The organism is Acidimicrobiales bacterium (assembly GCA_030747595.1).
Taxonomy (GTDB): domain Bacteria; phylum Actinomycetota; class Acidimicrobiia; order Acidimicrobiales; family MedAcidi-G1; genus UBA9410.
On the sequence record JASLKK010000008.1, the window covers coordinates 1 to 57,671 of the forward strand.

53 protein-coding genes and 1 tRNA gene (1 of these 54 running past the window's edge) are annotated in these 57,671 nt (G+C 66.3%); 22 read left to right on the plus strand and 32 right to left on the minus strand.

Features of this window, described 5'->3' with window-relative positions; all coding sequences use genetic code 11:
- Positions 1-723, minus strand: a 723-nt coding sequence (locus QF777_07505) for an NAD-dependent epimerase/dehydratase family protein (protein ID MDP6911398.1), incomplete at its 3' end; no start/stop codon positions are given.
- 209 nt (positions 724-932) lie between these two features.
- Here QF777_07505 and QF777_07510 point away from each other — a divergent pair.
- Together QF777_07510 and QF777_07515 are read left to right on the plus strand one after the other, a co-directional pair.
- The gene (locus QF777_07510; GenBank protein MDP6911399.1) at positions 933-1,130 is read left to right on the plus strand and encodes a ferredoxin; all 198 of its coding nucleotides are present in this window, start codon (positions 933-935) and stop codon (positions 1,128-1,130) included.
- 3 nt (positions 1,131-1,133) lie between these two features.
- Positions 1,134-2,399: a cytochrome P450 gene (locus tag QF777_07515; protein ID MDP6911400.1), complete on the plus strand. Its 1,266-nt coding sequence runs from the start codon at positions 1,134-1,136 to the stop codon at positions 2,397-2,399.
- Between the two features lie 4 nt (positions 2,400-2,403).
- Here the strand turns inward: QF777_07515 and QF777_07520 are convergent, their stop codons facing one another.
- Positions 2,404-4,728 (minus strand): arylsulfatase, encoded by a 2,325-nt coding sequence (locus QF777_07520; protein MDP6911401.1) that lies wholly within the window; start codon positions 4,726-4,728, stop codon positions 2,404-2,406.
- 92 nt (positions 4,729-4,820) lie between these two features.
- Between QF777_07520 and QF777_07525 the strand changes: the two genes are divergently transcribed.
- The gene (locus QF777_07525; protein MDP6911402.1) at positions 4,821-6,038 is read left to right on the plus strand and encodes an acyl-CoA dehydrogenase family protein; all 1,218 of its coding nucleotides are present in this window, start codon (positions 4,821-4,823) and stop codon (positions 6,036-6,038) included.
- On the opposite strand, the gene QF777_07530 is transcribed toward QF777_07525, so the two are convergent.
- The 3 genes from QF777_07530 to QF777_07540 are packed head-to-tail and all read right to left on the minus strand — an operon-like array spanning position 6,013 to position 7,981.
- Positions 6,013-6,645 carry a helix-turn-helix domain-containing protein gene (locus QF777_07530; GenBank protein ID MDP6911403.1) on the minus strand — a complete coding sequence of 211 codons (633 nt, stop codon included), beginning with the start codon at positions 6,643-6,645 and terminating at the stop codon, positions 6,013-6,015. The genes QF777_07525 and QF777_07530 overlap by 26 nt on opposite strands.
- Entirely contained in the window at positions 6,642-7,217 is a 576-nt protein-coding gene (locus tag QF777_07535; protein MDP6911404.1) for a helix-turn-helix domain-containing protein, read from the minus strand. The genes QF777_07530 and QF777_07535 overlap by 4 nt, the downstream gene beginning before the upstream one ends.
- A complete protein-coding gene (locus tag QF777_07540; GenBank protein MDP6911405.1) occupies positions 7,217-7,981 on the minus strand; it encodes an enoyl-CoA hydratase/isomerase family protein in 765 nt (254 codons plus the stop codon). Before QF777_07540 ends, QF777_07535 begins: the two co-directional genes overlap by 1 nt.
- 178 nt (positions 7,982-8,159) lie before the next feature.
- Here QF777_07540 and QF777_07545 point away from each other — a divergent pair, with 178 nt between their 5' ends.
- Entirely contained in the window at positions 8,160-8,282 is a 123-nt protein-coding gene (locus QF777_07545; GenBank protein ID MDP6911406.1) for a hypothetical protein, read from the plus strand.
- A 53-nt stretch (positions 8,283-8,335) separates the two neighbouring features.
- Here the strand turns inward: QF777_07545 and QF777_07550 are convergent, their stop codons facing one another.
- On the minus strand, positions 8,336-9,052 hold the full coding sequence (locus QF777_07550; GenBank protein MDP6911407.1) for a TSUP family transporter: 717 nt from the start codon (positions 9,050-9,052) through the stop codon (positions 8,336-8,338).
- Positions 9,053-9,144: 92 nt separating this feature from the next.
- On the opposite strand from QF777_07550, the gene QF777_07555 reads away from it, so the two are divergent.
- On the plus strand, positions 9,145-10,236 hold the full coding sequence (locus QF777_07555) for a Zn-dependent alcohol dehydrogenase (protein MDP6911408.1): 1,092 nt from the start codon (positions 9,145-9,147) through the stop codon (positions 10,234-10,236).
- Between the two features lie 21 nt (positions 10,237-10,257).
- Here the strand turns inward: QF777_07555 and QF777_07560 are convergent, their stop codons facing one another.
- Genes QF777_07560 through purL form a run of 6 tightly spaced genes read right to left on the minus strand, consistent with a single transcriptional unit; the run spans position 10,258 to position 17,928 of the window.
- Positions 10,258-10,989: an HAD family hydrolase gene (locus tag QF777_07560; protein ID MDP6911409.1), complete on the minus strand. Its 732-nt coding sequence runs from the start codon at positions 10,987-10,989 to the stop codon at positions 10,258-10,260.
- Positions 10,990-11,026: 37 nt separating this feature from the next.
- Complete coding sequence (locus tag QF777_07565; GenBank protein ID MDP6911410.1) at positions 11,027-12,430, minus strand: NAD-dependent malic enzyme; 1,404 nt, start codon at positions 12,428-12,430, stop codon at positions 11,027-11,029.
- A 60-nt stretch (positions 12,431-12,490) separates the two neighbouring features.
- On the minus strand, positions 12,491-13,072 hold the full coding sequence (locus tag QF777_07570) for a hypothetical protein (protein ID MDP6911411.1): 582 nt from the start codon (positions 13,070-13,072) through the stop codon (positions 12,491-12,493).
- Positions 13,069-14,151: a phosphoribosylformylglycinamidine cyclo-ligase gene (gene purM, locus QF777_07575; GenBank protein MDP6911412.1), complete on the minus strand. Its 1,083-nt coding sequence runs from the start codon at positions 14,149-14,151 to the stop codon at positions 13,069-13,071. Before purM ends, QF777_07570 begins: the two co-directional genes overlap by 4 nt.
- Before the next feature lie 13 nt (positions 14,152-14,164).
- The gene (purF, locus tag QF777_07580) at positions 14,165-15,733 is read right to left on the minus strand and encodes an amidophosphoribosyltransferase (GenBank protein MDP6911413.1); all 1,569 of its coding nucleotides are present in this window, start codon (positions 15,731-15,733) and stop codon (positions 14,165-14,167) included.
- Positions 15,730-17,928, minus strand: a complete 2,199-nt coding sequence (purL, locus tag QF777_07585) for a phosphoribosylformylglycinamidine synthase subunit PurL (protein ID MDP6911414.1) — start codon at positions 17,926-17,928, stop codon at positions 15,730-15,732. Before purL ends, purF begins: the two co-directional genes overlap by 4 nt.
- Before the next feature lie 263 nt (positions 17,929-18,191).
- On the opposite strand from purL, the gene QF777_07590 reads away from it, so the two are divergent.
- On the plus strand, positions 18,192-18,578 hold the full coding sequence (locus QF777_07590; protein MDP6911415.1) for a hypothetical protein: 387 nt from the start codon (positions 18,192-18,194) through the stop codon (positions 18,576-18,578).
- Between the two features lie 56 nt (positions 18,579-18,634).
- Here QF777_07590 and purQ read toward each other — a convergent pair whose 3' ends face one another.
- From purQ to dnaK, 11 genes are all read right to left on the minus strand, one after another.
- A complete protein-coding gene (gene purQ, locus QF777_07595; protein MDP6911416.1) occupies positions 18,635-19,297 on the minus strand; it encodes a phosphoribosylformylglycinamidine synthase subunit PurQ in 663 nt (220 codons plus the stop codon).
- Positions 19,297-19,572: a phosphoribosylformylglycinamidine synthase subunit PurS gene (gene purS / locus QF777_07600; protein MDP6911417.1), complete on the minus strand. Its 276-nt coding sequence runs from the start codon at positions 19,570-19,572 to the stop codon at positions 19,297-19,299. Before purS ends, purQ begins: the two co-directional genes overlap by 1 nt.
- A gap of 37 nt (positions 19,573-19,609) precedes the next feature.
- Complete coding sequence (locus tag QF777_07605) at positions 19,610-20,533, minus strand: phosphoribosylaminoimidazolesuccinocarboxamide synthase (protein MDP6911418.1); 924 nt, start codon at positions 20,531-20,533, stop codon at positions 19,610-19,612.
- Positions 20,534-20,547: 14 nt separating this feature from the next.
- Positions 20,548-21,963, minus strand: a complete 1,416-nt coding sequence (gene purB, locus QF777_07610) for an adenylosuccinate lyase (protein MDP6911419.1) — start codon at positions 21,961-21,963, stop codon at positions 20,548-20,550.
- A gap of 38 nt (positions 21,964-22,001) precedes the next feature.
- Entirely contained in the window at positions 22,002-22,457 is a 456-nt protein-coding gene (gene purE, locus QF777_07615; GenBank protein MDP6911420.1) for a 5-(carboxyamino)imidazole ribonucleotide mutase, read from the minus strand.
- 67 nt (positions 22,458-22,524) lie between these two features.
- The gene (gene purD, locus QF777_07620) at positions 22,525-23,739 is read right to left on the minus strand and encodes a phosphoribosylamine--glycine ligase (GenBank protein ID MDP6911421.1); all 1,215 of its coding nucleotides are present in this window, start codon (positions 23,737-23,739) and stop codon (positions 22,525-22,527) included.
- A 40-nt stretch (positions 23,740-23,779) separates the two neighbouring features.
- Positions 23,780-25,060 (minus strand): adenylosuccinate synthase, encoded by a 1,281-nt coding sequence (locus QF777_07625; GenBank protein ID MDP6911422.1) that lies wholly within the window; start codon positions 25,058-25,060, stop codon positions 23,780-23,782.
- A 283-nt stretch (positions 25,061-25,343) separates the two neighbouring features.
- On the minus strand, positions 25,344-25,736 hold the full coding sequence (locus QF777_07630) for a MerR family transcriptional regulator (protein MDP6911423.1): 393 nt from the start codon (positions 25,734-25,736) through the stop codon (positions 25,344-25,346).
- Positions 25,733-26,902, minus strand: coding sequence for a molecular chaperone DnaJ (dnaJ, locus tag QF777_07635; GenBank protein MDP6911424.1), 1,170 nt, complete (start codon positions 26,900-26,902; stop codon positions 25,733-25,735). The genes QF777_07630 and dnaJ overlap by 4 nt, the downstream gene beginning before the upstream one ends.
- A 38-nt stretch (positions 26,903-26,940) precedes the next feature.
- Positions 26,941-27,582: a nucleotide exchange factor GrpE gene (locus tag QF777_07640; protein MDP6911425.1), complete on the minus strand. Its 642-nt coding sequence runs from the start codon at positions 27,580-27,582 to the stop codon at positions 26,941-26,943.
- Positions 27,579-29,402 (minus strand): molecular chaperone DnaK, encoded by a 1,824-nt coding sequence (gene dnaK / locus QF777_07645; protein MDP6911426.1) that lies wholly within the window; start codon positions 29,400-29,402, stop codon positions 27,579-27,581. Before dnaK ends, QF777_07640 begins: the two co-directional genes overlap by 4 nt.
- A gap of 304 nt (positions 29,403-29,706) precedes the next feature.
- On the opposite strand from dnaK, the gene QF777_07650 reads away from it, so the two are divergent.
- Both QF777_07650 and QF777_07655 read left to right on the plus strand, forming a co-directional pair.
- Positions 29,707-30,450 carry a phosphoglyceromutase gene (locus QF777_07650; protein ID MDP6911427.1) on the plus strand — a complete coding sequence of 248 codons (744 nt, stop codon included), beginning with the start codon at positions 29,707-29,709 and terminating at the stop codon, positions 30,448-30,450.
- A gap of 217 nt (positions 30,451-30,667) precedes the next feature.
- Positions 30,668-32,902 carry a heterodisulfide reductase-related iron-sulfur binding cluster gene (locus QF777_07655; protein ID MDP6911428.1) on the plus strand — a complete coding sequence of 745 codons (2,235 nt, stop codon included), beginning with the start codon at positions 30,668-30,670 and terminating at the stop codon, positions 32,900-32,902.
- 48 nt (positions 32,903-32,950) lie between these two features.
- Here QF777_07655 and dcd read toward each other — a convergent pair whose 3' ends face one another.
- From dcd to QF777_07675, 4 genes are all read right to left on the minus strand, one after another.
- Entirely contained in the window at positions 32,951-33,517 is a 567-nt protein-coding gene (dcd, locus tag QF777_07660) for a dCTP deaminase (protein MDP6911429.1), read from the minus strand.
- Between the two features lie 12 nt (positions 33,518-33,529).
- Positions 33,530-34,516 carry an arginase family protein gene (locus QF777_07665; GenBank protein MDP6911430.1) on the minus strand — a complete coding sequence of 329 codons (987 nt, stop codon included), beginning with the start codon at positions 34,514-34,516 and terminating at the stop codon, positions 33,530-33,532.
- 57 nt (positions 34,517-34,573) lie between these two features.
- Entirely contained in the window at positions 34,574-35,146 is a 573-nt protein-coding gene (locus tag QF777_07670; GenBank protein MDP6911431.1) for an HD domain-containing protein, read from the minus strand.
- 129 nt (positions 35,147-35,275) lie between these two features.
- A complete protein-coding gene (locus tag QF777_07675; GenBank protein ID MDP6911432.1) occupies positions 35,276-36,490 on the minus strand; it encodes a RimK family alpha-L-glutamate ligase in 1,215 nt (404 codons plus the stop codon).
- Positions 36,491-36,583: 93 nt separating this feature from the next.
- On the opposite strand from QF777_07675, the gene QF777_07680 reads away from it, so the two are divergent.
- From QF777_07680 to QF777_07690, 3 genes are all read left to right on the plus strand, one after another.
- Complete coding sequence (locus QF777_07680; GenBank protein MDP6911433.1) at positions 36,584-37,159, plus strand: RimK/LysX family protein; 576 nt, start codon at positions 36,584-36,586, stop codon at positions 37,157-37,159.
- Positions 37,152-38,105 carry a succinylglutamate desuccinylase/aspartoacylase family protein gene (locus QF777_07685; protein ID MDP6911434.1) on the plus strand — a complete coding sequence of 318 codons (954 nt, stop codon included), beginning with the start codon at positions 37,152-37,154 and terminating at the stop codon, positions 38,103-38,105. Before QF777_07680 ends, QF777_07685 begins: the two co-directional genes overlap by 8 nt.
- Before the next feature lie 66 nt (positions 38,106-38,171).
- A tRNA-Gly gene (locus tag QF777_07690) sits at positions 38,172-38,242 on the plus strand.
- Between the two features lie 17 nt (positions 38,243-38,259).
- Here the strand turns inward: QF777_07690 and QF777_07695 are convergent.
- The 5 genes from QF777_07695 to QF777_07715 are packed head-to-tail and all read right to left on the minus strand — an operon-like array spanning position 38,260 to position 44,411.
- A complete protein-coding gene (locus QF777_07695) occupies positions 38,260-39,741 on the minus strand; it encodes an NADH:flavin oxidoreductase (GenBank protein ID MDP6911435.1) in 1,482 nt (493 codons plus the stop codon).
- A 7-nt stretch (positions 39,742-39,748) separates the two neighbouring features.
- Positions 39,749-40,684 carry a dihydrodipicolinate synthase family protein gene (locus tag QF777_07700; GenBank protein MDP6911436.1) on the minus strand — a complete coding sequence of 312 codons (936 nt, stop codon included), beginning with the start codon at positions 40,682-40,684 and terminating at the stop codon, positions 39,749-39,751.
- Positions 40,684-42,600 carry a DUF2264 domain-containing protein gene (locus QF777_07705; protein ID MDP6911437.1) on the minus strand — a complete coding sequence of 639 codons (1,917 nt, stop codon included), beginning with the start codon at positions 42,598-42,600 and terminating at the stop codon, positions 40,684-40,686. The genes QF777_07700 and QF777_07705 overlap by 1 nt, the downstream gene beginning before the upstream one ends.
- Positions 42,593-43,390 carry a TIM barrel protein gene (locus tag QF777_07710; protein MDP6911438.1) on the minus strand — a complete coding sequence of 266 codons (798 nt, stop codon included), beginning with the start codon at positions 43,388-43,390 and terminating at the stop codon, positions 42,593-42,595. Before QF777_07710 ends, QF777_07705 begins: the two co-directional genes overlap by 8 nt.
- Before the next feature lie 7 nt (positions 43,391-43,397).
- Positions 43,398-44,411: a hydroxyacid dehydrogenase gene (locus QF777_07715; protein MDP6911439.1), complete on the minus strand. Its 1,014-nt coding sequence runs from the start codon at positions 44,409-44,411 to the stop codon at positions 43,398-43,400.
- 76 nt (positions 44,412-44,487) lie between these two features.
- On the opposite strand from QF777_07715, the gene paaZ reads away from it, so the two are divergent.
- The 11 genes from paaZ to QF777_07770 form a co-directional block, all read left to right on the plus strand.
- Positions 44,488-46,551, plus strand: coding sequence for a phenylacetic acid degradation bifunctional protein PaaZ (gene paaZ, locus QF777_07720; GenBank protein ID MDP6911440.1), 2,064 nt, complete (start codon positions 44,488-44,490; stop codon positions 46,549-46,551).
- On the plus strand, positions 46,551-47,486 hold the full coding sequence (gene paaA / locus QF777_07725) for a 1,2-phenylacetyl-CoA epoxidase subunit A (GenBank protein MDP6911441.1): 936 nt from the start codon (positions 46,551-46,553) through the stop codon (positions 47,484-47,486). The genes paaZ and paaA overlap by 1 nt, the downstream gene beginning before the upstream one ends.
- A complete protein-coding gene (gene paaJ, locus QF777_07730; protein MDP6911442.1) occupies positions 47,483-47,953 on the plus strand; it encodes a phenylacetate-CoA oxygenase subunit PaaJ in 471 nt (156 codons plus the stop codon). Before paaA ends, paaJ begins: the two co-directional genes overlap by 4 nt.
- 14 nt (positions 47,954-47,967) lie before the next feature.
- Positions 47,968-48,264 carry a hypothetical protein gene (locus QF777_07735; GenBank protein MDP6911443.1) on the plus strand — a complete coding sequence of 99 codons (297 nt, stop codon included), beginning with the start codon at positions 47,968-47,970 and terminating at the stop codon, positions 48,262-48,264.
- Complete coding sequence (gene paaC, locus QF777_07740; protein MDP6911444.1) at positions 48,261-49,049, plus strand: phenylacetate-CoA oxygenase subunit PaaC; 789 nt, start codon at positions 48,261-48,263, stop codon at positions 49,047-49,049. The genes QF777_07735 and paaC overlap by 4 nt, the downstream gene beginning before the upstream one ends.
- A gap of 40 nt (positions 49,050-49,089) precedes the next feature.
- Entirely contained in the window at positions 49,090-50,127 is a 1,038-nt protein-coding gene (locus tag QF777_07745; GenBank protein MDP6911445.1) for a proline racemase family protein, read from the plus strand.
- 24 nt (positions 50,128-50,151) lie between these two features.
- Positions 50,152-51,123: an ornithine cyclodeaminase family protein gene (locus QF777_07750; protein ID MDP6911446.1), complete on the plus strand. Its 972-nt coding sequence runs from the start codon at positions 50,152-50,154 to the stop codon at positions 51,121-51,123.
- 32 nt (positions 51,124-51,155) lie between these two features.
- Positions 51,156-52,490 carry a phenylacetate--CoA ligase gene (locus tag QF777_07755; GenBank protein ID MDP6911447.1) on the plus strand — a complete coding sequence of 445 codons (1,335 nt, stop codon included), beginning with the start codon at positions 51,156-51,158 and terminating at the stop codon, positions 52,488-52,490.
- Positions 52,491-52,581: 91 nt separating this feature from the next.
- Entirely contained in the window at positions 52,582-53,814 is a 1,233-nt protein-coding gene (locus QF777_07760) for an acyl-CoA dehydrogenase family protein (GenBank protein MDP6911448.1), read from the plus strand.
- A gap of 25 nt (positions 53,815-53,839) precedes the next feature.
- The gene (locus tag QF777_07765) at positions 53,840-56,092 is read left to right on the plus strand and encodes an MFS transporter (GenBank protein ID MDP6911449.1); all 2,253 of its coding nucleotides are present in this window, start codon (positions 53,840-53,842) and stop codon (positions 56,090-56,092) included.
- Between the two features lies 1 nt (position 56,093).
- A protein-coding gene (locus QF777_07770) for an ATP-binding cassette domain-containing protein (protein ID MDP6911450.1) crosses the window boundary here: on the plus strand, positions 56,094-57,671 show its 5' portion. 1,290 nt of this gene lie beyond the right edge of the window; the window shows 1,578 of its 2,868 coding nt (coding positions 1-1,578); its start codon is at positions 56,094-56,096; its stop codon lies beyond the right edge, outside the window.

A 57,671-nucleotide genomic window follows, 5' to 3' on the forward strand; every position in this document is an offset into this window, starting at 1 on the left:
CCAGTCCATGTACGTGCCACCAGCCACGTAACGCTGCGGACCACGACCCGGCGTCAACAGGCCGACCATCGCCGACGCCAGGTCCCGGACGTCGACGAGCAGCCACCCGCCGGAGGCCAGGCTCATCATGATCTCGCTCTGCAACGTGGGGATCAGGTTGGCGGCCAGCACGTTGAGCCCCAGATCGGTCGGACCCGTCACCCCGGCCGGATAGATGATGGATACCGGCATACCGTTGTCCTGCATGGCCCGTGCGTGTTCCTCGGCCACCGCCTTGGATGCGTTATACGGGTTTCCCCCTCCCTGCACCGGATCGTCGCCGGAGAGCACGTCACCGGTCGGCGGAAAGATCACCGACATGGTCGACAGGTGGACAATGGGGTCACACTCGGCGGCCGCTGCGGCGTTGAGCACATTGACCGCTCCGGGGGCGTTGACCTCCAGCGCGTGGTGCATTTGCTCGGGATCCAGACTGGTGAACGCCGCGGTATGGACGCAGGCGTCGCAGCCCTCGAGCGCAGTTGTCACGGCATCGAGGTCGGTCATGTCGCCGAGCACGGCCTCAACCTTGTTCGCTGAACCGTCGATGCCGTGCATAGCCAGCATCCGATCCAACTTGTCGCCATCGCGCACCAGTGCCCGCACTTCGTGCCCGGCCGTCATCAGGGCGGCCAGCGTGTGGCCTCCGATGAACCCTGTCGCTCCGGTCAACATGACCCGCATCGCCGATTCCCCTTCCGCCCGGCACCGTGCCGGGAACAATCGGACCGTAGCCCCCTGTTGGTACCGGCGATCAGCCCGAACCGTTGATAACACCGATTATCCACGAGTCTGCTGGCGCGCTATCCTGTCTCCAGAGGTTAGCCAAACGGCTAATAGCATCTACAGGTCGTGAAAACACATGGACCGGGGTTCCGGGGGAGATGACACCGATGAAGATCAAGGTCGATGCCGAAAGATGTGAAGGCCATAGCCGGTGCTACTCGCTGGCCCCCGAGCTGGTTGACGTGGACGACCTAGGCAACGCCTTCGAGTTGAACGACGGCGAGGTGCCCGCCGGACTCCAGGACAAGGCCCGCCTCATTGTCGACAACTGCCCCGAGTTCGCCATCACCATCGAGGAGGGCTGATCCATGACCAAGACCACCGACACCCACGGCGATCCAGCTGCCGACGCGGTGGCCGCCTCCATCCCCGAGCGCTGCCCGGTCTCCGATGTCACCACCGACTACGACATGTTCGACGCGGACTACCTGCGCGACCCCTTCACGGCCTGGGCCGAGATGCGAGACCGCTGCCCGATCGCCCACACCGACCGCTACGGCGGCTCATGGCTCCCCACGAAGTACGACGACCTTCAGGCCATGGCCAAGATGGTTCCTGAACTGTCGTCCAAGTCGCCCATCGTGATCGACTTGCCCGAGGCACTCGTCAAGGGCGACTCCACTGGCTACAACGCGGCCGCCCCCATCACCGCAGACCCGCCTGAGCAAAATTGGACCCGCCGGGCCCTGCTCCCCCACTTCACTCCCAAGGGCATCGCAGCGGAGACCGAGTACACCAAGCGGCTCTGCCACGAACTCATCGACGGATTCATCGAGAACGGCAGCTGCGACGCAGCAGTCGACTACGCCCAGCAGATCCCGCCCCGGGTCATCGCCAAGAAGCTCGGCGTGGACGCCTCCATGGTGGACGACTTCATCGAGTGGGTCCGCGGTGTGCTTGAGCTGGGCCTTCAACAGCCCGAGCTGCGGGCCAAGTACCGCGACATCATTCGCGAGTTCTTCGCCGCCGAGGTGGCTGACCGACGAGCCAACCCGAAGGACGACCTAATCACTGCCCTCTGTCAGACGGAGCACGAAGGCAGCTTCCTGCCCGACGAGGTGATCATCGGCATGTGCAATCTGCAGCTGGTGGCCGGCATCGACACCACCTGGTCATCGATCGGCTCAGCCCTGTGGCACCTCGCCAGCCATGATGACGATCGGCGACGCCTGATCGACGAGCCCGACCTGTGGAACACCGCGGTCGAGGAGCTGCTGCGTTTCTACGCCCCGGTGACCATGGCCCGTAACGCAGCCGAGGACATCGAATACGGCGGGGTGAAGTTCAAGAAGGGCGACAAGATTCTCATGAACTTCCCTGGCGCCAACCACGACCCCGACCACTTCGAGGACGCCCACGAGGTGCATCTGGACCGCCAGCGGAACCGACACGTGGCCTTTGGTATCGGCATCCACCGGTGTGCGGGCTCGAACCTGGCCCGAATGGAGATGGAAGTAGCGCTCAAGACCTGGATGGAACGCATCCCCGAGTTCACGCTGTCAGATCCAGACGCCGTGACGTGGGCCGGCGGCCAGGTGCGCGGACCCCGCATCCTCCCAGTCACGTTTTCCTAGGGCGCTACTGGGCGACCGACTCGGCGTGGAATATCCCGGCGGCCACGGCGGTCCGGGTGGTCTCGTCCACCTCGCTCAGCAACTCGACGGTGACGCTACCGATGGTGGCCGTGCACGTGAACCCATGGGGGTAGGGCCCCACCGGTGATCCGGTGTCGGTACCTACGTCGAAGCTCTCGCCCCCCATGGCAAACACCACGGGCACCGTCTGTTCAAGACGAGCCTGGCCCACGACCTGACCGTCCACCGCCAACGTAGCGGTACCACCGGCGCCGAAGCCTCCGTCCGAATCGAACAACAGCGCTACCTCCCGGCGGCCGGGTGCCAACGGTTCGACTGCGGCGACTGTGGTACGGACATGGCCATAGAGGTTGTAATGCCACGTCGGCCGACCTTCGTCGAGGTAGATCGCCCAACCGTTGAAGCTCCCGCCCTGACAGACGATGACCCCTTCTGGCGTCCCCTCAGGCACCTCGAGGTCACAGGTGATCCGGTAAGAGCGATTCTTGATGTTCAGGACGACCCGCTCGGGCATCCGAACGTGCGCCGTGGTGTAGGTCATCCGGGTGACCCCGACCGGCACCGACGGTGCTCGCATCGCCGGATCCAGGTTCATCGCCGCGTCTCGCAGCGGGTACACCCCGTTTCGCAGACACTCGGCGTCAAACAGGTCACGCATCTCCGCCAGCAACTCGGGTCGCTCGTCGGCCAGATCGTGGCTCTGGGAGAAGTCCTCACGCAGGTCATAGAGTTCCCACGATTCCTGTGGACCGTCGAAGGGAACCGAGCCGAACCGGATCCACGGCAACCGGCCGTGGAAACACGACGCCATGAAACCTTCGTGGTAGATGCCGCGGTTGCCCATCATCTCGAAGTACTGGGTACGTCGGCCCTCCACCCCGGGATCGGTGAACGACGCCAACATCGACTGGCCCTCGATGGGCATCTGGTCGATCCCGTTCACCGAGGTCGGTGGCTCGATACCCGCCGCGGCGAGGATGGTGGGGGCAAGATCGATGACGTGGTGGAACTGGTCTCGAATTGCTCCGGCGTCGGTGATACGACGGGGCCACGACACGGCCAGCCCATTGCGTGTGCCGCCGAAATGCGATGCCACCTGCTTCATCCACTGGAAAGGCGCGTCCAGTGCCCATGCCCAACCCACGTTGTAGTGGCATTCACTGTGCTCGGTCCCGAAGTCGTTGATGTGTTGGAGCAGAAACTCCGGGTCCTCCTCGAAACCGTTCTGGAGGGCCGGTAGCGACCAGGTGCCGTCGATACGACCCTCGGCCGACGCCCCGTTGTCGCCGGTGACGTAGATAAAGAGTGTGTTCTCCCACTCGCCAATGCCCTCGAGAGCGTCGATTAGGCGGGCCACCTGAGCATCAGTGTGAGCCAGAAAGGCGGCGAACACCTCCATGAGGCGGCGGGCCACCGGCTTATACCGGTCGGGGTACTCGTCCCATGATGGGACCACGTCAGGGCGGGATGTGTTAACCGTGCCCGACGGGATGACACCCATCTCGAGTTGCCGCTCGAAGATGGACTGGCGGAGGTCGTCCCACCCCTCGTCGAAGAACCCACTGAAGCGGTCCAGCCATGCGTCCGGTACCTGGAGGGGGGTGTGGACGGCCCCCGGCGAGAAATAGCAGAGGAACGGCTTGTCGGGCCGGTGGGCCTTGACCCGCTGCATCCACTCGATGGCCTTATCGGCCATGTCCTCGGTGAGGTGGTAGTCATCGCGCCCCTCGTAGGGGGCGATTGGTGTGGTCTGGTCGTACAGGTCAGGTTCGAACTGCGAGGTCTCGGCTCCGGGGAACCCATAGAAGCGGTCGAACCCCAGGCCGGTAGGCCAACGGTCGAACGGCCCGGCCGGGCCGGTCTCCCATGATGGGGTGAGGTGGCCCTTGCCAAACATGCCGGTGGTGTAGCCGTTCTGGCGTAGCACCTCGGCCACGGTGGCCGCTTCGCGAGGAATGATCGAGTCGTAAGCTGGAAAGCCATTGGCCGCCTCGGTGATTCGACCCATGTGGACGGTGTGGTGGTTTCGACCGGTCAGCATCGAGGCCCGGGTGGGAGCGCAGATGGCCGTCGTGTGGAAACGGTTGAAGCGCAGTCCCTCGGCGGCCACCCGTTCCAGCCCGGGCGCCGGGACCGGGCCTCCGAAGGCCCCGAACGACCCGAAGCCAACGTCGTCGAGCAGCACGAGCACGACATTGGGAGCGTCCTCCGGGGCGGAGTCCAGGACGATCGGGTCGGGTACGCAGTCCTCGGTGAGGCGCCCGATGGTTCCCTTGTAGGGCGGGGTGGGACGGGGGACGGCGGTCATTGGTCAGGATCTCCAACTCTGCGGGCAAGAACTGGGCTCGCTGGGGCTGGCCAGTGGCCCCATTCTTGGCCATCTGGCTAACATGCGGTCACATGAGTGACTTCCCCAACGATATGACTGCCGGCGCCGCCTTTGCCGAGTTCAGGGCCGAGGTCCAATCCTTCCTCCACGAATACGACCGACGCCCGGTCGCCCCCGGACTCTCCCGTCTGGACCGGGGCCGAGCCTTCCTGGCGGCGCGCTACGACGCCGGGCTGGGCGCTCTGGACTACCCGGTCGCCGACGGAGGTCGAGGCCTGGACCGTCGCTTCGTCGACGTCTACCGCCAGGAGGCCGAAGGCCGGACCACCGATGACGGTGGTTCTGGATTCAGCATCGGCCTGGACATGTGCCTACCCACCATCCGCGACCACGGAAGCCCTGAACTACGCCAACGGTTCCTCGGCCCCGGGCTCCGGGGCGACGAGCACTGGTGCCAGCTCTATTCCGAGCCGGGTGCCGGATCGGACCTAGCTGGCCTGACCACCCGTGCGGTCCGCGACGGTGACGAATGGCTGGTCACCGGTCAGAAGGTATGGACCTCGGGTGCCGACCACGCCGACTTCGGCATCCTGCTGGCTCGGACCGACTGGGACGTCCCCAAGCACACCGGCATCTCCATGCTGGTACTTCCAATGCGCCAACCGGGCGTGGTGGTCCGGGCCCTCCACCAGATGACGGACGTGGCCCACTTCAACGAAGTCTTCATGGACGAGGCCCGGGTCCCCGTCGACTGGGTCGTCGGGGGCCCGGGAAACGGCTGGAAGATGGCTGTCGCTCTCCTCGCGTACGAACGTTCCTCGCTCGGCAAGGGAAGCGGGCGCCAGCCCATTCCAACCGACCGGCTCATCGAACTGGCCCAGGCCAACGGGCGATCCCAAGATCCTGTCGTGCGTCAGAATCTGGCCCGTCTGGCCACCGGGACGAGGCTCATCGAATGGCTGAACCTCCGCACGGGAATCCATCCATCGATCACAAAGCTCTGGCGGACCCAGCAGGGACACACGGCGGCCCATGTGGCCGCCGGGCTGGCCTGGCCCGGAGGTATCGCCTGGGACGGCTCTCGGATGGGCACCACCCAAACGGGCCGATTCGCCGACGCCGATGGCTCGCACTGGGCCTATGGGATCTGCGACTCACCTGCCCTCTCGCTGGCCGGAGGTACCGACGAGATCCAGAAGAACACCCTCGGCGAACGGGTCCTCGGCCTTCCCCGGGAGCCGGCCGGCAACCGTGATACCCCGTTCAGTCAGATACCGAAGAACGTCTGAACGGCTCCCGTTCCCCACGGGCTGCCGTACCCGGGTCTAGACCGAGCGACAACGACCGGAGGATCAACGCCAGTCGTTCCTCCACCTCTTCAGCGAGGAGCGGATCCTCGCCACCCCTGGCGATCCACGGATCCATTGTCGTAGCAAAGAGGCAGCGGGCGAGATGGAACACCGTGGCAATGCCCACGTCGACCCGGACCTCCGTCTCATCCTCGCCAGTCCGCGTCTCGAGGGTCTGCTCTACAGCCACATCCAGCGTGGGATGGGTCACGTGGGTGCGGTCGGCTTCACCGGACAACGACGCGTAGGCCACGGCCCGGACGAATTCTGGTGCCCGCAGGAGAGAAAACGGTTCCACCCGACCCGAGGTATCCAACTCCTCCACAGCGGCATAAGACTCCGTGAGACGATCGAACCCCGCACGGAGCAGAGCCTCCTTCCCGCCGAAGTAGTGATGGACCAAGCCGTAGTTGACACCGGCCTCCTCAGCGAGAGCTCGCCCGGAGATCCGCTTAGGTGCCGAATGGCCTAGGAGACGGGCCGCGGCGGCCACCAGCGCCTCTCGGACCTCGTCGGCACCCTTGGGGGAAGAACCGCCGGTGGTCATCGCTCGACCTCCACCCCGATCGACCGGTACAGCGATTCGAGCACGGTGAAAAACCGGTCCCGGATCACCTCACCGTCCGCTTCGAGGTCCAAGCCAAGCCCCGTGGCGTTGTGTTCGACGAACACCGGCCAACCCAACTGGAGCAAGACGATGGCTGCCACGGTGGCCCGGTGGTGGACGGGGTCGCCGTCCTGGTCGCCCTCGGTGGCCATCCCGAGCATGGCGTCAAAGACCGGGTGCGAAACGTCCTCGTCGTCGTACCCACCCTCAAGGGCGACGTGAGCAGCAAAGCCGAAGATCTCCCGGTCTGAGACGACCTGGTTCAATGGAATGGGTCGGGTGCCGCCCGCCATTGAATCGGCCAGAAGCCGGGAACCATGCCGACCTCGGGCGGCTCTGAGCAGGTCGCCGGACGACTCGAAGTAGTAGTGGACTAGGCCGTAGTTGACCTCAGCCTCTTCGGCCAGTGCCCGACCGGTGACCGTCGACGGGGGACGCTCCGACATCAACCGGATGGCCGCATCGAGCAGCGCCGTCCGGGAGGACGGTTCCCCGTCGGGATCGACGCCCATCAAGTCCGCGCCGGCCGAAGTTGGCCGGCCGCGGCGAGGAGGGCGGCTCCCCGATCGATGCGATCCGCACTGGTGACCACATCGGCGACCATGCCGGCGGTGTGCTCCTTCATCATCCGGCCCGCCGATCCGGGGAATCCGGCGATCTCGAGTGCCAGCCTTCGGGCTGCGTCGAGGACCTCGTCGTCAGCCACCACGTCGAGGGCGATCCCTAGACGATGCAAGTCCAGACCGCTGAACCGACGGCCGGAAAGGGTGATCTGATGGATCACGGAGAGAGGATGTCGGCCCGACAGCCAGGCCAGGTTCATGGCGGCCGGCATGCCCTGACGGACCTCGCCGACTTGAAGGAACGCCCCCTCGCCGGCCACCAGAAGGTCACAGGCCAGGGCAAGCCCCGCTCCACCGTTGATGGCAAACCGTTCCAGCGCGCCCACGACCGGGACCGGACACTCGGCAATGGCCCGGTGGGCAGCAGCGAACGACGAACTCGCCGTCCCGATCCAGGTCGGCGGCGGATCGGCGTTGTACTCCGTGAGGTCGAGGCCCGAACAGAACCCACCGCCAGCGCCGTGTAGGAGGACGGCCCCAACGTCATCCCGGTCGGAGGCCTCGGCAAAGCAGGCGGCCAGAGCATCGGACAACGGTCCGACTATGGCGTTCTTCCTCCCCGGTCGATTCAGGACAATGGTGGCCAACCCGTCCTTGACCTCGAGGAGAACGGGGTTGTCGGGCGTGTGGTCATCGACTTTGTGATGGGTCATGATGTCCTCGATCGGTCAGGCGCTGTCAGTGGTTTCGGTAACAAGCGCGTGCTGAGGTTAGCCATATGGCTAACCTCAGGCAACCGGCCATCCTGATCTCCTCACGACCGAAACCGACATCCTCAATCTGGACTTCAATGCCCACCTAGACCGCATCCGACGCTTCACTGACGAGGAGTTGAGCACCGGTGAAGTGGGCATGGTGGAACTCGGCGAGGTGCCGCCGCCGCTGGTTGACCACCAGGCCAAGACGGACCTGTTCGGCATCACCTTGCCCCGGGAGTGGGGTGGCTTGGGTTGAACCATGGAACAGCAGGTCCGCCACCTCATCGTCATGTCATCCCGTTCATGAAGTCAGGTCAGGGCCCCCACGATGGTTGCCAGACCACCAAGACCACAGATCCCCAGGAGCACCGGTCGGAACCACTCGCTGTCCACCCATCGGCGAACCGGAGGTGCCAACACCAGACCGATGACGGCGGAACCCATGACGAGCGCGATCCGCCCCACCTCGGCGCCGTCGATCGCCCCACCGACCAACAGGCGCACGGTCACCACGGCGCTCAGCACCATGACGAAACCCGCGAGGTTGGGCCTCAGGACCTGGGGAGGGTCATCGTGGTGGAGGATGGCGTAGGGCGGTCCCGGAAGGGCGGCCACCCGAAGCGTGAACGCCGTCAGCACGCCGGCCAGCACCGACATCCATCGTCGGCTCGGGGGTTTCCAACCGGACCCCACTGCCACCACCGACAGCACGACCAGCACCCCCACAGCCAGCGTCAGACCCCGCTCCGAGAGGCCGGCCAGCGCCAGCTCGCCCAAGACCAGTCCGACCGGTGCCCCCAGAAGGCACTTCCGCCATCGCTTTGCATCGAAACCCGAGAACTCCATCGTGACATTGCGGATACCGACGACCGTTCCACCCAGGATGAGGGGAAGGGGAACGAACGCCGGATCCACGGCCATGAGCACCGGGCTGGCGACCAGGGCAATGCCGATGCCCGCCGAGGCCTGGACGAGGGAACCCGCAGCGACGGCGACCACCACGAGGACGATCTCGATCGGAGTCACTGATCGACCCTAACCCGAACCGGCGGATGGTTAGCCAAGCGGCTAACCTCCTAATCTTTCCCTAATCGAACCCTGACCACCACCGGAGCCCCATGCGTGCCGCCGTCCTCCACGAAGCCCCCGGCGACCTCGTCGTCGAAGATCTGACCATCGCCAAGCCGATTGGCCGCGAGGTTCTGATCCGAACGAAGGCGTCAGGCCTCTGCCACAGCGACCTCCACGTGATCGAGGGGCTGCTCCCGCTACCGTCGCTGCCCGCGGCGCTTGGCCACGAGGCCTCGGGCATCGTGGAAGCGGTCGGACCTGACGTGACGGCCTTCGCTCCAGGCGACCACGTAATCACCTGTCTGACTCAGTTCTGCGGCGTGTGCCCCGAGTGTCACGTGGGTCGCGTGTTCATCTGCTCGAACCGTCACGACCTAGCCCGCGGGCCCGAACTGGAACCGACACTGTCGCTTGACGGCACTCCAGTGCTCCCCATGGCCGGGCTCGGGGCGTTCGCCGAGCAGATATTGGTGCACGAGAATGGCGTGGTCGCCGTCGACCCGGCCGTGCCCTTCGACGTGGCCGCCCTCATCGGCTGTGCCGTGATGACCGGTGTGGGCTCAGCCACCAACGGCGCGCAGATCCGTCCGGGCGAAACGGTGGCCGTTATCGGCTGCGGAGGCATTGGTCTGAACATCGTGCAGGGTTGTCGGCTGGCCGGCGCCAGTCGGATTATCGCGGTGGACCTCAACGCCGAGAAGCTCGAAGCGGCCCGCGGGTTCGGAGCAACCGACGTGGTCGATGCCTCGACGGACGACCCGGTCGCTGCGGTACAGGCCCTGACTGGCGGCGGAGTCGATGCAGCCTTTGAGGCCATCGGACTGACGGCGACCGGCGAACAGGCGCTGGCCATGATCCGCCCAGGGCGCACCGCCTACCTGGTCGGAGTCCCGCCAATCACCAGCACCATGACCGTGCCCGGAGCGCTCATGGTGCTCCAGGCCAAGGGACTTAGGGGCCTGTTCATGGGCAACTCCAACTTCAAGGTGGAGATGCCCAATCTGGCCCGCCACTACCTGGAAGGTCGTCTTGAACTGGACCGACTGGTCTCGGCCCACATCACCCTCGACGAGGTGAACGACGGCTACACCGAGCTCAAGGCGGGAGCCACCTTGCGTTCCGTCATCATGTTCGACTGAGATCCGGAACCACCGGGCCGCTCAGGAGCCAGCAACCAGCGCGGGGAACAGCCTGGACAGGTCGGCCAGGCAGTCGATGACGTGGTCGGCCTCAGCACCATCTTCCAGATCGTCCAGCGCCCCCCGAAACCGCACTGTTCCCATGCCTATGGCGCGGGCCCCAGCTACATCGGTCCGCTTCAGATCGCCCACGTGGACGATGGTCGTTGGGTCGTCGATGCCCAGGCCGTCCATGGCGGCCCGGAAGATGGCCGGGTCGGGCTTGTAGACGCCTACCTCATCGGAGAAGGCGGCGAACGCCACGTGCTCCAAAATGCCGTGTTCGGCGAGGTACGTCCTCAAATGCCGCCCTATGGCCAGATTCGTGTCCGAGATGATCCCGACGGCTACACCGCTTCTCGCCACGGCGGACAAGACGTCCGCCGCGTCCGGCACCGACATCACCCGTAGTTGGTACGACGCGAAATCAAACGCGGCGGCGAGGGCCTGGCGATCTCCACCTTCCAGCCGATCACCGAATGCGACGAAGCACTCATCGAGCGCACGCTCCGGTCCGTAGTGCCTACCCGCTCGCCACTCGGTCTCAAACCGGTCGGGCAGTATCGACAGCACCCCCCACAGAAGCTCGGCCGGGATATCGAGCTTTCGCTCGTCGATGACCTCCTGCCAGTGCCGACGACGGATCTCCAGACCCCCGGGGACGCTAGTGAGGAGGGTGTTCCAGAGGTCGAAGGTGACGGCGCGGATCAGCACGATCAGGGGAACTGGTTGGTTCGGGGCCCAGGCGTGGTCAAGTCCGGCAGACCCCGTCGGCGACCGCCGCGGCGGCCACGGCCTCGGCAACCCGGTAGGGCACCGACTTGTCAAACACCGACGGCACCACGAACGAGGGCTTCAGGTCGGCTTCCGACACCGAGTCGGCAATGGCCCGGGCGGCGGCCAGCTTCATGTTCTCGGTGATGTCGGTGGCGCCTACATCCAACGCTCCACGGAAGATCCCGGGGAAGGCCAGCACGTTGTTGATCTGGTTCGGATAGTCACTTCGCCCCGTGGCCATCACCGCGGCGAGCCCGTCGGCCTCCTCTGGATGGATCTCAGGCTCGGGGTTGGCCATGGCGAACACGATCGGATCGGGATTCATGGTCCGCAGGTCGGCAGCGTCGATCAGGCCGGGGCCACTCACACCAACGAACACGTCGGTGCCGACCAGCACATCCTTCAAGCTTCCCATCTTCCGATCAGGATTGGTGTGGTCGGCGAACCACTCCTTGGCAACGTTCAGGTTGTCGCGCCCCGAGTAGACGGCACCCATCCGGTCCACCCCGACGATCTCGCCCACCCCCGCGTCCAGCAAGATCTTGCCCACCGCTACCCCAGCGGCTCCCATGCCGGCGATCACCACCGACAGGTCGCCCATGTCGCGGCCGGTAAGTCGGCAGGCATTCCACAGGGCGGCCAGGGTGACCACGGCCGTGCCGTGCTGATCGTCATGGAACACCGGGATGTCCAGGGCGGTCCGTAGGGCCTCCTCCACGTGGAAAGCGGCAGGAGCCGCGATGTCCTCCAGGTTGATGCCACCAAAGGTGGGGGCCAACCGAATCACTGTGTCGATGATCTCCTGCGGGTCGGTGACGTCCAGGCAGATCGGGAACGCGTCGACGCCCGCGAACTCCTTAAACAGCAGTGCCTTGCCCTCCATGACCGGCATGGCGGCCGCCGGACCGATGTCGCCCAGACCCAGCACGGCAGTGCCGTCGGTGACCACGGCGACCGTGTTCTTCTTGATGGTCAGTTCGTGGGCCCGAGCTGGTTCATCGTGGATGGCAATGCAGACCCGGGCCACGCCAGGCGTGTACGCCATCGACAGATCGTGGCGATCATTCACCTTGGCCAGGGACACGACCTCGATCTTGCCGCCCACGTGCATGTCGAAGGTGCGGTCGTACCAGTGGAGGATCTCCACCCCGGCCTGGTTCTCGATGGCCGTGACGACCGCCGCCGCGTGGTCCTCGTCACGGCAGTTGGCCACCACGTCGTTGACCAGGAGATCGCCACGGACGTCGAATCCGCCCATCGACATGATGTTGGCGCCGGCCTCACCAATGGCGGTGGCCAGACGACCCAGAGTGTTGGGCACATTGTCCAATGCCACCTGGAGGTGGATGGAATAGGCCGCGGTGGGGAGGAAGGGCATCGGACGAGCCTAGGAGTGACCCACAGGAACGCCCCGATCAGGAAAATCCCAATCAGAGAGTCAGGGCCCCTCGTAGGGAAAGCCGAGGTCCAGGGCAGTCACCAGTGGTCGGAAGGCGATGCCCATCTCAGCGGCTGCCGGCCCACACGTGCCACCCCGATCAACGATGGGCAGCACTGCCACCGGTTCGGCACCCAGTGCCCGAACTGCCGCTGCCGCCTCCAGCGGGGATGTCCCCCGGGTGACGGTGTCCTCGGTTATGACCACCCGGTCGCCAGGCAGCAGGGCACCGGCCAATCGACCCTGGACCCCGTGGTCCTTGGACTCCTTACGGATGCTGAACGACCGGAGATACCGACCACGGGTAGCAGCCACGGCGGCGATCCCGAAGGCAACCGGGTCCGCCCCGGCGGTAAGACCGCCAATGGCCGTGATAGGGCCGACGCCTTCGGCCGCGGCGGCATCCAAGGAGTCGATTTCAGCCAGCGCAGCATCAGCCACCAGCAGGATCCCCTCAGCCCGACAGGCCGTCTGCTTGGCGTCGCAGAACCACGTGCTCTTTCGTCCCGACTTGAGGGTGAAGTCCCCGGTGCGGATGGAGTGCTCCAGCAGATGGGCGATCAACGCCTCACGGTCGCTCACGATCCGATGCCCCCTTGCCTCGTCCCATTCATCCGTACCTGACCGCTACCGGCCGTCAGTTCACCGACCACCCGAGCCGGTCGATCGTGGGAGGCCAGCATGGCCACCACCGCATCGGCGTCACGATCAGGCACGGCCAGCACCATCCCGAGGCCCATGTTGAACACCCGGTCCATCTCGTCGTCGGACACGTCGCCCATGTTCTGCAGTTCGCAAAAGAACCGCGGTACTTCCCACGTGGAGCGGTCCACCACCGCATCGAGCGTATTATCCATGACCCGCGGCAGGTTGCCGGGCAAGCCTCCGCCGGTTACGTGGGCCACGGCATGGATCTCGTGGGCAGCCAGGGCGGCCACCACCGCCGGGGCGTAGATCACGCTCGGAGCAAGCATCTCGTCAGCCAAAGTGGTCGACGCACCCTCCCATGCAGGATCGTCGAGCGACCGGCCGGCCACGTCGAAGACCAGGCGGCGAGCCAGCGAGAACCCGTTGGACCGCAGGTTGGGAGATTCAATGCCGACCAGAACGTCGCCGGCCACCGCCGCAGTCCCGTCCAGCAGGGCATCCCGCTCGACGGCCCCCACAGCGAAGCCCACAAGGTCAAACTGATCGGCAGCCATGACGCCTGGATGCTCAGCCATCTCGCCGCCGATGAGTGCACAGCCCGCCTCGGCACACCCGTCGGCGATACCGGCCACCAGGGACTCGGCGGCGACCGGGTCGAGACGACCGACGGCCAGATAGTCCAGGAAGAAAAGAGGAGCGGCGCCTGCGCAAACGAGGTCGTCCACGCACATGGCCACCAAGTCGCGACCAATGGAGTCAAGCCGACCGGTCTCGCGCGCGATCTCGGACTTAGTACCCACCCCGTCGGTGGCCGACACCAGTAACGGATCCCGGTAGCCCGAGCGACCGATGTCGAACAGACCGCCGAAGCCGCCGATGTCACCCATGACCTCGGGCCGGTAAGTGCTCCGCACCAGCGGACCGATGCGTTTCACGGCTTCCTCACCGGCATCGATATCAACCCCGGATGCCAGATAGCTCTCTCCCGCTCCGCTTTCCACTGACGAGGTCACCAGTCTGAGTCCATCAACTGCGTCCGAATAGGCGGTTGGCGGTATCGGTCGGGAGTTCGGCCTTCGCATCACCATCGCCGATCGGCATGGCCCGCTCGGGGGCGGGGGCGCCAGCCGCCCCCTCGAGTACCGCCTTGGAAAGGTTCACCGGAATCTCGATCGGGTAGGTCCCAGTCAGACAGGCATCACAGAACCCGGCGCCCACCGTGCCAGTGGCCTCTAAGAGGTGGTCCAACTTCAGATAGGTGAGGCTGTCCACCTCGAGATACTCGCGGATCTCGTCCACGGTGAGATTGGCGGCCAGGAGTTCGCCACGAGTGCCGGTGTCCATGCCGTAGAAGCACGGCCAGCGGTAGGGCGGCGACGAGACCCGCATGTGGACCTCCGCCGCGCCAGCGTCGCGAAGCATCCGCACCATGGCCCTTGTGGTGGTACCCCGCACTATCGAATCGTCGACCACCACCAGGCGTTGCCCCTCGATGGTGTCGCGCAACGGGTTGAGCTTCATGCGCACCGCCGCGGACCGGAGGGCCTGGGTGGGAGCGATGAAGGTCCGGCCGATGTAGCGGTTTTTGACCAGACCCTGGCCGTACGGGATACCGCTGGCCCGCGCATACCCCTCAGCAGCGGGCATCCCCGACTCAGGTACCCCCATCACCAGGTCCGCCTCCACCGGTGCCTGGTCAGCCAACATCTCACCCATACGGACCCTGGCATGATGCACGCTCTGTCCGTACAGGACGGCGTCGGGGCGAGCGAAGTAGACGAACTCGAACAGGCAGAGCTTGGGGTCGATGGCGTCGTCGTCGAACGGTCGGAGCGAACGCCAACCCGTGTCGTCGATGACCACTACCTCGCCGGGATCCAGTTCACGAACCATGTGGGCCCCGATTACGTCCAGCGCCGGCGACTCAGACGCGAGTACCCAACCACCGTCCAGACGCCCCAGACAGAGGGGCCGGAAGCCATTCGGGTCACGAACGCCGATGACCCGCTCGTGGTCGGCAATGACCAGTGAGAACGCGCCGTGGAGTCGAGGAAGTACGGCGGTCAGGGCAGCGTCCATGGCCTCGGCCTGTGGCAGGTCGGCGTGGCTGGCTAGTTCGGTGGCCAAAAGCTCGGCCATGAGGTCGGTGTCGGACGTGATAGCTCCGGGAAGCATCCCGGCCTCGGCGGCCAAGGCCTCGGTGTTGACCAGATTGCCGTTGTGGCCTAACGCGAACTCGACGCGGTCGACACCCCGGTAGACCGGTTGAGCGTTTCGCCACGTGCTGGATCCGGTGGTCGAATATCGGGTCTGGCCAATGGCCAGGTCGCCGGTGAGGGCGGCCAACGTCCGGTCGTCGAAGGCGTTGGACACCAAGCCCATGTCCTTGACAACCGTGAGGGCCTCGCCGTCGCTGACCGCCATACCGGCCGACTCCTGACCGCGGTGCTGCAAGGCGTAGAGGCCGAGGTACGTCAGGTGGGCGACGGGCTGGCCAGGCGCATAGACACCGAAAACGCCACACGCCTCACGAGGGGTGTCGTCGTCCGCACCGGCCGCCGGGAGGTTCTCCTGGTCGACGGGCGCAGCGGTCATCGGTTCGTAGTTCCGGCGCCCAGGGCCTCGGGCAATCGATCCTCGTGAGCTTGTCGCACATCGTCGACGGCTACATCCAGAAGACCCTTCACGATGAGGCGGTCGCCAGTGGCCAGACCGATCCGGGTGGCCGGTACGGCGGCAGCCTCAGTGGCAGCCAACACATCGGTGAGGCGTTCCGGATCGACACAGCACATGACCCGACTGGGGCCCTCGCCGAATAACGCCCGATGGTCGGGCACCCGTGCCAGATGGGCACCCACGCCGGACCGGGCCACCATCTCAGCCACCGCTACCCCCAGCCCACCAGCCGACAGGTCGTGTACGCCGTCGACCATGCCGTCGGCAACCAGAGTACGGATGAGGTCAGCCACCCGCTGGTGTAGGTCGAAGTCCAGAGGCGCCAAGATGCCACCGGGGGCGTCGTGCGCCGATCCCCAGAGTGAACCACCGAGCGAGACGTCGTGGGGCCCGATCAGGACCAGACGATGGCCGTCCACGAGGGTGGCACCGGGGGGGCGCCGGTCCAGGTCGTCGACCATGCCGAGCAGGCCGATGACCGGAGTGGGGTCGATGTCGTTGCCGGCCGACTCGTTGTAGAGGCTGACGTTGCCACCGATCACCGGAGCACCGAAGGCCTCACAAGCCTCGGCCAATCCGTCGATGGCTTCGGACAGTTGCCACATGACCTCGGGATGCTCGGGGTTACCGAAGTTGAGACAGTTCACGACAGCCAGCGGGCGGGCGCCCACACAGGCCAGGTTCAACACCGATTCGGCGACCACCCGGGCCGTGCCACCACGGGGATCCACGGCACACCATCGGTGGTTGCCATCGGTGGTCATAGCCAGAGCCCGTCCGGTCTCGGCTCCCGTGGTGGGGTGGCGAAGCTTCAGCACTGAAGCGTCATCTCCCGGGCCGACCACCGTATTCAAGAAGAGTTGGTGGTCGTACTGGCGGTACACCCAGGCTGGATCGATCAGCAAGTCGAGCAGGTCGGCCCCCATGTCGACCGGCGGGGCAAGCCCGTCGGCCATCGGACCCCGAGGCTCGGCCGGAGCGCTGCGAGGTCGGTCGTAGAGGGGAGCATCCTCATGGAGCGAGGCGGCCGGTACGTCAGCCAGTACCTCGCCGTCGAAGCCGTCCAGAATGCGCAGGGCGCCGCCCTCGGTAACTCGGCCGATCACCGTGGATGCCACCTCCCACCGCTCACAGATAGCCAGAACCCGGTCGAGGCCTTCGGGCTCGACAATGGCCAGCATCCGCTCCTGGGATTCGCTGGTCATGACCTCGTGGGCCTCCATGCCGGACTCACGCCGGTGCACAGCCGAGACGTCGACGTCCATGCCAACACCGCCACGCGACGCGGTTTCACTCGTGGCGCAGGTCAGGCCGGCACCGCCCAGGTCCTGGATGCCGACCACAAGGCCTTCGTCCAGCAACTGGAGGCAGGCCTCGATAAGACGCTTCTCCTCGTACGGGTCGCCGACCTGGACGCTGGGGCGCTTGTCGCCATCGTCCTCGGCCGAGAAGCCCGCCGAGGCCAGCACGCTGACTCCGCCGATACCGTCTCGCCCGGTACTGGAACCCAGCAACACGGCCAGGTTGCCCACGCCAGAGGCTTGACCGAGAACAAGACGCTCTGTGGGCAGGATGCCCAGGCAGAGCACGTTGACCAGCGGGTTTCCTTGGTAGGTCCGGTCGAAAACGACCTCGCCGCCGACGGTGGGGACGCCCACCGCGTTGCCGTAGCCCGATACGCCCGACACCACGCCCTCGGCGATCCAGCGACTGCGAGCATCGTCAAGCGGACCGAACCGCAGGGGGTCCATAAGGGCTATTGGGCGGGCACCCATGGTGAAGATGTCCCGGAGGATGCCACCCACGCCGGTAGCCGCGCCCTGGTAGGGCTCGATGGCCGATGGGTGGTTGTGCGACTCGATCCGGATCGCGGCCGCGATGCCGTCGCCCACGTCGACCACGCCCGCGTTCTCGCCCGGTCCAACCAACACCCAAGGCGCTTCTGTCGGCAGGCGCTTCAGATGGATGCGGCTGCTCTTGTAGGAACAGTGCTCAGACCACATAACCGAGTACATGGCCAACTCGAGTCCGTTGGCCCGACGGCCCAGAATCGAGTCGATCTGTTCAGCCTCATCATCGGTGAGTCCGAGGGCTCGATGGAGGGGCTCACTCACGTCGGGCACCGTACTCCCCCATGGTCACCCGTCGGAGACCCGTCAGCGGGTCTGTCTATGCCCTCCTAAACCACACAGTTTTTATAGTAATAGAGCGTGTTCTATGCAGTAAAAGAACGATGTTGATTCTCAGAACAAACTCGGATTATTTTGCGGTAATACTGGATTCTTCACAGTCCAACTCGGTACCGGCCCATTCGCCACAGGATGGGTCAACGCAATACGAGCCTGATGGATCGACGGACAAGAAAGAGGTGGTGGTGGTGACACGCCCCAAGATGACCGAAGCTGAGAAGTCCGAGGTGGCTGGGGTACGCGAGTACCTCAAGGCCCTGGAACAAAATGCTCCCCGTCGGGGACGCAAGCGGACCCCGGAGAGCGTGGCCCGACAGATCGCTGCCGTGGAGGCTCAGATGGCCGAGGCCACCGTCACCAAACGCCTGGGCCTGATCCAGCAGCGCATCGACCTCGAGACCGAGCGGGAAGCGCTAGCCGCCGCCGAAACCGTCGACATGACGGCGCTCGAAGCCGAGTTCGTGCAGCACGCCGCGGCCTATGGAGGTCGCCGGGGTATCTCCTACGGCGCCTGGCGCGAGATCGGAGTCTCGTCGGACACCCTTAAGTCAGCCGGTATCCGACGCAGTAGCTGAAAGGCCGGCAACTCAGAGACCGGCAGTTGAGCAGCGGGGCGCTGCTCAATAGGTTTTCAGGCGGCTTCAAGCAGCGAACTGACCAGCACCGCACCGTCCGCGCTGCCCAGCAGTTCGTCACAGGCCCGCTCCGGGTGGGGCATGAGCCCGACCACATTGCGACCCTCGTTGCACACGCCGGCAATGTCGTCCACCGACCCGTTGGGATTATCCACGTAACGAAGGACGATCCGATCCTCGTCTCGCAATCGGGCCAATGTCTCGGCGTCACACGTGTAATTACCCTCAAAATGGTTGATGGGCACCAACAATTCCGACCCCACCTCCGCCCGACGGGTCAGGGAAGAATCCGAGGACTCAACCCGCAGCACCGTGGGCTGGCACAGGAACTTCAGGCCACTGTTCTTCTGCAGCGCGCCGGGAAGCAGCCCTGCTTCGGTCAACACCTGGAAGCCGTTGCAGATGCCAACCACCGACCCACCGTCCGCGGCAAACCGAGCAATGGCGCCCATCATCGGCGAAAAGCGAGCAATGGCCCCCGGCCGCAGATAATCGCCATGAGCGAACCCACCGGGAACGATCACCGCGTCTATGCCCGTCAGGTCCTCATCGCCATGCCAAAGTAGACGACCCTCGCCGCCGAGCTTTTCCACGGCAGTAACCGCATCCATCTCACAGTTTGTGCCGGGAAAGACCACGACACCCACGGCAGTCGCCATCAGGCATCCTCTCCGGTCGGGCCACCGGCCGGGGTCACCATCACCGTGGCGTCCTCGATGACCGGGTTGGTCAGGAACGAGGCACACAGGTCCTCGGACCGGCGCGTCGCCTCAGCCTCGTCGGTCGCCTCGATGGCGAACCGGACCGTCTTGCCCACCGTCACGTCGGCTACACCGTCGTAGCCAAGGGCGGGAAGAGCACGCTCGATCGTCGCTCCGGCCGGATCGGCAATGCCGCCCCGCAACCTGACGTCCACCATCACGTCGAACTTCATCGTCGTCTCCTCTCGGGATGCACTCTCATCAGACCGGTCAGCTACCCACGCCAGGCCAGTCGACGAACGACCGGCCAGTGATCCGCTCGTAGGCCTCCACGTAACGCGACGAGGTGGCCGAGATGACCTCGTCGGGCAGCAGTGGCGGTGGCGGCTGTTTGTCCCAGTCCAGACCATCGAGGTGGTCGCGGACGGGCTGCTTGTCAAACGACGGTGGCGTGGCGCCCGGCTTCCAGGCCTCGGCGGACCAGAACCGGGACGAATCCGGAGTGAGGACCTCGTCAGCCAGCACCAGACGACCGTCAACCATGCCGAACTCGAACTTGGTGTCGGCGATGATCAGGCCCCGTTCCGCGGCCCACTCGGCGCCCCGTAAATAACAGGTGATCGACGCCTCACGGGCTGCTTCGGCCACCTCAGTACCCACCAGGTCGACGGACTCAGCGTACGAGATGTTGACGTCATGGCCCTCGTCAGCCTTGGTCGACGGCGTGAACACCGGTTCGGGAAGGCGGCTGGCCTCCAGTAGGTCGTCAGGCATCAGGGTGCCGTGCATGGTTCCCGAGGCTCGGTACTCCTTCCACGCCGAACCGGTGATGTAGCCCCGGACTATGCACTCGATGGGCAGCATCTCAGCCCGATGGCAAAGCATCGTCCGCCCGGCCAGTTCTGCGAGAACCTCCGGTGGCGCACCGTCTGGCTGACCGACGCTCAGGATCTGGTCAAGGTCCGCTGTGTCCGTCGAGATGAGATGGCCGTCAACAAGGCCGGCAAACTGCTCGAACCAGAAGGCGGTCATGGCGGTGAGCACCCGACCCTTGTTGGCAATGGGCTCAGCCATCACCACGTCGAAGGCCGAGATTCGGTCCGAGGTGACCATCAACAGGCGGTCGTCACCGGCGTCATAGACGTCCCGCACCTTCCCCGAGTGCAGGTGGGGCAGCGGAATCTGTGGACTCATGTCTCTCCGGGTGTTTACAGGATCGGTTCCGGATCGTAGGCCGCGGCATGCGGATGGGCGGCCACCACCTCGGCGACCCGTTCGATCACCACCGCGACCTGGGCCGAGGCGTTTCCGACGAAGGCCGACGGATCATCCAACAAGGCTTCCAGCGCGGCACGATCCAGGGGCAGGCGATCATCGGCAGCCAGTCGATCCAGGAGGTCGGTCTCCGACACCCCCTCCTCACGGCGGGCCAGGGCTGAACCTACGGCATGGGCCTTGATGACATCGTGGGCTTCTTCCCGACCCATGCCGGCCTGCACTGCTGCAACCAGCACCCGGGTGGTGGCCAGAAACGGCAGGTACTGCCGGAGCTCGCGTTCGACGACTGCCGGATAGGCACCGAACTCATCGAGCACGGTGAGGAAGGTCTGGAACAGGCCATCGGCAGCAAGGAAGGCGTCGGGGAGGGCGATGCGACGCACCACCGAGCAACTCACGTCGCCCTCGTTCCACTGGTCTCCAACTAGCCCGCCGACCATGGCCAAGTGGCCTCGCAGGACCACAGCCAGGCCGCCGACCCGTTCGCACGACCGGGCGTTCATCTTGTGGGGCATGGCCGACGAGCCGACCTGCCCGGGGCGAAAGCCCTCAGTGGCCAACTCGTTGCCGGCCATGAGCCGGACGGTGCGAGCTAGGTTCGCCGGCCCACCGGATGCCTGAACGAGGGCCGACACCACGTCAAAGTCCAACGACCGCGGGTACACCTGCCCCACAGAGTCCAGTACCCGGTCGAAGCCGAGGTGCCCGGCCACCAGCGACTCGAGGTGGTCCAACTTTGAGGCATCACCGTCGAACAGGTCGAGCTGGTCCTGCTGGGTGCCGACCGGACCCTTGAGGCCTCGCAGCGGGTAGCCGGACAGCAGGTCGGTCACCCGACGAAGGGAGACCAGCAGCTCCTCGGCTGCCGTAGCGAACCGCTTGCCCAGCGTGGTGGCCTGAGCGGCCACGTTGTGACTACGACCGACCATGACAAGCCCGTCGTGCTCGGCGGCCAGACGAGCTAGACGAGCCAGAGCGGCCACCATCCGGTCGCGCACCACCTCGAGGCTGCGACGCACCTGGAGTTGCTCGACGTTCTCGGTGAGGTCACGCGACGTCATGCCCTTATGGATGTGCTCGTGGCCAGCCAGCGCGCAGAACTCCTCTATGCGGGCCTTGACATCGTGACGGGTCACCCGTTCACGATTACGGATCGAGTCCAAGTCGACCTGGTCGACCACCGCCCGGTGATCGTCGACCACGGTATCGCCGATGGCCACGCCGAGTTCCTGCTGCGCTTCCAGCACGGCGATCCAGAGTTCACGCTCCATGACCACCTTGGCTTCTGGCGTCCAGAGGTCGACCATCGGTCGGCTGGCGTAGCGGGAGGCGAGGACGTTTTCCATAAGCGGCAGGTACGGAGTTCGGCGGTTGACGGGTCCGACTACTTCGGGACCATCTCGGCGCGGTGCGCCTCGAGTTCGGCCACCAGTCCCGGATCGGAGATTCCCAGCATCTGGACGACCAGGAGGGCAGCGTTCATTGCGCCGTCGACTGCCACGGTGGCCACCGGGATTCCCTTCGGCATCTGGACGGTGGCCAGCAACGAATCCCATCCGTTGATGGCGCCGCCGGAAAGGGGCACGCCGATCACCGGAAGCGTGGTCTGGGCCGCAACCGCTCCGGCTAGGTGAGCTGCCATGCCAGCTCCGCAGATAATGGCCTGGTACCCGGCCTCGCGGGCACCCGACACGAACTCGGAGACCAGCGTCGGGCTTCGGTGGGCCGACATGACCCGAACGTCGGCGTCGATCCCATACCGCTCGAGGGTCACCGCGGCGGGCCCCATCTTGTCGCCGTCGTTCGGCGAACCCATCAGCACCGCCACTCGGTAACCCATCCTTATGCTCCTGTTCTCCGGACCCACATCAGGTCCCGTTCTAGTTCCGGATTGATTCTGACCGAGATCAGCCGGCCGGATCCGCCGCAATGTCGGTGCGGTATTGCATACCGGGCCACGAGATCATCGACACCGCCTCGTAGGCACGTCGGCGAGCTTCGCTGACTGTCGGCCCCTGACCGGTAACGGTCAACACTCGTCCTCCAGTCGTGACCAAGCATCCGTCTCGCTCACCCACTCCGGCAGCGAACACGCTCACCCCGTCGATCGCCGAGGCGTCGGCCAGACCCTGGATCTGGTCGCCGGTGCGCGGTGCGGTCGGATAGTTCTCGGACGCGCAGACCACGGTAACCGCCGCTCCGTCATCGAACGTCGGTCGGTCGGCCCGTCCGGCCAGGTCACCGGCCGCCGCTGCGGCCAGTAGGACACCGAGGTCGCTGGTGAGTCGGGGTAACACCACCTGGGTCTCCGGATCACCGAATCGCACGTTGTACTCGAGCACCCGGGGTCCGGTCGGGGTGTACATCAACCCGCAGTACAGGACGCCCCGGTAGTCGATCCCCCGTGCCCGCAGGGCAGCCAAGGTAGGTCGCACCGCAGTGTCCATGAGATCGTTGACGGCCGCACTGGTGGCCAACGGGACCGGCGAATAAGCACCCATCCCCCCGGTGTTCGGGCCGGCGTCGCCGTCACCTAGTCGCTTGAAATCCTGAGCGGGAGCTAGGGCCACAGCGTCATGTCCGTCGCAGATAGCCAGCACTGAGAGTTCGGGCCCAGTCAGGCCCTCCTCAATGACCAACGTACGGCCGGCGTCGCCGAAGGCATCCCCGGAGAGGTATGACCGCACGGCATCTACAGCCTCGGCGTGATCGGTGGTTACCACCACGCCCTTGCCGGCCGCCAAGCCGTCGGTCTTAACCACGAAGAGATCGTCCATGGTGTCCAGGAAAGCCAGGGCGGCGGCCTCATCGGAGAACGTCCCGTGAGCCGCGGTCGACACGCCAGCCTCGACCAAGACCTCCTTCATCCACGCCTTGGAGCCCTCCAGACGGGCACCGTCAGCGCCCGGCCCAAAGACCAGCTGGCCGGCGCCCCGCAGGCGGTCGGCCAGCCCGGCGACCAGTGGCGCCTCGGGGCCGATCACGAAGAGGTCGGCGTCGATTTCGCTGGGCGGCATGTCCACCGACCCGGGGATGCCCGGGTTGCCGGGAGCCACCACCACGTCATGGTGATGGCCTAGTACGTGGGCCAGCGCGTGTTCCCGCCCTCCGGAACCGACCACACAAACCCTCATGCGTCCCTCCACCCCGCGGCCGGCCGGCTCAGACGGCGAACCGCAGGACCTGGTGACGACCCGGGCCGATACCCACCATGTCCACCGGAACACCGACCTGATGCTCAACGAAGGCCAGGTAGTTCTCGGCCTCGCGTGGCAGTTGCGACCGTTCGGTGATATCGGAGAGGTCCACTCCCCAACCGGGTAGATCCTCGTAAATCGGTATGGCCCGATGTAGGACCGACTGGTGGTACGGCAACTGGTCGTGGCGCTCGCCGTCGGCCTCGTAGGCCACGCAGACCCGGATGGTTTCAAGCTGGTCGAGCACATCGAGCTTGGTGATAGCTAGTTCAGAGAGCGAATTGACCCGGGCCGCGTACCGAAGCATCACGGCATCCAACCATCCCGGACGGCGTCGCCGACCCGTATTGGTGCCGTACTCGTGGCCAACGTCCACGAGGTAGTCGCCGACCTCGTCGAACAGTTCGGTGGGGAACGGTCCGGCACCCACGCGGGTGACGTAGGCCTTAGCAATCCCGATGACCCGGTCGATGTCACGCGGGCCGATACCCGCGCCCGTGCACGCTCCACCGGCCACCGGATTCGACGAGGTCACAAATGGGTAGGTGCCGTGGTCGACGTCCAGGAAGGTGGCCTGAGCGCCCTCCATAAGGACGCGACCGCCACCGTCTAATTCGTCGTGGACCAGGCCGACGGCATCGCAGATGTGGGGAGCCAACCGGGGGGCGCACCAGCCCAAGTACTCCTCGGCCACCTCGTCGGCATCGACGGGCAACCGGTTGAAGACCCGGGTCAGCACCTTGTTGGTGTGCTCGAGGGCGGCTCGCAACTTCTCGCGGAAGATCTTCTCATCGAGAAGGTCCTGGACCCGGATGCCGACCCGCATGGACCTGTCGGCGTACGCCGGACCGATACCCCGCTTGGTGGTACCCAACTTGTTCTTGCCTAGGTGGCGCTCGTGGAGAGCATCGAGTTCCTGGTGGTACGGGAGGATCAAGTGGGCGTTTCCGCTGAGGCGGAGATTGGCCGTCGACACGCCGCGGGACTCGAGCATGTCCATCTCGGCAATGAGGACGCGGGGATCAACCACCACGCCATTGCCGATGACCGGGGTGACGTGGGGATAGAGGACACCACTGGGAACGATCTGGAGGGCAAAGGACTCGCCGTCGACCACCAGCGTGTGGCCGGCGTTGTGGCCACCCTGGTAGCGGACGACCATCGACATCTCGCCAGCGACGAGGTCGGTGAACTTGCCCTTGCCCTCGTCGCCCCACTGTGTCCCTACGACGACGGTCGCGGGCACGGCACCTCTCCTGGATCGGGTCCCTTACGGATCGAGCCTACCGCCCTCATGAACGCCCAGTTCCGTCGGTTTAGTCGCCGATCGGGACCATTTCGGGGGTTAATCCTGCGCGTTCGCCGCGCAGGATCCAAAGTCTCCCCAGCCCCCTGTGGACAACCCCCACCCACCAGTGGAGACAAGGGCTCTGCTGTGGACTGGGACGCGTTCTCGTTGCCTCCAGATGGCCAAAATACAGCGTTATGAAGGCCTGGATCCACTTCGAGAACCGGTGGGAAACCGCAGGTCAGCGGGTCCGGCGGCCCCGGTAGATGGTGACGCTCTGATCCACCGGGACGAGGTCGCGGCGGTACTGGCGGTGCACGTTGGCGACCGCCTGATCACCCTCCAATCGCGTGGTGGCCAACTCGGCCTCGAGACGAGCCACTTCGGCTTCGAGGGCCAGCACCCGCTTTACCCCGGCGAGGTTCAGGCCCTCCTCGGTGAGCTGGGCGATCCGCAGCAGCATGACGATGTCAGTCTCGCTGTACCGACGGTTGCCCCCGGTTGTGCGGGCCGGGTCTACCAGGCCACGGCGCTCGTAGATCCGAAGGGTCTGGGGATGCATGCCGGCTAGCTCGGCGGCCACCGAGATGACGTAGACGGCCTGATCGGGTCCGGGGCGGGGCAGGGGGCTCATGGGGTCTCACCGTTGAGTCTGTCAGGCGACGGATCTTCATGTTTTTGAGGTTCCTGTTCCTGGGGTTCCTTCGGATTCCTCCGGGCAGCCATCGCCTCGGCCAGGACCTCGACAGCTTCAATCTCCGCCTCGGTGGGATCGGTGAGCACGTCAACCTCGACGCTGACCAGCAGATCACCGGTCCCTCCCTTCTCCGGGACACCACGCTTCTTTACCCTGAAGGTTTGGCCACTGCGGGTCCCGGCCGGCACCTTGAGCGTCACCGTGCCACCGTCCAGGAGGGGCACCTCAATCTCGGAACCCAGAACCGCCTGGGGGTAGGTCACCGGAACAGACACCGTGAGGTGTCGCCCTCGCCGACCGAACCGGATATCGGGTTCGACGGCCACCACGATGAACAGGTCGCCATCGGGTCCGCCTCGACCCGGCTCGCCGCGCCTCTTCAGGCGAATGCGTTGTCCCTCGTCGACGCCGGCGGGGATCCGGACCTTGACCTCCCGGGGGCGTCGCTCGACCCCACTCGCTTGGCACGACCCACACGGGTCGTCGATCTGGCTACCCCGACCACCGCATTGGCCACAGGGCCGGCTGAACGAGAACGGGCCCTGATCCTCGGCCTGGACGCCGCGGCCGCGACAGGCCCCACAGGCCGTCGGCCGGGTTCCTGGGCGGGCGCCGCTTCCCGAACAGGTGCTGCAAACCGTGTCGCTGACCAAATGAACCGAGGTGGTGACGCCATTGACCGCTTCGGTAAACGAAAGAGTGAGGCGGGTCTCGAGGTCGGCGCCGCGCTGGCCCCGGCCGCTACCTCGGCCACCGTTGAACGCGCCACCGAACAGGTCGCCCAGGTCAAATCCGCCCATGCCACCAGTACCTGGGAATCCACCCCCCATGCCTCCGCCCGGGCCGGGGCCGAATCCACCCATGGGACCCATCTGCCGGATCTGGTCGTACTCGGCCCGGCGAGACTCGTCGCCCACAACGTCGTAGGCGGCCGAGACCTCCTTGAACCGGGCCTCTGAGGTCGCGTCACCCGGATTGGCGTCGGGGTGCAACTGGCGGGCCAATTTCCGGTAGGCCTTGGTGATCTCCTTGGCCGACGCCTCCTTCGAGACGCCTAGCGAGGCGTAGAAGTCCTTCTCGAACCACTCGCGCTGGGCGGTCATCGGGTGGGCTCCTCGTCCGGTTCGGTTCGGATCGCGGCTCAGCCGCGCACGCGGACCATGGCCGGGCGCAGCACGCGTCCTTCCCACGCATAGCCGCGCCGCAGGACCTCGATGACTACCTGTCCGGCATCATCTCCATCGGCGGCCGGCTCGTGGAGCACGGCATCGTGTCGGTTGGGGTCGAACGGCTCATCGACCGGATCGAGCACTTCGAGTCCGACAGGCTCCAAGGCCTGGACCAGCGACGCCCGGATGGGGGCCACATCGTCAGCGCCGTGTTCAAGGGCCAGATCGCAGGCGTCGAACACGACCAGAAGCTTCTCGGCCAGATCACCACGGGCCCGACCACCCACCTCGGTGGTGCGACGGTCGGCCTGCTTTCGGTAGTTGGCGAACTCGGCTGTCACCCGTTGGAGGTCCGACAGGTACCCGTCCCGCTCAGCTTCCAGAACAGCCATCAATTCTAGAACCGGGTCACCGGTCCCCTCGGCCTCGTCCACCGGTAGACCCTCAACCGGGATCTCATCGGAAGCTGTCGAATCGACGGTGTTGTCGACCTCTCCGGTCGGCGGAGCGTCGGACACTGACCCGGAGATCTCTGTCGAAGGGTCTGTGGACGGGAATCCGTCGTGCACGTCATCGGGTGACTGGCTTTCCGAGGACGCGCCGTCACCGCTCATGACTCGTCGACGATCTCCGCGTCAACCACGTCGTCGTCGGATCCGTCGGCAGACCCGCTCGCGCCGGCCGCATCCGAATCGGCCTGGGCGGCCTCGTACAGCCGCTGACCGAACTCCTGACTAGCGGCCATGAGCGCTTCGGTGGCCGAGCCGATGGCCTCGACGTCGTCCTCGCCCAAGGCCTTCTTCAGACCCTCGAGCTTCTCAGTGACGTTGGTGGTCTCATCCTCGGTGAGCTGGTCGCCCTGGTCGGCCAGCAACTTGTCGGTCTGGTACACGAGGTTGTCGGCGTTATTGCGAACCTCAGCCTCTGCCTTGCGCTTCTGATCCTCATCAGCATGGGACTCCGCATCGCGCACCATCTGATCGATGACGTCCTTGTCCAACGACGACTGACCGGTGATGGTCATGGACTGCTCGTTGTCGGTCGCTCGGTCCTTGGCCGACACGTGAACAATGCCGTTGGCGTCGATGTCGAAGGTGACCTCGATCTGGGGGGTTCCCCGGGGGGCGGGCGGCAGGTCGACCAGCTGGAACTTGCCCAGCGTCTTGTTGAACTGTGACATCTCGCGTTCGCCCTGCAGCACGTGGATCTCGACGGACGGCTGGCCGTCCTCGGCGGTGGTGAAGACCTCGGACCGCTGAATCGGAATAGTGGTGTTGCGCTCGATGAGCCGGGTCATGACGCCGCCCTTGGTTTCAATGCCCAATGACAGCGGGGTCACGTCGAGCAGGAGCACGTCCTTGACTTCGCCGACCAGCACACCGGCCTGGACCGCGGCGCCGATGGCCACGACCTCGTCCGGGTTGACGTTCTTAGACGGGTCGCGACCGGCAATCTCCTTAGCCAGATCGACCACCGCGGGCATCCGGGTAGAGCCGCCGACCAGAATCACGTGGTCGACCTCGCCCTTGGAGAGACCGGCGTCCTTCACGGCCTGCTCGAACGGCGACCGGCAACGGGCCAGCAGGTCAGCGGTGAGCTCTTGGAACTTGGCCCGGGTGAGCGTGTAGTCGAGGTGCAACGGCCCGGAGTCGGTAGCCGTCACGAACGGCAGGTTGATCTGCGTCTGCTGAACCTGGGACAACTCGATCTTGGCCTTCTCGGCGGCCTCCTTGAGGCGCTGGGCGGCCATGGCATCAGCACCCAGGTCGACACCGTGATCATTGCGAAACGAGGTGACGAGCCACTCGATGACCGCGTCGTCCCAGTCGTCGCCGCCGAGGCTGGTGTCGCCGTGGGTGGCCTTCACCTCAAAGACACCGTCACCGATTTCGAGCACCGACACGTCGAACGTGCCGCCGCCGAGGTCGAAGACGAGAATCGTCTGCTCGGAGTCATCCTTGTCGAGGCCGTAGGCCAGTGCAGCGGCCGTGGGCTCGTTGATGATCCGCAGCACCTCGAGGCCGGCGATCTGGCCCGCCTCCTTGGTAGCGGTGCGCTGGGCATCGTCGAAATAGGCGGGCACCGTGATGACAGCCTGGTCGACGGTGGTCCCGAGGTAGGCCTCGGCGTCACGCTTGAGCTTCTGGAGCGTGCGGGCCGAGATCTCCTGAGCGGTGTAGTCCTTGTCGTCGATGTTCTCGGTCCAACTGGTGCCCATCTGGCGCTTGACAGACCGGATGGTGCGCCCCGGGTTGGTGATGGCCTGTCGCTTGGCCACCTCGCCGACGAGGACCTCGCCGTCCTTGGCGAACGCAACCACCGACGGAGTCGTACGCGAGCCCTCGGCGTTAGCGATGACGACGGGGTCGCCGCCCTCGAGGACGCTGACGACCGAGTTGGTGGTTCCGAGGTCGATTCCCACGGCCTTACCCATGATTGGTGCTCCTATTTCCTTTTGAGGTTTTTCTGCTGCGATTGTTCTGTTGCAGTTCTTCTGCGGCGGCCCGGACCCTGTGTGGGTCAGGTCCGACGCAGAAGATCTGTCGAAAGGGCGGATGGGGCCCCGTCGGCCCGGGTTGGGGGAGGGATCCCGGTACCGACGGTGCAGGCTATGGACTGCCTGTCATGGCACCACCCTTTATTTATATATAAGACTCTAGTTAGTTGAGTGCATCTATAGCAACTTCTGAAGCCGGATTTCTCATAACCGACGAAAAGCCATCCAGTACGGTGGTCTGATGCCCACGTTGATCCTGCTCAGGCACGGCCAGAGCACCTGGAACGCCACCAACCAGTTCACCGGCTGGTACGACTGCGACCTGACCCCACAGGGCGAGGCCGAAGCGCAGGCCGGGGCCCGACTACTGGCCGGGGCCGGGCTCCTCCCCGACGTGGTCCATACTTCGCTGCAGATCCGGGCCATCCGGACCGCCGAGCTCGCCCTGGCCGAACTTGGGCGGTCATGGATCCCGGTGCGTCGGGACTGGCGGCTTAACGAACGCCACTACGGCGACCTCACTGGTCTCAACAAGGCCGAGACCAGGCAACGTCACGGCGACGAACAACTCCAGGCCTGGCGTCGCGGCTATGCGACCCCGCCGCCACCCATTGCCGACGACAACCCGTTCAACCCCAACGACGACGAGCGCTACGCCGACATCGAACCGCCGCTGGCCGAATGCCTGGCCGACGTCGTGGTCCGGATGCTCCCCTACTGGGACGAGGCCATTGCCCCCGACCTGCGAGCTGGACGGACGGTGCTGGTGGCCGCCCACGGAAACAGCCTCCGAGCCCTGTGCAAGGAACTGGACGGCATCTCCGACGAGGACATCACCGATCTGAACATCCCGACGGGCACGCCACTGCGCTACGACCTGGACGACGTCCTCCGGCCGCTGGAGGCCATGCCTGTCCTGGAACGATCACTGGATCCCGAGGCCGCCCGGGCCGCCGCCGAGGCCGTGGCCCGTCAGGCCGGCTGAACTGGCCCCTCGAACTGGCCCAGAAAACGAGCCGACACGCAACGGGCCGGGGTCCTGCTGATCTGTGGGCCGGGCCGAAAGGTCATCCGACGATCACCGGCTGGTCCGACCCGTTTGCAACCGTCCCGTTTCCAACCGGATTGGGCCGCCCTACCAGAGTTCGCGGAGGCCAGCGGAAGCGACCGTGATAACCCGCGACAGATAGTCTCCGGTCGCCATGACTGACACTTCTGCACCCGACGAGACCACCCGGCGGTTCCGCCCCAACCACGCCGTCATCGGGCTGGGCGTCCTGGTCGCCCTGTTCACCGCGGCATCCGGCGTTGCCTCACTGGTCAACGAGTTCCACGACGACTCCCCGATCACCCGCGAAGTCTTCGCCAACATTCCGGGACCGTTGAAGTTGGCCTTCTACTCCGTCATCCCGATGCTGATCGTCTACGGGGCCGTCCTGTTCTCCTACCGAGTCCAGAACTGGCAGCGGGGCGCCCCCGACGACCGGTCCACGAAGCCGGCCAACGCCAAGCGGCGATTCGGTGATTTCCGGTCCGGCGTCTACATGCAGACCCTGCTTCGGGAGCCCGCAGCAGGCGTCATGCACGCCCTCATCTACTTCCCGTTCCTGATCCTGCTGGCCGTGACCACGGTGCTGGAAATCAACCACCAGGTCCCGGAGGGCCTCAAGTTCCTGCACGGCGACGTGTACCGGGCCTACACCGCGGTGGGCGACATCGCCGGTGTGCTCTACCTCATTGGCGTGACGTGGGCGGTGCTGCGGCGCTACGGACCCCGCCGGTTCCGGCCCTATCGCATCCGCATCAAGTCCAAGCCGGAGCACGCCGCGGTGCTGCTCATCTTCCTGGCCATCGGTGTCACCGGCTTCGGCGCCGAGGCGTTCCGCATCGCCCTGCAGGACACCGCCCCCGGCGGGCACGGTGCCGATCCCGAGACGTGGTCGGTGGTCGGCTACCCATTGGCCATGGCCATCGGCGAGGCCGAGTGGCTAGTCGACGACGTGGCCGGGTGGCACCAGGGCTGGTGGATCGCCCACGTGGCCTCGTTCATGGCCTTCCTGGCCCTGCTGCCCATCACGATGATCCGTCACATGTTCACGTCGCCGTTGAACATGTACCTGAAGGACCGGTCCCGCCCCAAGGGCGCCATGAAACCGATGCCCAACCTCATGGAGACCGAGTTGGAGAGCTTCGGTGCATCGACCATCGAGGACTTCACCTGGAAGCAGCTACTGGACACCGACTCGTGCACCATGTGCGGCCGCTGCACCAGCGTCTGCCCGGCGCATGCCACCGGCAAGCCGCTGGACCCCCGAGAGATCGTGCTCAAAACCGGCGAGGTCATGGCAGCTACCGGCCAGACGGCAGTGTCTCCCCCCATCGGGACCGATGCCGAGGTCACCGTTCCGGCCAACTGGATGTTCGACCGCATCACCAACGATGAGCTCTGGTCGTGTACGTCGTGTCGGGCGTGTGACGAGATCTGCCCGGTCAACATCGAAATCCTGGACAAAATCCTGGACATGCGTCGCTACCTGTCGCTTATGGAGTCTGACTTCCCTAGCGAGTTGGGAGCGGCCTACCGGTCAATGGAGAACTCGGGCAACCCGTGGGGCCTGTCCCAGAGCGAGCGGGCTGACTGGGTGGGCGACCTGGAGGGCATCGAAGTGCTCGACGGCGGCGACCCCTTCGAGGCCGAGTACCTCTACTGGGTGGGTTGCGCCGGATCGTTCGACGACAAGAACAAGAAGGTCTCACGGGCGATGGCCACGCTCATGCAGCGGGCCGGTGTGTCGTTCTCAATCCTCGGTCCGGCCGAGATGTGCACCGGCGACCCGGCCCGACGATCAGGCAACGAGTACATCTTTCAGATGCTGGCCATGCAGAACGTCGAGACGCTCGACGGCATGGGCGTCAAGAAGATCATCACCCAGTGCCCGCACTGCTTCAACACGCTGGCCAACGAGTACCCGCAGATAGGCGGGCACTACGAGGTGGTGCACCACAGCCAATTCCTTGAATGGCTGATCGCCGACGGAAAGCTGGATATGAGCGATGCCCGACTCGACGAGCGAGTCGTGTACCACGACTCCTGCTACCTGGGTCGCCACAACGACGTCTACTCAGCGCCCCGCAACGTGATCGGAAGCCTGGCCGGCATCGATCTGGTGGAAGCCAACCGCCAGGGCACCAAGGGGATGTGCTGCGGTGCGGGTGGCGGCCGCATGTTCATGGAGGAACACATCGGCAAGAACATCAACGTCGAACGCTCACAGGAACTACTGGCCACCGGCGCGACACGCATCGCCACAGCGTGTCCGTTCTGCTTCATCATGATCGACGACGGCGTGAAGGGTGAAGGCATCGACGAGTCCGACGTGAAGGTGGGCGACATCGCCCTACACCTCCTCGAAGCACTCGACGCCGGCTCCGAGTAGCGGGTTCCCCAACGGCAAGCTCCCTCGTCACGAGCGCCCGCCCGCGAATCAGCGGTTGAAGTTTTCCCAGTAGCGACTAGGTCGCGGGCCTTCCTGGCCCCGGTACTTCGACCCGAGCTCGCTTGACCCATAGGGTCGATCGGCCGCCGTGGTCATCCGGACGAACGAGATTTGTCCAATCTTCATGCCCGGATAGAGGGTGATGGGGAGGCTGGCCACGTTGGACAGCTCAAGGGTGAGCTGTCCGTCCCAGCCGGCGTCCACGTAACCGGCCGTCGAGTGGATGAGCAGCCCTAGTCGTCCGAGGCTCGACTTGCCCTCCAGACGGGCCACCAGATCATCGGGGACGGTGACGCGTTCCGAAGTAGAGCCGAGCACGAACTCACCCGGGTGGAGGATGAACGGATCGTCCTCGTCGGCCTCAACCTGCTCGGTGAGCTCAGTGAGGTCCTCGCGAACGTCGATGTGGCCCATGGTGTGATTGCGGAACACGAGGAACCGGTGATCGAGGTGTAGGTCGATCGACGACGGCTGTACGCAGGAGTCGTCGAACGGCTCAACCACGATGCGGCCCGCGGCGATCTCCTCACGGAGGGTTCGGTCGGAGAGGATCATGCGGCGCTGATGCTACCCAGCCGCCCGGTCGGCAATGAGCGAGAGGATCTCAAACATCACGGCCATCGACCGGTAACTGGTGATGGCGTTGGGTGAGTCGACGGTCGGCATGAGGCACACCACGTCGCCACCAATCACGTTCTTTCCCCGTACCGACCGTAGGAGTTGAGTGACTTGGTCGATGCCAAAGCCCTCGATGCCGGCCTCGATGTTGGCCACGCCGGGAGCCACCGTCGGATCGAGGCAGTCCAGGTCAAAGGTGATGTAGAGCGGTCGGTCGCCAATGCGCTCGTCTATGACCTCCATGACCCGCTCGGGGCCCATCTCGTCGTAGTCAACCTTGCGGATCACTTCGTAACCCAGTGCGTACGACGGGTCAGTCCAGCCCAGCGAACGGACGTTGCCCCGGATGCCGACCTGAACCGAGTGGGTGGGGTCCACGTGACCCTCCTCGACGAGGTAGCCGGCCCAGTGGGCAGCCGACTTCACCGCTCCGAGGAAGTGCGGAATGGAGTGATAGGCGTCAGTGTGGGCGTCGAAGTGCAGCAGACAGGCTTTCTCGCCGCCGGTAAGGCGAGCCCCTTCGCCGGCGATGCCCTGGAGAATCCCACCGGTAATGGAGTGGTCCCCGCCGATCGACACCGGCCGGCACCCTGCCTCGCCAACCTCGCGGTAGAAGTCGGTGATGGCCTCGATGCAGGCCTCGTTGTCGTTGGCCCGGGGCAGGGGGACGTCACCCAGGTCGTGGATACGGGACGCCTCCCACGGGTCGAGTCCGAACGCGTCGTGGACCCGCCGGCCAAGAGCCGAGATGTCCCGGACGGCCCGGGGGCCAAGGTGCTGGTCACGTTGGGTGGTGCCGTTGCCCGTACTGTGAGGCACCCCGATCAAACCGATGTCGGCGTTGGCCGGGTCGGGATCGTGTTCGCACCGGAACAGCGTGGGGATGCCGTGCCAGTACAGGCCCTCCATCATCCGGTCCTGGTCAGTCCGCTCCATCACCTCTCCTAGTCCTTCTGTCCTGCTCTCGTTAGCCGCCGAACCGGAAGCGCCTTCTCAGCGGCGGGGGTTCCTACTGAATACGTCGCGGATCAGCGGCAGGTAGTACTCGAACGGGTTCGAGTCGTAGGACGGGTCGAAAGCCGGGGCGTCGTACTCCGAACAGAACGTGGCGCAGTGGTCGAAATGCTCGTGGCCGTCAAACTTGTCGCGGGTGTCGCGGTCCATGCCGAGGTGGTGCCAGAAGTAATAACCCTGGAAGATTCCGTGGTTTTCGACCATCCAATGGTTGGCCTCCGACACGAAAGGCTTGAGGATCGCCGCGGCCACGTCAGGATGGTTGTACGGGGTGAGCGGATCACCGATGTCGTGCAGAAGGGCGCAAAGCACGTACTCGTCGTCACGGCCATCGCGTTCGGCCCTGGTGGCCGTCTGGATGCTGTGTTCGAGCCGGTCCACGGGGAAACCCCCGTAATCATTCCGAAGGTGTTCGAACTGCTCAATGATTCGGTCGGGCAGCCCCTGTTCGAGTTCGGCCCGCTGTTCCATGATCACCATCCAGTCCTCCTTCGTGGAGGTGGACATGTCGGTGAACGAAGCCCGGGGGCCCGGATCGATCAGATCGGTCATGCGAAGTCTCCTATTTCAAATGCGTCGAATGTTCTGCCTAGAAAGTCAACCATGGTCACCGCGTCGGCATCGGAGCCGGTACCGGGGTCACCAACAACCACTGGTGCCGGTGCCTCTCCTGGAGGCGGTTCATGCCTCGGCTTCGTCGTCGATAGGTCGCCCCGAAGCCAAATCCTCGGGCAACGGCCGGACTCGGGTCCGCCGCTTGCGACGCTCGGGAATCATGTCGCGCATCTCGTCGAGGCGGCCGAAGCAAAGCAGGCGGTCGTTGGCCTCGAGTTCCCGCTGGCGACGGGGATTGGGGATGACCTGGGCGCCGCGATGCAGGGTCAGTACCGATATGTCGCGTTCCAGTAGGCCGGACTCCTCGATGGTTTGGCCGACGAACGTGCCGTCCTCACGAACCAGGAGCTCGGCCACGCCGTAACCCGTGCTAACCGTGAGGCGTTGGCGAACGTCCAACTCGGGGAAGGCCACTTGGTCATCGATGTAGTCGATGACCGCGCCGGCAATGTCCAGTCCGGTGGCCGATTCGATGCCCTCCAGACCAGGCGACGAGTTGACCTCCATGACCAGCGGGCCGTCGACTCCCTCCAGCATGTCCACCCCAGCCACCCGTAGGCCCATGATCTGGGCGGCCCGCACCGCGGTGGTCTCATACTCCTCGTCCAGTTCAACGGCCTCGACGGTGCCGCCACGGTGCACGTTGGAGCGAAACTCGTCTCCCGCCGCGGTACGTCTCATGGCACCAACCACCCGGTCACCGACCACCAGCGCCCGGACATCACGGCCTCGAGATTCCTCCACAAAGGCCTGGATGAGCACATTCTGCTTAGCGCTCTGGAGGGTCTCGATGATGGCCGAGGCCACCCGGGTGTCGGGGGCCAAGATCACCCCGATGCCCTGAGTTCCCTCCAGCAACTTGATGACCACCGGGGCGCCACCTACCCGTTCGATGGCCGGTAGTACGTCGTCGCGGTTGCGGGCAAAGGCGGTAGCCGGCATCCCAATCTCGTGGCGGGACATGATCTGGATGGCCCGGAGCTTGTCGCGCGAATTGGCGATGCCGTTAGCGGTATTGGGTGTGTAGATGTCCATCTGCTCGAACTGGCGAACCACCGCGGTGCCGAAATAGGTAATCGACGCTCCAATCCGGGGAATGATGGCGTCGTAGTCCTCGATGGGTTGGCTGCGGTGCGCCATATCCGGACCGTCTCCAGCCAGATCGATGGCAAAGCGCAGTGTGTCCAACACGTCGACCTCGTGACCCCGGTCCAGGGCCGCGAGGTGCAGCCGCATCGTCGAGTACGAGTCAGGCTGTCGGGAGAGGATGGCGAGCTTCACGCCGACTCCGGGATCGTGCGGGGAGATTCTGGTGGCACCATTATGGGGTGAATCGGTGGGCGGACGCCCGCCAAACCGCTAGGAGACGACCTCGTGCCCGAGAATAAGCGGAAGCGCTCACCGAATAAGCCTCCGCCCGCGCTCGGTTGGCGTGAGTGGGTGGGTCTACCCGAACACGGCTTGGAGTGGGTGAAGGCCAAGGTCGATACCGGGGCCCGCACATCGTCACTGCACGCTGCCGGGCTGCACACCTTCGAAGTCGAGAACCGTGAATGGGTGCGGTTCTCGATCTACCCGTGGCAGCGATCGACGACCGATGCCATCCAGATCGAGGCCCGGGTGCTGGACCGCCGCCGGGTCCGCTCGTCCAGTGGCACGACCGAGCGGCGCCCCGTGGTGGTACTCCCGGTGCGAATGGGCAACAAGATCTATGACGTGGAGTTCACCCTCACTAGACGCGACGAGATGGGCTTCCGGATGCTGCTCGGCCGTCAGGCTCTTCGGGGCCGGTTCCTGATCGACACCGGCCGGTCCTACCTCCTGGGCCAGCCGCCTCGCACCGAACGACGGGCCAACCGGACCCCAAGTTCTGAGACGAACCCCAAGCCGGACAGAAACCCCGAGGTGTTCCCCGGTCCAAAGTCGGACCAAACTCCGACCAATGGCTGAACACGGATCGATCATCATCGGCGGGCACGAGGTCCGACAGGGCACCACCGACCACTTCGAATTGCCCATCGGTCGTCTGGTAACCGGAACCGACATGGCCCTACCCGTCCGGGTGGTCCATGGGGCCAAGCCCGGGCCGACCGCCTGGCTCAACGCTGCCATCCACGGCGACGAGGTAGGTGGCGTGGAAGTCATTACCCGGGTGCTTCGGGATCTCGACCCGATGGCCATGCGGGGAACGGTGCTAGCCGTGCCGGTAGTCAACGTGTGGGGCTTTATGGGCGGAGACCGGTTCCTGCCCGACCGCCGCGACCTCAACCGCTCGTTTCCGGGGTCACCATCGGGTTCGCTGGCCGCCCAGATCGCCCACCTGTTCATGACCGAGGTAGTGGGCCGCTCAGTGGTGGGCATCGACCTCCACACGGCGAGCGACCACCGGTCGAACCTGCCTCAGATCCGGGCTGATCTGGACGACCCGGAGACCCGGCGTCTGGCCGAGGCCTTCAGTGCTCCTGTGATGGTGCACGCCCGAAACCGGGCGGGGACACTGCGGCAGGCCGCCACGCGACGTGGGGCCACCGTGTTGCTCTACGAGGCCGGTGAGGCACTGAGATTCGACGAGACGGCCATCGCCACCGGAGTGGACGGGGTACGACGGGTGCTGGCCGCCATCGAGATGATCGACGGGCCGACCGCTGCGGAAGACCCGTCTGCCGAGTCCCGGGCCGCCGGCTGGGTCCGGGCCGGGCGCAGCGGCATCCTCCACCTGAGCGTCGACCTGGGTGACCGGGTCGAGCACCGACAGGTGCTGGGCACCATCGACGACGCCTTCGGTAACGCGGTGGCCGCCGTCCGGGCATCGAGGGGCGGCATGGTCATTGGGGTGACCCGCTCGCCGCTCGTCAACCGCGGCGACGCGGTGGCCCACCTGGCCGAAATCACCTGAACGAGGTCTACGGGAGCAGCCGGGCGGAAGGGAACCCGATGGGCGTCGCTACGCTGGCGGCTCTCCGCGGGTGTAGTTCAATGGTAGAACCCCAGCTTCCCAAGCTGATGACGGGAGTTCGATTCTCCTCACCCGCTCGCTGACCGACCCGAGGTCAACGCCTACGGCCGCCCCGGGCCACCTCAGCCTCCCGCTTGACCCGGGTGAGCTCCACCCGGGCCTCCATGGCCTTGTAGTGCTCATCCAATGGGAAGCACCCCGACACCAGGCCGTTTCGGGGCGCGGTGGTGCAGTCGCTGAACGTCCGACAAAGGCGGCGACGATCCAGGGGACGACCGGCCAGCACGTCGGACGGCAGGTCCGGGTAGCTGAGCACCATCCTCCCGAGACCCACGGCATCCACCCGGCCGGCCCGTACCTCGGCCTGGGCCACGTGGGCCAGCCACTCCTGGAGGTACGAGTAGCCCGAACCGACGAAGGCCAGTTCAGGGTGTCGGGCCCGTAGAGCAGCGGTGGCACCGATCAACCGGGCCACCTCGACCAGTGGATCAGCCGGTGGGAGGTAGCCGTCCGACGGCGGGAAGTAGGCCGGTCGCTGGGCGTGCGGGCAGTGGTAGGGGCTCCCGGCCGTGGCGCACACCATGGACACTCCGGCGTCGGCCAGCATCCCCAGCAACCGGTCGGGTTCGGACAGGTCGAGGCCGGTCCCCGTTCCGTCACCGCCGAAGGCGAACCGGTACGGAGCCTCGACGGCTGGGCGGCCCACCCCGTCGGGCCCCGCCTCGTGGGGAGCCAGGTCGTACAGGCTGAGCCGGACCCCGAGGCCTAGGTCGGGGACCGCGGCACGGATGGCAGCCAACGTGCCCAGTTGGAAGCGGGCCCGATCCTCGAGGGCTCCGCCATACGACCCGTCGCGGTCCACCCCGCTGAGTAACTCGTGTAGCAGGTAGCCGTGGCAGGCCTTGACGTCCACGAAGTCGAAGCCGGCCTCGGCGGCCACCTCGGCAGCGACCACGAAGTCGCCCATCAGGTCATCCAACTCCCCGTCGCTCAAGACGCTCGATTCGTCGAGCGGAACCCAACCGTCCAATACGGGGTGCCGGTAGGCGATCCGGGGGACCGGTGACCCGTCGGGCCGGGACCACCGACCCGAGTGGGTGAGCTGCAGGCCGACCACCAGGTCGTTGGTGGGACCATGGCGTCCGGCGTGGGCGGCCACCAACCGGGATCGCAGTCCACCCAGGTCGTCGACGCTGGAAGGCCCGATGCACAGCTGGTTGGGGTTGGCCCGGCCGTCGACCCGCACGGCGACGGCCTCGCCACCCCACACGAGCTTGGCCCCACCGGCCCCGAAGCGTTCCCACCGTCGGGCCACCAGGTCGGTGGGGCGCCCGTCGGTGGTCCCGTCCCAGCCCTCCATGGGCAGCACGGCGAACCTGTTGCCGACCGTGCGCGCGGTGCTCCCGGCGAGGGCCACCGTCCAAGGTCGGGCCAGGGGGGCGTCCGGTCCCACCTCCAGGTCGTCATCCAGGCACAGGTCCGTACCCGTCTCCAGGTCGAGTTCGGCGAGCCGGTCCCGGACGGCGGCCACGTCGGCCAGCCGACGGACCTGGGTGATGCGGTCCCGGGTGCTCATGGCGTCCTCAGAGGGTGGCCTCGAGCCGTCGGGCGATGTCACCCAGGATCTCCATGTCGGACCCGGGCCTGCGGGGCGCTCCGTCGGGGATCCGGCTGGAGCCGATCCACCCCCGGAGTTCCAGGAATAGGGCGGCGTCGTGGCGGTAGCCGGGTACGGGGTCCCGGAAGGTGAAGAACCCGAGGTACTGCAACAGGTCGTTGAGCTCGTGGAACGTCGGGTCCCCGGTCGCCCAGCGACGGTCCCGCTCGGCGAAGGCGTCGGGGGCGAACGTGGACAGCCCCAGCAGGTAGTCCGAGCCATACATGACCATGTCGATGGCCAGGTCGTTGCCGGTCAGCACCAGGAAGTCGGGTCGCACCTCGTCGCGCACGGCCAGGCGCTCCCACTCAAGGCCACGGTCCAGGGACGAGTGCTTGGCCCCCACGCAGGCCCCGACCTCCAGCAGGCCCCGGTAGGCGTCGAGGTCGTAGATCCGGCCGTAGGGCACGAACATGGGGCCCAATTCGAAGGCCAGGAACCGGTCACACTGCTCGGCGATCGATGCGTGAGCGCCCACCCAGCCATCGCCGTCCCGGCTAATCAGGCCGTGGGTGGGGAACACGATGGGGGTACCGCCAGCCGCCTCGATACGTTCCACCTCCCGGCGGTAGCCGTCCAGGTCGAACGGATCGCCGGGCCGGTCGTCGAGGTGGGCACCGGCCACGAAGTCGTCGCAGTGGGCGGCAGCCACATCCAACACCCGGCACTTGGTGACCGCGTCCAGCAGCTGCACGAAGCCGGTGTCCATGTTGACTGCCGGGGTCAGGCCGGCCTCGGCGGTCCGTGCCACGTGGGCGGCCAGGCCGTCGAAGTCCACCGAGCCGTCATCGTGGTGGGGCAGGAGGATGGCCGACATGCCCGTGATGGTCCGGCCGGGCCGCACCGGGGGGGCACCGGGCATCAGTCGGTCTCCCGAGTGGGGAGCCTGATGAGCGACTCGATGTCAGCCCCCTCGTGAGGCTCGGATTCGCGGTCGCGGAAACGCTCCAGCAGCGCGACGGCCTCGACGGGCGGCGGAGGCAGCTGGCCGGGCTCCGGTCCGGCTCCAGTCGGGGCGGCCCAGGCCGTACAGGCCAGCACGTGCTCGCCGGGCTCCAGCGCGCAGGACAGTACCGGCACGGCGCTGGACGGGTCGACCATCGAGGCGTTGGGGGGCTGCGGTCGGACCGAGGCCTTCCGGGGTCCGGACCCGGCGGCAGGATGGTCGACGAGGCCGGTGACGTCGCGGACCGTGGCCAGCAGGGCCGATCCATCAGCGGTCGAGGTACGCACCTCGCTCTCCCCACCAACCAGGCGAAGCGAGTCGACGCCGACGGCGAAGCCAGTCTCCACCACACGAACGGCCCGTCCGGTCCGGATCAGGTGGACCCGGTGGTGGTGGGCCGCCCCGCCGACCAGGACAGTGTCGACCACCACGTCGGGCCACGGCCGCCACCGCGACCAGAGCATCGGACCCGTTTCGGCCTCGACGACCTCGACGTCCTCGATCCTTGAGCGGCTCCGTCGGTCGTCGCCGTCGACCAGCACAATGGTGGAGTCGGTCTCCGAAGCGCCCCAACCGAATTCGACCTCGCCGGTGAAGCCGTAGCGGGAGGAGTAGGCGAGCTTCTCGTACTTGGCCTCGACCTGTTCGATGAACCGGAGGCTCGTCGTGCGGCCGCCGGACAGCGCGACCGCGTGCACGTCGTCCCGGTCGACGATCCGGCCGGCCACCGTCTGGGCGACCGGGCCGTCGGTCGGACCGGGTCGGGCCTCGGGACCGGCCCAGAACGGGTGGTCGTCAGGGGCGGCCAGCCCGGCGAAGGCCTTCATGGCCCAGTAGGGCGACCCGGGCGAGTTGTACGCCTCGGCCAGGCGTCGGTTGTCGTAGCCGTACCCGACCGACAGCACGCCGTCACGGTCCGAGATGGGCCGGCCCGCCCACCAGCGGAGGTGTCGACCCCAGTGGCCGCGGGCCTCGGCCCACGGCACGGCCTCTACGTCGGCCAGGGCATAGGCACCCCAGAGGCTGGACTGGGCGAACCGGTAGGTCATGGAGCGGCCATAGGCGATGCCGGCCCCGTCGGGTCCGAACCAGTGGCTGAACTCGGGGCCGAAGAGCCGGGCCCGTTCGACGTAGCGGTCGGCCGCCTCCCGGTCGCCCAGGCCGGAGGCGTGGAGGATCAGCCCGTAGGTGTGGAAGGCGAAGGGCAGGTACCAGTCGACGTTGCCCAGGGTGCCATCGCGGGACCAGCCGTCGGCCACGTGGTAGTCCTCGATCCGCTCGACCGACCGCTGGCCAGCGCCCGCTTCCCCAGCAGCCCCAACTCGCTCGCGCCCCATGTGGACCAGGAGCCGGAAGTACTGCCAGTTGTTGGGAGCCGGCTCGAACTCGTCGATGCCGTCCAGCCAGGCAAGGACCCGCTGGCGGGCCGGGTCGTCCAGGGGTTCCCAGAGTTGGCCGGGGGTGAAGGCCAGGGCGAAGCCGACGGCCGCCATCTCGACCATCCGCTGGTCGTTGTCGCCTGCACACGGCCCCCAGTACTCGTCGCCGTCGGGGTCGGTCCCGGCGACCAGGCCGTCGCGCCAACGGTCCCAGTAATCGAAGTGGCCGCCGCCCACGGTCAGGGGGACGATCCCGTAGAGGGGGCGGGCCCAGCCCTCCAGCTCGGCCACCCGCCGTTCGAAGAGGGCGGCGCCGCTGCCCAGGCGGGCCCGGGCCCCACCGGGCGATAGGTGCCGGACAACCGGTTTCACGAGGTCGCGGACGGCCCGCTGGGCATCGGCCTTCGTGGCGAACGGGTTGCCGGCCAGTGGGTTGGCCCGGGGATCAGCCACCGTCGTCTCCTCTCCCTGCGTCCAGCCAGGTGCGAAGCGTGGTGGCGTCGTCGGCCAGCTGCCCCGGGTCGTCGTCCCGCACGTACTCGAGGAAAGCCCAGCGGTCACGGCCGGCATCGGTCCACGGGCCGTCGTCGGGCACCGCGGCCAGGGCCGGTTCCCAGAGGGAGGCTCCGTCGGCGAGCGGGTACCGGTCGGTGAAGCCGGTCCCCCACTGATACACGTGCAGGTGGGAGAGCCGACCGGCGACCCGGACGAGCTCGGCCACGGCCTCGGCGTCGTCGAGGGACACGAGCGGCTGCCAGTAGGTGAACAGGCCCGGGTGGTCCACCTCGGCCAGCACGGCGAGGGCGGACGCCGCGGTCTCGGTCAACGTCCCCACGTGGTATTCGAGCGAGGTCGTCAGGCCCCGGGCGTCGACGACGGCCGCCGCCTCGGCTACGCCGGCCACCACGGCGGCCCGTTCGTCGGCCGGGGCGTCCGGTCCGGTGCCATACGGGGTCCAGATCCTGACATTGGCCACGCCGAGGGCCAGCGCCGTGTCGGCCACCCGTTCGACCTCGTCGCGGGGAGTCTGCCCGGCCTGCACGTAGCTGCCGTAGGAGGGGCTGGTCAGGTTGGCCTCCCGGCACCGGTCGGCCACCCGGGCCGCCTCGGCCTCGTCCCCGACCGGGACGTGCACGTCGCTGCCCCACTCGACTCCGGCCAGGCCACCGGCCGCCGCCAGGTCGACGACCTCGTCGACCTCCAACTGGCGGAAGGTGATCGAACAGAGCCCGGGGCGGATCATGCGGGCCTCATGCGATCCGATCCAGGTCGGCCCGGACGACCGGGTGGATCGGCGGTTCACCGGCCACGAACCGTTCCACCTCGGTGACGGCCAGGTCCCCCATGCGGCCAACCTCGCTACCCAGGGACCCCGCGATATGTGGGGTCAGGACAGCACCCTCGTGGTCGTAGAGCGGCGAGTCGGCGGGTAGGGGCTCGGGGTCGGAGGTGTCGACGACGGCCCGGAGGCGACCCGACACGACCTCGGCGGTCAGGGCGTCGGTGTCGACGAGACCGCCCCGAGCCGTGTTGACGAGCCACGCCCCGTCTGACATGCGGGCCAGCTGGGCGGCACCGATCATGTGGCGGGTGGCCTCCAGCAGGGGGGCGTGCAGGGTCACCACGTCAGAGACGGCGAGCAGTTCATCGAGGCCGACCCGACGGGCACCGTAGGACTCGATCTCGGAAAGGTAGGGGTCGCCGTCCAAGTACGGGTCGGCCACCAGGACGTCGACGTCGAGGGTCCGGAGCCGTTCAATGACCAGGCGGCCGACGGACGAGGCACCGACCACCCCGATGGTCCGGCCCCGGGTGCCCATCCGGGCGTGGTCGACCACCGCCTCCCGTCCCCGGACGGCACGGTGGCGGTCCCGGACGGCGAACGCGTCCTTGAGAGCCAGCACCACAACGGCGAAGGTGAACTCGGCCACCGGCACGGCGTTGGCCGCGGCCGCCGAGGTGACCACGACCCCGCGCTCCCACAGGGCGTCGGTCACCAGGGGCCGGACGGTGCCCGCCGCGTGGGCCACCAGCCGGAGATCGGGCAGGACGTCGAGCACCCCAGCGTCCAGGCGGGGACAACCCCACCCGGTGACCAGTACCTCCACGGCCGCCGGCAGCTCGCCGGGCGTGGCCACGGCACCCGGAACGACCCGGTCGACCACCGCGTCCAGACGGTCCCGGACATCAGACTCGAACACCAGTGCCTCGAGGCCCGGAGCCATCAGGAGGGCGGCCCGGGGCCGGGAGGGAACGGTCGACACGGGACCCATGGTCACCCACCGGTCCCCGGCCAACCAAACCCCGTCCCGCTTGCCAAGTAATCAAAGGTTTGATTAGATGGCGACGATGCGAGCTCTTGAAAGCCATGTCTGCGGGTCCTGGCACACTCCGGTCGCTGACGGCACGATGACCTACCACGCCGTCACCGGCGCACCGGTGGCGTCAGTGTCCAGCGCGGGGATCGACTTCAGCGCGTCAACCGCCTATGCCCGTGACGTCGGGGGCCCCACCCTCCGCTCGATGACCTTCCATGAGCGGGCAGCCCTCCTCAAGGCCGCCGGCCAGCTCCTGCTGGCCGAAAAGGAGTCGCTGTACGCCCTGTCCACCGCCACCGGTGCCACCCGGGCCGACTCATGGATCGACATCGAAGGTGGAGCCGGGGTGCTGCTGGGCTACGCGTCCAAGGGCCGCCGAGAACTCCCCGACGGAACCGTGCTACTCGACGGTGATCCCGAAGTTCTGGCACGGGACGGTTCGTTCTTGGCCGCCCACGTAGCCACCTCGCGCCTTGGGGTGGCCGTGCAGGTCAACGCCTTCAACTTCCCCATCTGGGGGGCACTCGAAAAGCTGGCCACAGCGTGGCTGGCTGGCGTTCCGGCCATCATCAAGCCGGCCACTCCCACCGCTTTCCTAACTGAGGCCATGGTCCGCCTCATCGTCGATAACGGCCTGGTTCCCGACGGTGCACTCCAACTGGTGTGCGGCAGCGTCAGCGGTCTGCTCGACCACCTCGACGGCCAGGACCACGTGGCCTTCACTGGCTCGGCCGACACTGCCGCGGTCCTTCGGGCCCACCCGAGGCTGGTGGCCCGCTCGGTCCGATTCAATGCCGAGGCCGACTCGCTAAACGCGGCGATCCTCGGCACAGCCGCCATACCCGGCACCACCGAGTTCGACCTCTTCACCTCCGAGGTGGTTCGGGAGATCACCGTCAAGGCCGGACAGAAGTGCACGGCCATCCGACGGGCACTCGTCCCCACCGCGCAACTCGACACCGTGGCCGACGCGCTGGCTACCGCACTGGCCGACGTCCGTGTAGGCGACCCCGCCGATGAATCCACCCAAATGGGGGCCCTCGTCGGCACCACCCAACGCGAGGAGGTACGCGATGCGGTCATGAGTCTGCGGTCGTCCACCGACGTGGTCATCGACACCTGCACCTTTCATGACGTCGACCCATCGGTCGGCGCCTTCCTGGCCCCCACTGTTCTCCGGGCCACCGATCCAACCGCCCGGTCCATCCATGCCACTGAGGCATTCGGCCCGGTGTGCACCCTCATCGGCTACGACGGTCCCGACGACGCCATCCGCCTGGCAGCCCTTGGCGCCGGCAGTCTGGTGGCCTCGGTGGTCACCTCCGACGTGGCCGAGGCCGCGGCCCTCACCCTGGGCATCGCTGCGCACCACGGACGGGTCCACGTGCTGGATGCCTCGACAGCCACCACCTCCACCGGCCACGGCTCGCCGCTTCCCACCCTCGTGCACGGCGGCCCCGGCCGGGCCGGCGGTGGTGAGGAGATGGGTGGCCTCCGGGGCATACGCCACCACATGCAGACGACAGCGATCCAGGGCTCGCCCGACGTGCTCACCGCAGTGACCGGGCAGTGGATGCCCGGGGCCACCCGTCACGTCGACCGAGGCCACCCGTTCAAACTTCACTTCGACGACCTAGAACTCGGTACGGCCATCCGGACCGACAGTCGCACGGTCACTCTGGAAGACATCGAGGGCTTTGCCCATAGCACCGGCGACCACTTCTACGCTCACATGGATGAAAAGGCCGCAGCAGCCAGTCCGATCTTCGGCGGACGGGTGGCCCACGGTTACCTCGTGCTGTCCTTGGCCGCCGGCCTGTTCGTTTGGCCCGATCCGGGGCCGGTGCTGGCCAACTACGGCATCGACCGGTGTCGCTTCGCCAAGCCCACCTACCCGGGCGACACCCTGACCGTCTGGCTGACCGCCAAGCGAAAGACCCTGCGAACCGGTGCCGGCTACGGCGAGGTGGCATGGGACGCCCAAGTGGTCAACCAGGCCGACGAGGTGGTGGCCGCCTACGACGTACTGACCATGGTGGCCAATCGTCCCGGGGTGAACGGCGCGGCCGAGTCGGAACCAGCCTGATGGGACGTACCTGGGCGTCGATGGACGAGTTCGAAGCGTTCCTCGACGACGGCGGCATCGTCGAGGTCGACGACGAGATTCCTGACGGCTACCGGCAGGCGGTGTTCGCCTTCATCGAGATGCACGCCAACTCCGAACTCATGGGTGGCCTCACCGAACGCGACTGGATCCCCCGCACCCCCGGGCTTCGCCACAAGATGGCCGTCCTGGCCAAGACCCAAGATGAGATCGGCCACGGTCACCTGCTCTACATGGTGGCCGCCGACATGGGACTCAAAACCCGCCGCGAGATGTTGGAGGACCTGTTCGCCGGGCGGTCCAAGTTCCACAACGTCTTCCACTACCGGGCCGCCACGTGGGGCGACCAGGTCGCCATCTCGTTCCTGGTCGATGCCGCGGCACTGGCCAGCCAGCAGGCCGTATTCAAGAACTGCTCCTACGGCCCCTACCGGCGAATCCTGAAGCGGATCATCTCCGAGGAGGGATTCCACATGCGGATGGGCGAGGAACGGATGATGCTCATCGCCGAGGGCACCGACTTCCAACGCGCCATGTTCCAACAGTCGCTGGACAACTGGTGGTGGCCGGCCCTGCAGCTCTTCGGACCCGATTCCAAGCCTGATGACGTACTCCTGCGGTGGCACATCAAGTCGGAACGCAACGAGGTGCTGCGGGCCCGCTGGGTGCAGAAGTTCGCCCCGCTGCTCGTCTCCTACGGCTTCACCATTCCCGACCCGGGACTAGTCCACGACCCCGAGGCCGACACGTGGACCGCCGGACCCATCGACTGGGGACCACTGAAGCGGACCCTGGCCATGGCCGGACCCGACTCGGCACGTCGCATCGGTGAAGCGGCCGCCAACTGGGCAAACACCAACTGGGTACGTGACGGCCTGGACGCCGCATCCGAACAGGCCACCGGAGTCCAGGCATGACGGCGATCCCGAGCGTGGAGGATGTGCGTGTCGCGGTGGCCACGGTGGATGACCCCGAATACCCGGGTATCTCCATTGTCGACCTCGGCCTGCTGGAATCGGTCGACGTGCGGCCCGACGGTGACGTGGTGGTCGGCCTAGTGCCCACCTTCTCGGGTTGCCCCGCGTTGGCCATGATCGCCGATGACGTACGCGCCGCAGTGGCCGCCATCGACGGGGTGACCGGCTCCCGGGTGGATGTCCGCTGGTTGACCGGCCCGGCGTGGACCGTGGAACGCCTGACCGGAACTGCCCGACGGACCATGGCTGAAGAGTTCACGGTCGCCGTCCGAATCGGCCCCGGTCCCGTTCCGTGTCCACGGTGTGGCAACGACACTGCCGAGGAGTCGATGTTCGGGCCCAGCCGGTGTCGAGCCGTCCACGTGTGCCGTTCATGTACCGAGGTCGTGGAGGTGATGCGGGCCTAGGGCCCGCCGACGCCATGAAGCGCTACGAGGTATTCCTCAAGAAGGACGGTCGGGACGAATACCGCCACGCCGGGTCGCTAGACGCGCCCAACGACCAGCTTGCTCTCGTGTTGGCCCGCGAGACCTACCTCCGACGAGCAGAAGGCGACCGGATGTGGCTGGTCGACCGAGCGCATCTGGTGGTGGGTGACACCGACTTCGTGGCCCCCAATGCCGACAAACCACACCGCCACAACGACGGCGAGCGCATCTCCGAACGGCGAAAGCGCCTCCGTGAGGATCAAGAACCCACCGGAGAGGATGCATCGTGACCGACCCATGGAACGTCGACATCCGAGAATTCGTCCTGGCCTTCGCCGACGACGAGCACCTGATGGGCCAACAGCACACTGAGTGGATCGGCGTAGCCCCGTTCCTCGAGGAGGACCTGGCCTTCAGCTCCATCGGGCAGGACGAGTTAGGTCATGCCGCCACGCTGTACGCCATCGTGGCCGGCGACGGCGACCCAGACCGCGAAGCGGGCATCGACGACAGGCAGCTCGACGCTCTCGCCTTCGACTCCGACCCCTCACGGTGGCGGTCGGCCCACCTCACCGAGATCAGGACCGACGAATGGGCCCATGCACTGGTCCGGCACTGGCTCTACGACACCGCCGAACAGCTCCGATGGGAGCTCGTTGCTGAGTCCACACTGGAAGCACTCGCCAGCGCGGCCGCCCGTGCCGAACGCGAAGAATGGTTCCACCGTCGCCACGCCGATGGCCTCCTCGACACTCTGTTGCCGGTATCTGACGCCGGCGACCGCCTAAAGGCGGCACTGGTCGACTTGCTCCCCCTGGCGGTGGGCCTGTTCGACCCGGTGGCTGGCGAGGTCGAGGCGGTGGCGTCAGGCGTGACCGCAGCACCGTTCGATTCCCGAATGCCCGAGTGGGCTGACCGGGTCCGGGCCCGCTTCGACGTCGACCTTCCAGCCACTGGCCTGTCACCGTCCGACCGGCTGGCCCCGACCGGTCGGACGAACCGCTGCGATGCCTTCGGTCCACTGTTGTCGAGGATGCGCGAGGTGCTCGACCTCGACCCGGCCGCCATCTGGTAACCGAGCCTGTTGCCCATCAGTCGCGTTACGGTTCGCGACCATGGTGCTGGCCCCCGACGAGGTGATCGTCGCCGACGACTACCACACGGCCGGCGAGCCGTTCCGAATCGTCGACCTCGGCCCCATGGAAGGCACCACGGTGCTGGACCGCCGATCGTGGGCTACGGCCAATCTCGACGACCACCGTCGGTTCCTGATCCACGAACCACGGGGCCACGCCGACATGTACGGCGGCATGGTCGTGCCTCCCGACGGCCCATCCGCTGGTGGGAACAGAGCCGGCGATCTCGGCGTGGTGTTCTTCCACAAGGACGGCTTCTCTACGGCCTGTGGCCACGGCACCATCGCCATGGCCACCTGGGCCATCGACACCGGCCGCATCGAAGCGCCATCCGACGGCGAGATTCCGGTGGTGGTCGATGTCCCATCGGGACGCCTGCACACCGTCGCCCGGATGGAAGCGGGCAGGGTGGCCTCGGTTCGCTTCACCAACGTCGAGTCCTTCGTGACCGCCCGCGACCTAACCGTGCAGACCGACCTCGGACCGGTGACCGCCCACGTGTCATTCGGCGGCGCCTTCTACGCTTCGGTGGCCATCGACGACCTACCCGTATCGTGTCGCCCGGCCGACGTGGACCGCCTCATCGTCCTCGGACGGGCGGTCAAAGCGGAGTTGGCCGACCACCCCTCGACCGTTCATCCGTCTGACGACCGGTTGTCCGGCCTCTACGGCACGATCCTCCACGAAACGATTGGCCTCCAAGAAGCAGCCTCCTCGGACAGCGGCCCCGTCCACCAACGAAACGTGACGATCTTCGCCGACGGCCAGGTCGACCGATCCCCCTGCGGGTCAGGGACCTGTGCCCGTCTGGCCCTGTTGCACGACAGCGGCGACCTTGAGATCGGCGCCACCTTCCTAAACGAGGGCGTGGCCGGTGGGGTGTTCGACGCCCGGATCGAGGCGGCCACCGGTGGCGGGATCATCCCGAGCGTGGAGGGCTCGGCCCACCGCCATGCCACCACCACCTTCCACCTCGACCCGCATGATCCCGTGGGACTGGGGTTCCTCTTCCGATGACCCGCCTCCCATGACTGATACCCCATGACCGGCCTCCCCCATTTCGATGCCGAGGCCATCCGGGCAGTGGTCGACATGCCGACCTGTATCGCGGCCCTCAGCGATGGCAGTCGGGAGTTGGGCGACCTCCACCCCCGGGCGCAGGTACCGCTCGGCCCGGGCGACGACTTCCTGATGATGCCGGCAGTGTCACCAGCCGGGATTGGAGTGAAGATCGTCAACGTCGTCTCGGGCAACCGTGACCGGGGACTACCCCTCATCCACGGCTTCTACCTCTACTGCGATCGGGAGACCGGGGTGCCGGCTGCCACGCTGGACGGCTCGGCGCTGACCACCCTGCGTACTCCGGCTGCTTCGGCTCTAGCTGCAGACCTCCTGGCTCGTCAAGATGTGACGACGCTCGGTGTGTTCGGCACCGGTATCCAGGCCCGAGGCCACATCGAGGCGATGCTGGTGGTGCGACCAGGCATCGACCGCATCGTGGTGTCCGGTCGAACTAACGCTTCGGCCGTCGGCTTCGTGGCCGACCCCACCGTGCAGGCGTTGGCCGGTGATCGGGAACTGGTGGCCGGAACGCCCGAGGAGACCGCGGGGTGTGCCCTGGTGTGCGGCTGCACCTCGTCGACCGAGCCGGTAATTCCCACGACCGCCGTCCGTCCGGGCGCCCACCTGGGGTTGGTCGGTAGTTACTCGATGGCCCGCCGGGAGGTCGACGCCGAACTGCTGGCCCGGGCCACGGTCTTCGTCGATGACCGCCATGCCGCAGCCCACGAGGCCGGTGACCTGATGGTGCCCGCCGAGGCCGGCGACTGGTCATTCGATGCGGTGGCCGGTGACCTCGCCGAACTCTGCCTCGGAACCGCTGGGCGACGAGACGACGACGAGATCACCCTGTTCAAGTCGGTCGGACTAGCCGTCTGGGACCTGATCGTGGCCGGAGCAGTCGTCCACGCTGACTGGACACACCGCCCAAACGGCAGACAGTCAAACCTTTGATTGTCTAGGAGACCGATCGTTAGGACCCCCTGATGCCCCTCCCCTTCGACCCCGTGGACACCGTCGGGCTTCCTGCCGAGCAGAAGCGCTCCCTGCAGGGAGAACGCCTGTCCGCGCTGGTGAACAGACTGGCCACCGGCGACAACACCTTCTGGTCAGAACGTCTGGCTGACATCGACCCGGCATCGATCACCTCGGTGGACGATCTCCCCCGCCTGCCGTTCACCGTCAAGCAGGACCTCCGCGACCAGTACCCGTTGGGCATGGTCACCATCCCGGTGGAGGCCACCACCCGTCTCCACGCCAGTTCCGGCACCAGCGGGAAACCGACGATTGTCGTCTACACCCCCGCTGACCTCGCCATCTGGGCCGAGGTGAATGCTCGGGCCCTTGCCCTGGCTGGCACCCGATCCGACGACATCCTCCACAATGGCTACGGCTACGGCCTGTTCACCGGTGGCCTCGGCCTTCACTACGGCGGGGAGCGCCTCGGCTGCACCGTCGTGCCCGTGTCAGGTGGCAACACCGCCCTCCAACTCCAGCTCCTCGAGGACCTGGGCAGCCGGGTGCTGTCGGCCACGCCCTCGTTCTGCCTCGTCCTGGCCGAACGGGCCCATGCCCTGGGCATCCGGGACCAACTCGGCGTCGAGATCGGCATCTTGGGCGCCGAACCGTGGTCCGAGGGCATGCGTGAGCGCATCCACGAGGCATGGGGCGGCAGCTTCACCGCACTGGACATCTACGGCCTATCGGAGATCATCGGCCCCGGCGTAGCGATGGAGGCCCCCGATGACCTCGGTGCCTTGAACGTCTTCGACGACCACTTCCTGCCCGAGATTGTGGATCCAGCCACCGGTCAGCCCCTGCCCGATGGCGAGTTCGGCGAATTGGTCATCACCACGCTCACCAAGGAAGCCATGCCGATGCTGCGGTACCGCACCGGCGACATAACCCGGATTCTCCCCAATACGGGCGACACGGCCGGGCCCGGCACCCGCCACTGGACCCGGATGGCCCGCCTCACCGGGCGGGCCGACGACATGCTCATCATTCGGGGCATCAACGTGTACCCGCGCGAGATTGAGGCCGTCCTGATGGACGACCCCGACGTGGGTGCCAACTACGCCATCGTCGTGGACCGCCGGGGTTCCATGGTCGAGCTCCGGGTTCGCGCCGAGGCCACGGCAGCGGCCAGCTCGGCCACCAACCTGGTCGTCGGCGGCGAACGCCTGGCCAGGCTGATAGCGGAACGCATCCGGATCCGAGCCGACGTCGAGATGGTGCCCGAGGGCTCTATGCCCCGCACCGAGGTCGGCAAGGTCAAACGGGTCTTCGAGCAAGTAGACGACACCAATCCCTTGGAATGACTCGCCCACTGGTCTGAAGGCCCGAACACCAGCAAAAAACCTTCATTTCTGATGGTCCGTCAGATTTCAGACGGGAGTAGCGTTACCTAGCGTGTCGGACCGCCCTGAGGACACTCCTGAACAGGCCGAATTTCGCTCCGCGTCGCGCTCCTTCCTAGCCCAACACGCCGAACCCCGTACACGGATCGATCCCTGGCAGGTGTCCGGCTTCCCCGACGACGCCGAGGCGAAGGTGTACTTCGAACATGGTCGTGCCTGGCAGCGGACTCTGGCCGACCACGGATGGGCCGGTCTGACCTGGCCTGCCGAGTTCGGTGGCGGTGGCCGCCCACCATGGACCGACCGCATCCTTAGGGAAGAATCCGCGGACTACGGCTCCCACCCCGGCTTCATCGGCGCCACCATCGCCATGCTCGGACCCACCTTGCTGGCCCACGCGTCAGATGAACTCAAGGCCCGATTCCTCCCGTCTCTGCTCAGCGGCGAGGTGGCCTGGTGCCAGTTATTCAGTGAGCCGGGCGCCGGCTCGGACCTGGCCAGCCTCTCTACCCGGGCCGTACGGGACGGCGACCACTGGGTGGTCCACGGCCAGAAGGTCTGGAACTCATGTGCCCAGTTCACCGACTGGGGATTCCTACTGGTCCGCACCGACCCCGATGCTCCCAAGCACCGTGGCATCACCTTCCTGCTGGTCGACATGACCTCGCCGGGCATCGAGGTCCGACCCCTCGTGCAGGCCAACGGGTCGTCGCACTTCAACGAGGTCTTCCTCTCCGGTGTCCGGATCCCCACCGACCAGATGGTGGGCGAGGTTCACGGAGGCTGGACCCCGACCCGCACCGTGCTGGCCAACGAGGCGGCGTTCATCGGTCGCGGCGAAGGCGCTCCGGCCTCGGACCGCCTCCGTGACCTTGCCGCCCGACACGGTGGACTCGACGATCCCACCGTCCGCCAACGCCTGGCTCGCATTATCAGCCGGGAACGCCTCCAGAGCCTGATGGGCCAACGGATCCAGTCTGCGGTCCGAGATGGACAGCAACCCCCCTTCGATCCGGCACTCACTAAGTTGCTGGCCGCCGGCACCAAGGTCCTGACTGGTGACCTCGCCGCTGACCTGGCCGGCCCATCAGCCATTGCCGGTCCGATCACCAACGACCGGGAGGGCACGTGGATCAGAGCCGAGGTCCTGAACCGCTTCGCCATTTCCATTGGCGGAGGCACCACCGAGGTCCAGAAGAACAATCTGGCCGAACGGTCACTGGGGCTCCCACGGGAGCCGGCCAACGACCGAGAAGCCGCATGGAAGGATGTCCTCCGCAGCTAAGCGGGAACCGGGGGATGCGAACACCGTGACCGAAGAACACACCGAGGAGTCGATGTCCTCCGGGGAAACTCCCGGCGAGACAGGCGCGGACAGCAACGCCGCGTCCCTCGCGGCATCTGTACTGGCCGAAGAGGCCGCTCGCCACGCCGAGCAGGAAACCAACCAGATCATGTTCCCCGACGAGCTGCTGCCAGGGGTCAACAGCGCCGGCCTATCGCTGAAGAAGGGGCTCGCTATGGGTGGCGGCGCGGCGACCTTCGTCGTACTGGCCATCCTTAACTCGCTGGACGAACTCCAGATGGCCGCCATCTCCGTGCTGGCCCCCGACATCCGCGACACCTTCGGGGTCAGCGACGGCACCATCACGTTCATCGCCAGCTCATCGGGTGCCTTTGTGGTACTGGGCGCCATCCCCATGGGCTGGGCAGCCGACCGGTTCCGACGGATCCCGATCATTGGCTGGTCCAGCATCATCTTCGGCGCCATGGTGGCCATGTCAGGTTGGGCGGTGAACGCCTTCACCTTCTTCTGGGCCCGGTTCGGCGTCGGGATCGCCAAGGCCAACACCATCCCGGTCCACTCGTCGGTCATTGCCGACACCTACCCCATCGGCATCCGTGGCCGCATCGGCGCCATCGACAAGGGCACCGGTCGCCTCCTGGCCGTGACCAGCCCGATCCTCGTAGGCGCCATTGCAGCAGCAGCCAACGGCCCCGGCGAGATTGACGGCTGGCGCTGGGCCTACTACCTCCTCGGGATTCCGGTGGCCGTGGCCGCTATCGCCGCCTTCTTCCTGAAGGAACCCCTGCGGGGACGCTGGGAAAAGGAGGACGTCCTTGACGAATCGTTCACCGAAGACGACCCCCTTCCCGTCTCCATGGACGCCGCCTTCTCCCGTCTAATGCAGATCAAGACCATCAAGACGGTGGTCGTCGGCTTCAGCGCACTGGGCTTCGGCCTGTTCACCGCCCCGGTGCTGGAGAACCTCTGGCTAGAGGACGAGTTCGGACTCGAATCATTCGAACGAGGAGCATGGGGCACCGTGGCCGGCCTGGCCACCGTCGGCGCGCTGATCTACGTAGGCCCCAAGTTCGACCGGATGTGGCGCGAGAACCCGACCCGCACCCTCCACCTGGTGGGCGCACTTATCGGATTCTCCGCCATCTTCAAGCCCATCCAATGGGCCATGCCAACCGTTCCGCTGTTCATCGGCTTCTCGATCCCCACGCTGGTCATGCTGAGCACGGCGTTTGCCATGGTCGGTCCGCTCATGCAAGCCATCGTCCCCTACCGCCTACGGGGTACCGGCACGGCGCTCATCACCCTCTACATATTCTTCATCGGCGGCACCGGTGGCGGCCTCATCTCGTTCATGTTCGCCGATTCCTGGGGCCCTCGGGTCACCACGCTGGTGCTGACCGTGCCCAGCGCCCTCATCGGCGGCTGGATCATGTACCGGGGCGCCCGCCACATCCGCGGCGACCTCTCCCTGAACGTCCAGGAACTGCTCGACGAACAGGACGAACAGCGCCGGGCCGGTGGCGACGGCGAGGTCCCTGCACTGCAGGTCAACAACCTGGACTTCTCCTACGGGTCAGTCCAGGTTCTGTTCGACGTGGCCTTCGAGGTGAAGAAGGGCGAGACCCTGGCCCTACTGGGCACCAATGGTGCTGGCAAATCCACCATCCTCCGGGTCATCAGTGGCCTAGGCGTTCCCCAGCGGGGCGTGGTGCGGCTGCACGGCCGCACGGTCACCTACTCGTCGCCCCAACTACGGTCCCGACTCGGCATCCAGCAGTTACCGGGTGGCAAGGGCGTGTTCGGCGATATGACGGTCCGCCAGAATCTGATCATGGGCGCCTACGTCCATCGGGCCGACAAGGCTGACGTGGAACGGCGCATCGCCGACGTACTCGACTTGTTCCCCGATCTGGCCAACCGTCAGGGACAGCGCGCCGGATCGATGTCAGGTGGCCAGCAGCAGATGCTGGCCCTGGCCCGAGTGCTGCTCCATGAACCCGAGGTCCTGCTCATCGACGAACTGTCCCTCGGCCTGGCCCCCACCGTCGTCCAGGACCTCCTGATCCTCATCGAACGCCTCCAGGAACGCGGCCAGACCATCGTCGTCGTCGAGCAGTCGCTGAACGTGGCCCTGGCCATTGCCGACCGGGCCATCTTCCTCGAAAAGGGCCAAGTTCGGTTCGAAGGCGCAGCTTCCGAGTTGGTCGAGCGCGACGACCTGGCCAGAGCCGTCTTCCTTGGAACGGACGGTGGCTGAGATGGACGTGCTTGCCTCCGAACTGGTCGCCTCCCCCTTGGTTCTGGCCGTCTGGACCACCCGTCAGCTCTGGTTCGACGGCCTTGTCAATGGCATGGTCTTCGGTCTGCTGGCCCTCGGGGTGGTGCTCATCTACCGCTCCACCCGGGTCATCAATCTGGCCGTCGGCAACATGGGCCTGCCCGCCTCGGGCCTCATGGGTGTCATGGTCATCAACTACGGATTCCCGTACTGGGCGGCCCTGGCCCTAGCCCTGCTGGTCGGGATTTCGGTGGGCGCCATCGTCGAACGGGCCATCATCCGTCGCCTGTTCGACGCCCCCCGGGTCATCGTGCTGGTAGCCACCATTGGTGTAGCCCAGCTCATGCAGGCCGTCCTGGCCTCGTTCCCCGACATCGAGAAGGTCCGCGGGCAGCGTTACCCGGTGCCCCTCGGATTCAAGTGGAACGACGTCTTCGGCCTGCGGATAACCGGACCGAAACTCACAATCCTTATCCTCGTTCCCCTCCTAGCCCTTGGCCTGTCGTGGTTTTTGAACCGGACGGTGTTCGGCCAGACGGTGCAGGCCTCGGCATCGAACGCCGACCTGGCACGCATCTCGGGCATCGATCCCAAGACGGTGCAACTCTTCGTCTGGACGGTGGCCGGCCTGCTCTCGAGCGTGTCGCTGCTGCTCCTCTCGGGCAACCGTGGCTCGATCACCGGCATGGCCAACCTGGGCCCCAACACCATGTCGAGGGCCCTGGTCGCCGCGGTGATCGCGGGCATGGTCTCGTTCCCCCGCGCCATCATCGCCGGCCTGCTGATCGGCGTGGCCCAGGCCCACGTGCAGTTCCTGTTCCTCGAACAGGGCGGGCTGATCGACTTCATTCTCTTCATCGTGGTGGCCATCGCCGTGGCCTTCCAAAGCCGGGGTGCCGCCGAGTCCGAAGGATCGTTCTCCTTCTCGGCTCGACGTCGACCCATCCCGGAACGACTCCGAGAGATCTGGTGGGTCCGGCGGATGTCGACCATCGCCCTAGGCCTTCTGCTGGCCATCGCCGTCGTGCTGCCCCTCCTGGTGACCCGCCCATCGCGACATCTCCTGTACGCCAGCATCATCGCTTTCGCCGTGTGTGCCATGTCGATGACCATCGTGACCGGCTGGGCCGGACAGCTCTCACTCGGTCAGATGACGTTCGCCGGCGTCGGCGCTCTCATGGCTGCCGGATTCAACCGGGGCCTCGAAGTCGGCATCGGCATCGGCGACTGGCACTTCTTCACGATCAGCTTTCCCCGGGTTCCGTACCTGGTATCGATGATGCTGGCGTCTCTCGTCGCCGCCGCCGTAGCGGCCCTCATCGGACTCGGCGCGCTCCGCGTCAAGGGTCTACTGCTTGCCGTGACCACCTTTGCCTTCGCCCTGGCCGCCCAGCAGTACGTGTTCCGACGTCCTGCCTTCAACGGTGGTTTCACCCAGAGCATCCCGTTCCGTCGGGGCAGTGTCGGACCGATCAACCTGGACAGCCAGCGTTCGTACTACTACCTGTGCCTCGCCGTCCTGATCCTCGTGCTGGTCGTCGTCCGGGCCCTGCGAGCC

Coding starts and splice junctions, on each gene's coding strand:
- QF777_07510 (MDP6911399.1), top strand. CDS start 933: ATGAAGATCAAGGTCGATGCCGAAAGATGTGAAGGCCATAGCCGGTGC.
- QF777_07515 (MDP6911400.1), top strand. CDS start 1,134: ATGACCAAGACCACCGACACCCACGGCGATCCAGCTGCCGACGCGGTG.
- QF777_07520 (MDP6911401.1), bottom strand. CDS start 4,728: ATGACCGCCGTCCCCCGTCCCACCCCGCCCTACAAGGGAACCATCGGG.
- QF777_07525 (MDP6911402.1), top strand. CDS start 4,821: ATGAGTGACTTCCCCAACGATATGACTGCCGGCGCCGCCTTTGCCGAG.
- QF777_07530 (MDP6911403.1), bottom strand. CDS start 6,645: ATGACCACCGGCGGTTCTTCCCCCAAGGGTGCCGACGAGGTCCGAGAG.
- QF777_07535 (MDP6911404.1), bottom strand. CDS start 7,217: ATGGGCGTCGATCCCGACGGGGAACCGTCCTCCCGGACGGCGCTGCTC.
- QF777_07540 (MDP6911405.1), bottom strand. CDS start 7,981: ATGACCCATCACAAAGTCGATGACCACACGCCCGACAACCCCGTTCTC.
- QF777_07555 (MDP6911408.1), top strand. CDS start 9,145: ATGCGTGCCGCCGTCCTCCACGAAGCCCCCGGCGACCTCGTCGTCGAA.
- QF777_07565 (MDP6911410.1), bottom strand. CDS start 12,430: ATGCCCTTCCTCCCCACCGCGGCCTATTCCATCCACCTCCAGGTGGCA.
- purF (MDP6911413.1), bottom strand. CDS start 15,733: ATGACCGCTGCGCCCGTCGACCAGGAGAACCTCCCGGCGGCCGGTGCG.
- purQ (MDP6911416.1), bottom strand. CDS start 19,297: ATGGCGACTGCCGTGGGTGTCGTGGTCTTTCCCGGCACAAACTGTGAG.
- purS (MDP6911417.1), bottom strand. CDS start 19,572: ATGAAGTTCGACGTGATGGTGGACGTCAGGTTGCGGGGCGGCATTGCC.
- QF777_07605 (MDP6911418.1), bottom strand. CDS start 20,533: ATGAGTCCACAGATTCCGCTGCCCCACCTGCACTCGGGGAAGGTGCGG.
- purB (MDP6911419.1), bottom strand. CDS start 21,963: ATGGAAAACGTCCTCGCCTCCCGCTACGCCAGCCGACCGATGGTCGAC.
- purE (MDP6911420.1), bottom strand. CDS start 22,457: ATGGGTTACCGAGTGGCGGTGCTGATGGGTTCGCCGAACGACGGCGAC.
- QF777_07630 (MDP6911423.1), bottom strand. CDS start 25,736: ATGAGCCCCCTGCCCCGCCCCGGACCCGATCAGGCCGTCTACGTCATC.
- dnaJ (MDP6911424.1), bottom strand. CDS start 26,902: ATGACCGCCCAGCGCGAGTGGTTCGAGAAGGACTTCTACGCCTCGCTA.
- QF777_07640 (MDP6911425.1), bottom strand. CDS start 27,582: ATGAGCGGTGACGGCGCGTCCTCGGAAAGCCAGTCACCCGATGACGTG.
- dnaK (MDP6911426.1), bottom strand. CDS start 29,402: ATGGGTAAGGCCGTGGGAATCGACCTCGGAACCACCAACTCGGTCGTC.
- QF777_07650 (MDP6911427.1), top strand. CDS start 29,707: ATGCCCACGTTGATCCTGCTCAGGCACGGCCAGAGCACCTGGAACGCC.
- QF777_07655 (MDP6911428.1), top strand. CDS start 30,668: ATGACTGACACTTCTGCACCCGACGAGACCACCCGGCGGTTCCGCCCC.
- dcd (MDP6911429.1), bottom strand. CDS start 33,517: ATGATCCTCTCCGACCGAACCCTCCGTGAGGAGATCGCCGCGGGCCGC.
- QF777_07665 (MDP6911430.1), bottom strand. CDS start 34,516: ATGGAGCGGACTGACCAGGACCGGATGATGGAGGGCCTGTACTGGCAC.
- QF777_07670 (MDP6911431.1), bottom strand. CDS start 35,146: ATGACCGATCTGATCGATCCGGGCCCCCGGGCTTCGTTCACCGACATG.
- QF777_07685 (MDP6911434.1), top strand. CDS start 37,152: ATGGCTGAACACGGATCGATCATCATCGGCGGGCACGAGGTCCGACAG.
- QF777_07695 (MDP6911435.1), bottom strand. CDS start 39,741: ATGAGCACCCGGGACCGCATCACCCAGGTCCGTCGGCTGGCCGACGTG.
- QF777_07700 (MDP6911436.1), bottom strand. CDS start 40,684: ATGCCCGGTGCCCCCCCGGTGCGGCCCGGCCGGACCATCACGGGCATG.
- QF777_07710 (MDP6911438.1), bottom strand. CDS start 43,390: ATGATCCGCCCCGGGCTCTGTTCGATCACCTTCCGCCAGTTGGAGGTC.
- paaZ (MDP6911440.1), top strand. CDS start 44,488: ATGGCGACGATGCGAGCTCTTGAAAGCCATGTCTGCGGGTCCTGGCAC.
- paaA (MDP6911441.1), top strand. CDS start 46,551: ATGGGACGTACCTGGGCGTCGATGGACGAGTTCGAAGCGTTCCTCGAC.
- paaJ (MDP6911442.1), top strand. CDS start 47,483: ATGACGGCGATCCCGAGCGTGGAGGATGTGCGTGTCGCGGTGGCCACG.
- QF777_07735 (MDP6911443.1), top strand. CDS start 47,968: ATGAAGCGCTACGAGGTATTCCTCAAGAAGGACGGTCGGGACGAATAC.
- QF777_07745 (MDP6911445.1), top strand. CDS start 49,090: ATGGTGCTGGCCCCCGACGAGGTGATCGTCGCCGACGACTACCACACG.
- QF777_07750 (MDP6911446.1), top strand. CDS start 50,152: ATGACCGGCCTCCCCCATTTCGATGCCGAGGCCATCCGGGCAGTGGTC.
- QF777_07755 (MDP6911447.1), top strand. CDS start 51,156: ATGCCCCTCCCCTTCGACCCCGTGGACACCGTCGGGCTTCCTGCCGAG.